Annotated in this window: 57 protein-coding genes, 2 pseudogenes and 1 riboswitch (1 of these 60 only partly in view); of the genes and pseudogenes, 24 read left to right on the top strand and 35 right to left on the bottom strand. The window is 65.6% G+C overall.

Going from position 1 to position 54,268, the window contains the following annotated elements; genetic code table 11:
• From QYL93_RS18045 to QYL93_RS18030, 4 genes and pseudogenes are all read left to right on the top strand, one after another.
• Window positions 1-385: pseudogene (locus tag QYL93_RS18045) on the top strand (matrixin); the annotation flags it as partial.
• 254 nt (window positions 386-639) lie between these two features.
• Entirely contained in the window at window positions 640-1,557 is a 918-nt protein-coding gene (locus QYL93_RS18040; RefSeq protein ID WP_305744931.1) for a hypothetical protein, read from the top strand.
• Window positions 1,547-2,392, top strand: a complete 846-nt coding sequence (locus tag QYL93_RS18035) for a 2OG-Fe(II) oxygenase (protein WP_305744930.1) — start codon at window positions 1,547-1,549, stop codon at window positions 2,390-2,392. The genes QYL93_RS18040 and QYL93_RS18035 overlap by 11 nt, the downstream gene beginning before the upstream one ends.
• A 102-nt stretch (window positions 2,393-2,494) precedes the next feature.
• Window positions 2,495-6,658 carry a DUF4347 domain-containing protein gene (locus QYL93_RS18030; protein ID WP_305744929.1) on the top strand — a complete coding sequence of 1,388 codons (4,164 nt, stop codon included), beginning with the start codon at window positions 2,495-2,497 and terminating at the stop codon, window positions 6,656-6,658.
• 3 nt (window positions 6,659-6,661) lie between these two features.
• Here the strand turns inward: QYL93_RS18030 and QYL93_RS18025 are convergent, their stop codons facing one another.
• From QYL93_RS18025 to QYL93_RS17995, 7 genes are all read right to left on the bottom strand, one after another.
• The gene (locus QYL93_RS18025) at window positions 6,662-7,153 is read right to left on the bottom strand and encodes a hypothetical protein (protein ID WP_305744928.1); all 492 of its coding nucleotides are present in this window, start codon (window positions 7,151-7,153) and stop codon (window positions 6,662-6,664) included.
• Between the two features lie 101 nt (window positions 7,154-7,254).
• Entirely contained in the window at window positions 7,255-9,186 is a 1,932-nt protein-coding gene (locus tag QYL93_RS18020; protein WP_305744927.1) for a YhgE/Pip domain-containing protein, read from the bottom strand.
• 219 nt (window positions 9,187-9,405) lie between these two features.
• On the bottom strand, window positions 9,406-9,795 hold the full coding sequence (locus QYL93_RS18015; RefSeq protein WP_305744926.1) for a DUF5329 family protein: 390 nt from the start codon (window positions 9,793-9,795) through the stop codon (window positions 9,406-9,408).
• A gap of 44 nt (window positions 9,796-9,839) precedes the next feature.
• On the bottom strand, window positions 9,840-10,277 hold the full coding sequence (locus QYL93_RS18010) for a hypothetical protein (RefSeq protein ID WP_305744925.1): 438 nt from the start codon (window positions 10,275-10,277) through the stop codon (window positions 9,840-9,842).
• A gap of 7 nt (window positions 10,278-10,284) precedes the next feature.
• The gene (gene rimO, locus QYL93_RS18005; protein WP_305744924.1) at window positions 10,285-11,676 is read right to left on the bottom strand and encodes a 30S ribosomal protein S12 methylthiotransferase RimO; all 1,392 of its coding nucleotides are present in this window, start codon (window positions 11,674-11,676) and stop codon (window positions 10,285-10,287) included.
• A 157-nt stretch (window positions 11,677-11,833) separates the two neighbouring features.
• A complete protein-coding gene (locus tag QYL93_RS18000; RefSeq protein WP_305744923.1) occupies window positions 11,834-12,256 on the bottom strand; it encodes a DUF4902 domain-containing protein in 423 nt (140 codons plus the stop codon).
• 88 nt (window positions 12,257-12,344) lie between these two features.
• Window positions 12,345-13,058 (bottom strand): autoinducer binding domain-containing protein, encoded by a 714-nt coding sequence (locus QYL93_RS17995; RefSeq protein ID WP_305744922.1) that lies wholly within the window; start codon window positions 13,056-13,058, stop codon window positions 12,345-12,347.
• Window positions 13,059-13,286: 228 nt separating this feature from the next.
• Here QYL93_RS17995 and QYL93_RS17990 point away from each other — a divergent pair, with 228 nt between their 5' ends.
• From QYL93_RS17990 to QYL93_RS17980, 3 genes are all read left to right on the top strand, one after another.
• The gene (locus QYL93_RS17990) at window positions 13,287-13,841 is read left to right on the top strand and encodes an acyl-homoserine-lactone synthase (RefSeq protein ID WP_305744921.1); all 555 of its coding nucleotides are present in this window, start codon (window positions 13,287-13,289) and stop codon (window positions 13,839-13,841) included.
• Between the two features lie 147 nt (window positions 13,842-13,988).
• Window positions 13,989-14,309 (top strand): adenylyl-sulfate kinase, encoded by a 321-nt coding sequence (locus QYL93_RS17985; RefSeq protein ID WP_370876993.1) that lies wholly within the window; start codon window positions 13,989-13,991, stop codon window positions 14,307-14,309.
• 131 nt (window positions 14,310-14,440) lie between these two features.
• Window positions 14,441-16,087 carry a methyl-accepting chemotaxis protein gene (locus QYL93_RS17980; protein WP_305744920.1) on the top strand — a complete coding sequence of 549 codons (1,647 nt, stop codon included), beginning with the start codon at window positions 14,441-14,443 and terminating at the stop codon, window positions 16,085-16,087.
• Between the two features lie 48 nt (window positions 16,088-16,135).
• Here QYL93_RS17980 and rimO (QYL93_RS17975) read toward each other — a convergent pair.
• The 4 genes and pseudogenes from rimO (QYL93_RS17975) to QYL93_RS17960 form a co-directional block, all read right to left on the bottom strand.
• Window positions 16,136-16,564, bottom strand: a pseudogene (gene rimO, locus QYL93_RS17975) (30S ribosomal protein S12 methylthiotransferase RimO); the annotation flags it as partial.
• Between the two features lie 258 nt (window positions 16,565-16,822).
• Window positions 16,823-18,235 (bottom strand): ATP-binding protein, encoded by a 1,413-nt coding sequence (locus tag QYL93_RS17970; RefSeq protein WP_305744919.1) that lies wholly within the window; start codon window positions 18,233-18,235, stop codon window positions 16,823-16,825.
• Window positions 18,232-18,894 (bottom strand): response regulator transcription factor, encoded by a 663-nt coding sequence (locus tag QYL93_RS17965; RefSeq protein ID WP_305744918.1) that lies wholly within the window; start codon window positions 18,892-18,894, stop codon window positions 18,232-18,234. The genes QYL93_RS17970 and QYL93_RS17965 overlap by 4 nt, the downstream gene beginning before the upstream one ends.
• A 25-nt stretch (window positions 18,895-18,919) precedes the next feature.
• On the bottom strand, window positions 18,920-19,342 hold the full coding sequence (locus tag QYL93_RS17960; protein ID WP_305744917.1) for a PepSY domain-containing protein: 423 nt from the start codon (window positions 19,340-19,342) through the stop codon (window positions 18,920-18,922).
• 261 nt (window positions 19,343-19,603) lie between these two features.
• Between QYL93_RS17960 and QYL93_RS17955 the strand changes: the two genes are divergently transcribed.
• From QYL93_RS17955 to QYL93_RS17940, 4 genes are read left to right on the top strand one after another with little or no spacing between them, the layout of a single operon-like run.
• Window positions 19,604-20,017, top strand: a complete 414-nt coding sequence (locus QYL93_RS17955) for a PepSY domain-containing protein (protein ID WP_305744916.1) — start codon at window positions 19,604-19,606, stop codon at window positions 20,015-20,017.
• 26 nt (window positions 20,018-20,043) lie between these two features.
• Window positions 20,044-20,520 (top strand): DUF2271 domain-containing protein, encoded by a 477-nt coding sequence (locus QYL93_RS17950; protein WP_305744915.1) that lies wholly within the window; start codon window positions 20,044-20,046, stop codon window positions 20,518-20,520.
• A gap of 11 nt (window positions 20,521-20,531) precedes the next feature.
• Complete coding sequence (locus QYL93_RS17945) at window positions 20,532-22,739, top strand: PepSY domain-containing protein (RefSeq protein ID WP_305744914.1); 2,208 nt, start codon at window positions 20,532-20,534, stop codon at window positions 22,737-22,739.
• The gene (locus tag QYL93_RS17940) at window positions 22,720-23,685 is read left to right on the top strand and encodes an FAD:protein FMN transferase (protein ID WP_305744913.1); all 966 of its coding nucleotides are present in this window, start codon (window positions 22,720-22,722) and stop codon (window positions 23,683-23,685) included. The genes QYL93_RS17945 and QYL93_RS17940 overlap by 20 nt, the downstream gene beginning before the upstream one ends.
• 186 nt (window positions 23,686-23,871) lie before the next feature.
• On the opposite strand, the gene QYL93_RS17935 is transcribed toward QYL93_RS17940, so the two are convergent.
• From QYL93_RS17935 to QYL93_RS17925, 3 genes are all read right to left on the bottom strand, one after another.
• Window positions 23,872-24,330 carry a hypothetical protein gene (locus tag QYL93_RS17935; RefSeq protein WP_305744912.1) on the bottom strand — a complete coding sequence of 153 codons (459 nt, stop codon included), beginning with the start codon at window positions 24,328-24,330 and terminating at the stop codon, window positions 23,872-23,874.
• Between the two features lie 22 nt (window positions 24,331-24,352).
• Entirely contained in the window at window positions 24,353-24,919 is a 567-nt protein-coding gene (gene phaR / locus QYL93_RS17930) for a polyhydroxyalkanoate synthesis repressor PhaR (protein ID WP_057264517.1), read from the bottom strand.
• Window positions 24,920-25,153: 234 nt separating this feature from the next.
• Window positions 25,154-25,798, bottom strand: a complete 645-nt coding sequence (locus tag QYL93_RS17925; protein ID WP_305744911.1) for a hypothetical protein — start codon at window positions 25,796-25,798, stop codon at window positions 25,154-25,156.
• 390 nt (window positions 25,799-26,188) lie between these two features.
• Here QYL93_RS17925 and QYL93_RS17920 point away from each other — a divergent pair, with 390 nt between their 5' ends.
• Complete coding sequence (locus tag QYL93_RS17920; protein WP_305744910.1) at window positions 26,189-26,341, top strand: hypothetical protein; 153 nt, start codon at window positions 26,189-26,191, stop codon at window positions 26,339-26,341.
• A 150-nt stretch (window positions 26,342-26,491) separates the two neighbouring features.
• Here the strand turns inward: QYL93_RS17920 and QYL93_RS17915 are convergent, their stop codons facing one another.
• Entirely contained in the window at window positions 26,492-26,695 is a 204-nt protein-coding gene (locus QYL93_RS17915; RefSeq protein ID WP_305744909.1) for a hypothetical protein, read from the bottom strand.
• A 273-nt stretch (window positions 26,696-26,968) separates the two neighbouring features.
• Between QYL93_RS17915 and QYL93_RS17910 the strand changes: the two genes are divergently transcribed.
• Entirely contained in the window at window positions 26,969-28,675 is a 1,707-nt protein-coding gene (locus QYL93_RS17910; protein WP_305744908.1) for a PAS domain-containing protein, read from the top strand.
• A 42-nt stretch (window positions 28,676-28,717) separates the two neighbouring features.
• On the top strand, window positions 28,718-29,320 hold the full coding sequence (locus QYL93_RS17905) for a diguanylate cyclase (RefSeq protein ID WP_305744907.1): 603 nt from the start codon (window positions 28,718-28,720) through the stop codon (window positions 29,318-29,320).
• A gap of 14 nt (window positions 29,321-29,334) precedes the next feature.
• On the opposite strand, the gene QYL93_RS17900 is transcribed toward QYL93_RS17905, so the two are convergent.
• Both QYL93_RS17900 and QYL93_RS17895 read right to left on the bottom strand, forming a co-directional pair.
• Window positions 29,335-31,533: a response regulator gene (locus QYL93_RS17900; RefSeq protein WP_305744906.1), complete on the bottom strand. Its 2,199-nt coding sequence runs from the start codon at window positions 31,531-31,533 to the stop codon at window positions 29,335-29,337.
• A 174-nt stretch (window positions 31,534-31,707) separates the two neighbouring features.
• On the bottom strand, window positions 31,708-32,088 hold the full coding sequence (locus tag QYL93_RS17895) for a response regulator (RefSeq protein ID WP_305744905.1): 381 nt from the start codon (window positions 32,086-32,088) through the stop codon (window positions 31,708-31,710).
• 135 nt (window positions 32,089-32,223) lie between these two features.
• Here QYL93_RS17895 and QYL93_RS17890 point away from each other — a divergent pair, with 135 nt between their 5' ends.
• Both QYL93_RS17890 and QYL93_RS17885 read left to right on the top strand, forming a co-directional pair.
• A complete protein-coding gene (locus QYL93_RS17890) occupies window positions 32,224-32,520 on the top strand; it encodes a hypothetical protein (protein ID WP_305744904.1) in 297 nt (98 codons plus the stop codon).
• 89 nt (window positions 32,521-32,609) lie between these two features.
• A complete protein-coding gene (locus QYL93_RS17885; protein ID WP_305744903.1) occupies window positions 32,610-32,822 on the top strand; it encodes a hypothetical protein in 213 nt (70 codons plus the stop codon).
• Window positions 32,823-32,879: 57 nt separating this feature from the next.
• On the opposite strand, the gene QYL93_RS17880 is transcribed toward QYL93_RS17885, so the two are convergent.
• From QYL93_RS17880 to QYL93_RS17865, 4 genes are all read right to left on the bottom strand, one after another.
• Window positions 32,880-33,026: a hypothetical protein gene (locus tag QYL93_RS17880; protein WP_305744902.1), complete on the bottom strand. Its 147-nt coding sequence runs from the start codon at window positions 33,024-33,026 to the stop codon at window positions 32,880-32,882.
• A gap of 185 nt (window positions 33,027-33,211) precedes the next feature.
• Entirely contained in the window at window positions 33,212-33,469 is a 258-nt protein-coding gene (locus QYL93_RS17875; protein WP_305744901.1) for a hypothetical protein, read from the bottom strand.
• A gap of 179 nt (window positions 33,470-33,648) precedes the next feature.
• Complete coding sequence (locus tag QYL93_RS17870; RefSeq protein ID WP_305744900.1) at window positions 33,649-34,233, bottom strand: hypothetical protein; 585 nt, start codon at window positions 34,231-34,233, stop codon at window positions 33,649-33,651.
• Between the two features lie 156 nt (window positions 34,234-34,389).
• A complete protein-coding gene (locus QYL93_RS17865; RefSeq protein WP_305744899.1) occupies window positions 34,390-34,551 on the bottom strand; it encodes a hypothetical protein in 162 nt (53 codons plus the stop codon).
• Window positions 34,552-34,822: 271 nt separating this feature from the next.
• On the opposite strand from QYL93_RS17865, the gene QYL93_RS17860 reads away from it, so the two are divergent.
• Window positions 34,823-35,005: a hypothetical protein gene (locus tag QYL93_RS17860; RefSeq protein WP_305744898.1), complete on the top strand. Its 183-nt coding sequence runs from the start codon at window positions 34,823-34,825 to the stop codon at window positions 35,003-35,005.
• 57 nt (window positions 35,006-35,062) lie between these two features.
• Here the strand turns inward: QYL93_RS17860 and QYL93_RS17855 are convergent, their stop codons facing one another.
• Window positions 35,063-35,278 (bottom strand): hypothetical protein, encoded by a 216-nt coding sequence (locus QYL93_RS17855; protein WP_305744897.1) that lies wholly within the window; start codon window positions 35,276-35,278, stop codon window positions 35,063-35,065.
• 6 nt (window positions 35,279-35,284) lie between these two features.
• A complete protein-coding gene (locus QYL93_RS17850; protein ID WP_305744896.1) occupies window positions 35,285-35,824 on the bottom strand; it encodes a hypothetical protein in 540 nt (179 codons plus the stop codon).
• A gap of 348 nt (window positions 35,825-36,172) precedes the next feature.
• On the opposite strand from QYL93_RS17850, the gene QYL93_RS17845 reads away from it, so the two are divergent.
• Complete coding sequence (locus QYL93_RS17845) at window positions 36,173-36,394, top strand: hypothetical protein (protein ID WP_305744895.1); 222 nt, start codon at window positions 36,173-36,175, stop codon at window positions 36,392-36,394.
• A gap of 23 nt (window positions 36,395-36,417) precedes the next feature.
• Here the strand turns inward: QYL93_RS17845 and QYL93_RS17840 are convergent, their stop codons facing one another.
• On the bottom strand, window positions 36,418-37,449 hold the full coding sequence (locus QYL93_RS17840) for an NADP-dependent oxidoreductase (protein WP_305744894.1): 1,032 nt from the start codon (window positions 37,447-37,449) through the stop codon (window positions 36,418-36,420).
• A gap of 86 nt (window positions 37,450-37,535) precedes the next feature.
• On the opposite strand from QYL93_RS17840, the gene QYL93_RS17835 reads away from it, so the two are divergent.
• Window positions 37,536-38,522, top strand: a complete 987-nt coding sequence (locus QYL93_RS17835) for a LysR family transcriptional regulator (protein ID WP_305744893.1) — start codon at window positions 37,536-37,538, stop codon at window positions 38,520-38,522.
• 99 nt (window positions 38,523-38,621) lie between these two features.
• Window positions 38,622-38,804, top strand: coding sequence for a hypothetical protein (locus tag QYL93_RS17830; protein WP_305744892.1), 183 nt, complete (start codon window positions 38,622-38,624; stop codon window positions 38,802-38,804).
• Between the two features lie 383 nt (window positions 38,805-39,187).
• Here the strand turns inward: QYL93_RS17830 and QYL93_RS31985 are convergent, their stop codons facing one another.
• The 3 genes from QYL93_RS31985 to QYL93_RS17820 all read right to left on the bottom strand — a co-directional run bounded on the left by QYL93_RS31985 (window position 39,188) and on the right by QYL93_RS17820 (window position 41,759).
• On the bottom strand, window positions 39,188-39,517 hold the full coding sequence (locus QYL93_RS31985) for a DUF6678 family protein (protein WP_370876996.1): 330 nt from the start codon (window positions 39,515-39,517) through the stop codon (window positions 39,188-39,190).
• Window positions 39,518-40,237: 720 nt separating this feature from the next.
• Window positions 40,238-40,522 (bottom strand): hypothetical protein, encoded by a 285-nt coding sequence (locus QYL93_RS17825; protein WP_305744891.1) that lies wholly within the window; start codon window positions 40,520-40,522, stop codon window positions 40,238-40,240.
• A gap of 352 nt (window positions 40,523-40,874) precedes the next feature.
• Entirely contained in the window at window positions 40,875-41,759 is an 885-nt protein-coding gene (locus tag QYL93_RS17820) for a LysR family transcriptional regulator (RefSeq protein WP_305744890.1), read from the bottom strand.
• 105 nt (window positions 41,760-41,864) lie between these two features.
• Here QYL93_RS17820 and QYL93_RS17815 point away from each other — a divergent pair, with 105 nt between their 5' ends.
• Window positions 41,865-42,863, top strand: coding sequence for an NAD(P)H-quinone oxidoreductase (locus QYL93_RS17815; RefSeq protein ID WP_305744889.1), 999 nt, complete (start codon window positions 41,865-41,867; stop codon window positions 42,861-42,863).
• An 18-nt stretch (window positions 42,864-42,881) separates the two neighbouring features.
• Here the strand turns inward: QYL93_RS17815 and QYL93_RS17810 are convergent, their stop codons facing one another.
• From QYL93_RS17810 to QYL93_RS17785, 6 genes are read right to left on the bottom strand one after another with little or no spacing between them, the layout of a single operon-like run.
• Window positions 42,882-43,649: an SDR family oxidoreductase gene (locus QYL93_RS17810; protein ID WP_305744888.1), complete on the bottom strand. Its 768-nt coding sequence runs from the start codon at window positions 43,647-43,649 to the stop codon at window positions 42,882-42,884.
• Between the two features lie 22 nt (window positions 43,650-43,671).
• The gene (locus tag QYL93_RS17805) at window positions 43,672-44,682 is read right to left on the bottom strand and encodes an ABC transporter substrate-binding protein (protein WP_305744887.1); all 1,011 of its coding nucleotides are present in this window, start codon (window positions 44,680-44,682) and stop codon (window positions 43,672-43,674) included.
• Between the two features lie 5 nt (window positions 44,683-44,687).
• On the bottom strand, window positions 44,688-45,455 hold the full coding sequence (locus QYL93_RS17800) for an ABC transporter permease (RefSeq protein WP_305744886.1): 768 nt from the start codon (window positions 45,453-45,455) through the stop codon (window positions 44,688-44,690).
• Window positions 45,452-46,198, bottom strand: a complete 747-nt coding sequence (locus QYL93_RS17795; protein ID WP_305744885.1) for an ABC transporter ATP-binding protein — start codon at window positions 46,196-46,198, stop codon at window positions 45,452-45,454. Before QYL93_RS17795 ends, QYL93_RS17800 begins: the two co-directional genes overlap by 4 nt.
• Window positions 46,199-46,207: 9 nt before the next feature.
• Entirely contained in the window at window positions 46,208-47,686 is a 1,479-nt protein-coding gene (locus QYL93_RS17790) for an acyl-CoA reductase (RefSeq protein WP_305744884.1), read from the bottom strand.
• On the bottom strand, window positions 47,683-48,771 hold the full coding sequence (locus tag QYL93_RS17785) for a long-chain fatty acid--CoA ligase (RefSeq protein ID WP_305744883.1): 1,089 nt from the start codon (window positions 48,769-48,771) through the stop codon (window positions 47,683-47,685). Before QYL93_RS17785 ends, QYL93_RS17790 begins: the two co-directional genes overlap by 4 nt.
• A gap of 88 nt (window positions 48,772-48,859) precedes the next feature.
• A riboswitch (TPP riboswitch) is annotated at window positions 48,860-48,951 on the bottom strand.
• Window positions 48,952-49,125: 174 nt separating this feature from the next.
• On the opposite strand from QYL93_RS17785, the gene QYL93_RS17780 reads away from it, so the two are divergent.
• Window positions 49,126-49,500, top strand: a complete 375-nt coding sequence (locus tag QYL93_RS17780) for a YciI family protein (RefSeq protein ID WP_305744882.1) — start codon at window positions 49,126-49,128, stop codon at window positions 49,498-49,500.
• Window positions 49,501-49,628: 128 nt separating this feature from the next.
• Window positions 49,629-52,028, top strand: coding sequence for a bifunctional diguanylate cyclase/phosphodiesterase (locus QYL93_RS17775; protein WP_305744881.1), 2,400 nt, complete (start codon window positions 49,629-49,631; stop codon window positions 52,026-52,028).
• A gap of 15 nt (window positions 52,029-52,043) precedes the next feature.
• On the opposite strand, the gene QYL93_RS17770 is transcribed toward QYL93_RS17775, so the two are convergent.
• On the bottom strand, window positions 52,044-53,243 hold the full coding sequence (locus QYL93_RS17770) for a metallophosphoesterase (protein ID WP_370876992.1): 1,200 nt from the start codon (window positions 53,241-53,243) through the stop codon (window positions 52,044-52,046).
• Window positions 53,244-53,440: 197 nt separating this feature from the next.
• Between QYL93_RS17770 and QYL93_RS17765 the strand changes: the two genes are divergently transcribed.
• The gene (locus tag QYL93_RS17765; RefSeq protein ID WP_305744880.1) at window positions 53,441-53,998 is read left to right on the top strand and encodes a hypothetical protein; all 558 of its coding nucleotides are present in this window, start codon (window positions 53,441-53,443) and stop codon (window positions 53,996-53,998) included.
• 42 nt (window positions 53,999-54,040) lie between these two features.
• Here QYL93_RS17765 and QYL93_RS17760 read toward each other — a convergent pair whose 3' ends face one another.
• Window positions 54,041-54,268, bottom strand: partial view of a LysR family transcriptional regulator gene (locus QYL93_RS17760; RefSeq protein WP_305744879.1) — the final stretch only. It continues 702 nt past the right edge of the window; only the last 228 of its 930 coding nucleotides appear in the window; its start codon lies off the right edge, out of view; the stop codon is at window positions 54,041-54,043.

Raw genomic sequence — 54,268 nt, 5'->3', positions numbered from 1 at the left:
CGACACCAGGCTGGCGCTGGACCTGAACGGCAACGCCGGCCAGGCGGCCAAGCTGCTCGGTGCCCTGGGTGGCCCTGCCCTGCTGGCCAACAAGGGTGTGGTGGGCGAGGTGATCCGGCTCCTGGATGCCGGGGCCACCAGCCAGACCATTGCGGGGCTGGGGCTGCAGCTGCTGGGGGTGAGCACCCCCACGCAGATTGCGCAGACGCTGTGGACGAATGTGGTGGGCCGTGCGGGCACGCAGGCCGAACTCAAGCCGCTGCTGGACCTGATGGCGGGTGGGGTGTCGGGCAGTGAGCTGACGGTGATGGCGGCGAATCTGGAGATGAATGCCGTGCGGATTGATCTGGTGGGGCTGGCGGCCAAGGGGATTGAATTCGCCTGACGCCAGCCTGGCTTGCATCAAAGGCAGGGCCCTGCCCTGCCCCAGCCACCCCCGGGCTGGCCGGCCGGTAAAGGCCTGCAAATACCCTTACAGCAAAGTTGCAATATGATGCAAATCGTGGGCACTGCAGCGATGGCGCTGCAGGTGCCGGGAGCGCAGCTTTTAAGGCCATGACGGCCCGCTCGAGATCCGCGCGACCTCAATCGAATGCATTGCCACCATGAAGTGCTTCCCTATGAAAGTGGCAAACGCGCATGAGCACCGACTGGATTCCCTGTGAACTGACCACTGCCGGCCAGCGCAGCCTCGTTCGATGGATCCACCCGGGCACCAAGCCACTGTTCACGGAACCCTTCTTTCACCAGACCATCGATGCGCTGGTCCAGGCAAACGCCGTGCAGAAGCTCACGCCCCTGGAGGAGCTGGCAGGGATAGCACCGGCCAAGGCACCGGCGGGCTTCATCTTCCATGTGTCGCGCTGCGGGTCCACCCTGGTGAGCCGCAGCCTGGCCGGCATACCCTGCCACCGCGTGATATCGGAGCCTGCGCCCGTGAACCAGTGGCTGTTGGCGCACGGCCTGGACCCGCAGGCAAAGTGGCCGCAACTCAAGGGGCTGGTACACGCCCTGTGCGGCACGGCTGCCGGTGTGGACTGCTTCATCAAATTCACCAGTTGGAACCTGTTGCACCTGCCGCACCTGCTGGCGCTCTTTCCCGACACCCCCTGGGTCTTCGTCTACCGGGATCCGGTCGACGTGTTGCAATCCCTGGTGGCGCGGCCACCGCGCTGGGCGGCCCACCCGCAACTGGCCCCTGCCCTGGGCGGCCACCAGGCCGATGGCCCTCAAGCGCTGGCGCAGGTTCTGCAGCGCCTGTTTGCCGCCCCGCTGCCGCATTGGAGCGGGCGGGCACGGCCGATCAACTATGCCCAGCTACCGGCCGCCATGGCGGACATTGCCGAGCACTTCGGTCTGGACCTCAACCCTGAGGAGCAGGCGAGCATGGTGCACGTGGCGCAATACGATGCCAAGCAGGCCGGCGAAATCCCCTTTCGCCCGCGTGAGCGCGCCCCTGTTTCGGATGCCATGGGCAGCGCCATGGCGCCACTGAACCTGCTGTGGGATCAATGGGAGGCGATGCGCGCCTCATCGGAGACACTGCATGCACACTGAAGCCATGGCCAACCGCACACCGCCATCACCGCAGGCGCGCGACCAGCGCCTGCTGGAGCTGATCGAGGCGGGCAAGATCGCCGCGCCAGACAACGAAGTGCTGGCAGACATCTACCGGCGCCGGGGCGACCTGGCCTCTGCGGCGGCGGAGTACCGGCGCCTGCATGCCAAAAAGGCCGGGGCACCTCGCATCGACCTGCTGAATGCCATTTTCAATGGCGGCCATGCACCGGCACGCCTGCCGCAATCGGATTTTGCGCCTGCCCCGTTCGTGCAGTTCGATGGCTTCTTCGGCCATGCGCTGAACCAGCACCTGCTCGACTACGCGATCTCCCGCCAGGGCATCTTCAGGCCGACGGAGCTGCAGGCGGCAGACCAGTACGAAAAGCAGCGCAGCACGCTGGTCACCTACGACGTGGGCGCCCCGGGGGAGGCGATGCGGGCCGCGGTCCGCGAGCGCCTGCCGCTGCTGTGCGAGCGCCTGGGCATGCCCGTGTTCGACATTGATTTCATCCAACTCAAGATCGCGGCGTACGCGGCCGGCGACTTCTTCAAGGCCCACCAGGACAACGGGCTCAGCCATACGGGGCGGCGGATCAGTTTCGTCTACTACTTCCACCGCGAGCCCAAGCCCTACCGGGGTGGCGACCTGCTGCTGTACGACAGCCGCTTCGACCCGCGCGCCTATGTGCGCAGCCTGTTCACACGCATCGTTCCGCAGAACGACAGCATCGTGTTCTTCCCCAGCGAGTATTTCCACGAAGTGCTGACCGTGGAAACCGCCACGCAGGACTTCAGCGCCAGCCGTTTCACCATGGCTGGCCATATCGGTTGACAGTGCACGACCGCCGCTTTCACCTCTATCCCTGCAAGCCGTCGGTACCGTTCACGGTGCCATCGCTGCAGCCATCCCTTTTTCTGACAACAAGGCACCGCCATGTCCACAACCCTCGCCACCCGTGAAGTCATCGCCATCGATGCCGGTATCGCCGACTGGGAGACGCTGGTTGCCAGCCTGGACCCCGCAATGCCGATCATCCTGCTGCCCGCAGGCGGCAATGGCCTGGAAGCCCTGGCGCTGGCGCTGGCCGACTACGGCACGCTGGACGCGCTGCACTTGGTCACCCACGGCTCCGAAGGGCAACTGCACCTGGGCGAGTTGCGCCTGAACACCGCCAATCTGAGTGAGCAGTCCGGCGCGCTCGCACAGATCGCCAGCCACCTCGCACCGGGCGCCGACGTGCTGCTGTATGGCTGCTCGGTGGCCCAGGGCGAAGGTGGGCAGGCATTCGTCAATAGCCTGTCCGGCGCACTCAATGGTGCCGACATCGCCGCATCCACCGACCGCACCGGCGCGCTGGCGCTGGGCGGCGACTGGGACCTGGAGTATTGGGCCGGGCAGATCGAGACGATGCTGCCGTTCGATGCGCAGGACATCGTGGAGTACAGTGCTGCGTTTGCGGTGGATGACACCTTTCTTGACAGCACCCCACCTACGGTGTCTTCGATCAACCGCGTCTCCACCGCGACCACCAACGCTACCAGCGTCAATTTCACCGTCAAGTTCTCCGAAAGCGTCAGCGGGGTCGATATTTCAGACTTCTCCCTGACCAAAGGCAATACTGCCAACGGCACTATCTCCAGCGTGACGGGGAGCGGAGACACCTACACCGTGACGGTGAACAGCATCTCCGGTGATGGCACGGTGCGCTTGGACCTCAAGAGTTCAGGGACCGGCATCAGGGACACGTCCAGCAACGCCATCCCCGGCGGCTACACCTCGGGCCAGCTGTACACCATCGACAACACGGCGCCTGCGGTCGCGTCGGTCAACTCCAGCACCGCCAACGGCACCTACAAGGCGGGCGACTCCGTCAGCATTCGGGTCATCTTCAGCGAAACAGTGATTGTCACGGGTACCCCGCAACTGACGCTGGAAACCGGCGCCACCGACCAGGTGGTGAACTATGCCAGTGGCAGCGGCACCAGCACCCTGACTTTCACGTACACCGTACAGGCCGGCGACACCACGGCAGACCTGGACTACGTGGGAACGACGGCATTGGCATTGAACGGCGGCTCCATCAAGGATGCGGTAGGCAATGCCAGCACGCTTACGCTGGCGGCGCCCGGCGCGGCCAACTCGCTCGGTAACAACAAAGCCATCGTGATCGACGGCGTGTCCCCCCAGGTCACCAGCGTCAACTCCAGCACCGCCAACGGCACCTACAAGGTGGGCGACACCGTCAGCCTGCAGGTCAACTTCAGCGAAGCCGTCACCGTCACGGGCACGCCCCAGCTCACGCTGGAAACCGGCGCCACCGACCAGGTGGTGAACTACGCCAGCGGCAGCGGCACCAGTGCACTGACCTTCACCTACACCGTGCAGGACGGCGACACCACGGCAGACCTGGACTACCTGGGCACGACGGCATTGGCCTTGAACGGCGGCACCATCAAGGACGCAGCGGGCAACGCCGGCACGCTTACGCTGGCGACGCCAGGCGCCGCCAACTCGCTGGGCAACAACAAGGCCATCGCGATAGACACCACCGCGCCGACCGTCGCGTCGGTCAACTCCAGCAACCTCAACGGCACCTACAAGGTGGGCGACACCGTCAGTTTGCAGGTCAACTTCAGCGAAGCCGTCACCGTCACGGGCGCGCCCCAGCTCACGCTGGAAACCGGCACCACCGACCGTGCCGTGAAATACGCCAGCGGCAGCGGCACCAGTGCCCTGACCTTCACCTACACCGTGCAGGCGGGGGACACCACAGCAGACCTGGACTACCTGGGCACGGCGGCGCTGGCACTGAATGGCGGCACCATCAAGGATGCGGCGGGCAACGCCAGCACGCTGACACTGCCCGCCCCCGGTGCGGCCAACTCGCTGGGCAACAACAAGGGCCTGGCCATAGACGGCGTGGCACCGGTGCTGTCCTCCAGCACGCCGCTGGACAATGCCACCGGCGTCAGCACCACCGCCAACCTCATGCTGAGCTTCTCCGAAAACGTGGTGGCAGGAGAAGGCTTCGTGCAGCTCAAGAACGGCGCCGGCACACTGATCGAGCAGTTCGATGTCGCCTCTGGCGAGGGCAGCCTGAACGGCAGCCTGAGCATCACCGGCGCTGCGGTCACCATCAATCCCCATGCCGACCTGGCCTACGGCACCGGCTACTACCTGCAGGTGGGCGGCCTGGCATTCCGGGACGGCGCAGGCAACGCCTTTGCCGGCATCTCCGATGCCGAAGGCCTGAACTTCACCACGGTAGCCGCCCCGGCCCCTGCGCCCGACCCAGACCCCGCGCCACCTGCGCCACCACCTGCGCCAGCACCGACCGTGGTGGACGGAACCCCCGTACAGACCAGCACCGTGCAGAACGCGGATGGCTCGACCACGACCACGCAGAGCATCGCACCGGTCAGCAGCGGCCGGCCCGAGAATGCAGGCACGCCCAACCCGCAGTTGGCCGACATACCGCTGGCCACCAGCAATGGTGAGACCCTGCTGCAGATAGGCTTGCCTACGGGGGTTGGCGCCACATCGCAAGGCTCCGAGCCGGCCACCAGCCCGGCGGCGCTGCGCCTGCAGCTCGTCACCGCCGCAGGGGCCGCTGGAGCGGGCGGGCCCGTGGACGCCATCGACAACTACCTGGCCACCGTTCCCAGTGCGGGCCAGGTAGTCGTGCGCACCATCACCCTGGCGACCACCCCGGGCATCGCACCCGGCCAGCCCATCGCCATTACCGGTGCCGACGGCAGGGGCGAGGGCAGCACCGCGCACCCTGACCGACAGGAAGCCCTGGTGATTGACGCGCGCAGCCTGCCGCCGGGCTCCGTGGTCCAGCTGGACAAGGTGGAGTTCGCGCTCATCATCGGAGCCGTCAGGGTCATCGGCGGCACGGGCCAGAACATCGCCAGCGGCGATGGATCGGCCCAGTGGATCGTGCTCGGCCCCGATGACGACATCATCCGTGGCGGCGGCGGCAACGATGTCGTGGGCAGCGAAGGCGGCGATGACCAGGTCTATGGCGATGCCGGTGACGACATTGTCTTCGGCGGCGCGGGCAATGACCTGCTCTCGGGTGGAACCGGCAGTGACCGCCTGAACGGGGGCACGGGCTTTGACGTGGCTGTGCAGGAGGGGGCGCGCACCGACTACACCGTTACCCTGGAAGGCGCAGGCATCAAGCTCACGCACACCGCCACCGGTGTCTCCGACTGGCTGGTGGATGTCGAGCAGGTGCGGTTTGCGACGGGGCCGAGCCTGACGGTGGCGCACAGCGCAGCCGAAGAAGCCGGGGCCTACCTGTTCCAGAAGTGGCTGGGCCGCGATCTGAACCAGGGCGAGGGAGCGATCATCCAGACGCTGACGGGCAAGACGGCGCTGGAAGTGGCCACGCTGTTCGCGCAGGTCTTCCCCGAGCAGAGTGCGGGCAGGACGCCCGCCCAACTGCTGGAAGGCATGGCGGGAGCGGTGCGCGTGGATGCGGTTCGGGATGTGACCGTGACCGGTGATGCGGGCAACAACACCATCACCCCCACACTGGGCCTGGCGCGGTATGTGGATGGGGGTGCAGGCATCGACACCGTGGTCATCCCGGCCACCCTGGGCCAGACCTATGTGCAGTCCCAGAACAATGGCACTTTCACCTTGCAGCGCCTGACCGATGGGGCGATGCTGGATGTGACGCGGGTGGAGCGGGTCACGTTCAATGACACCAGGCTGGCGCTGGACCTGAACGGCCATGCGGGTGAAGCGGCCAAGCTGCTCGGTGCCCTGGGGGGGCCGGCCCTGCTCACCAACAAGGGAGTCGTCGGCGAGGTGATCCGGCTGCTGGATGCGGGGGCCACCAGCCAGACCATCGCGGGGCTGGGGCTGCAACTTCTGGGGGTGAATACGCCCACGCAGATTGCGCAGACGCTGTGGACCAATGTGGTGGGCCGGGCGGGCACGCAGGCCGAGCTCAAGCCGCTGCTGGACCTGATGGCGGGTGGGGTGTCGGGCAGTGAGCTGACGGTGATGGCGGCGAATCTGGAGATGAATGCCGTGCGGATTGATCTGGTGGGCCTGACGGCCAAGGGGATCGAGTTCGCCTGAGCTTCAGATGGTGCCCGCCAGGGTGAGCCACTGGCGCACCTGGCCCGGGTGCGGGCTGCATTGCGCGCGCCCGAACCAGGGGCCCCAGCCGTGCAGGATCTTGCGCGAGAACCAGCCGCCCTCGGTGCTGTAGACCTTGATCGTCGCGGCCAGGGTGCCCGTCTTGCGGTCCAGGTAGTCCACCTGCTTCACACTGATGGGAACCAGCCGGCCCTGCACCGTGCCGTGCCCTTTGTGCACTTCACGCAGATCGCGCGGGTGGCCCACCTTGAAGTGGACCTGGACCGCATTCTCCGGCCGGCACAGCGCTTCGAGCTGCCGGGCCCCGGCGATCTCGTCGACCATGGGGGCCACGAACAGCAGGGGCGTGGCCACGAGCCACAGCGCCACCCGCCACCCGATGGCCACGGGGATGAGCCTGACCAGCTTGAACACCAACGCCGACGCAACCGCTCCCCAGAACAGGACGACCAGCAAAAACAGAAGGGCGGACATGGGCGCAGCAAGGGGAGGAAGGGCTGGACGAATCTACCACCAGCCCCCAGGGCTTCACCGCCCTTCTGTCACCCCACCCTGCCCGGCCGGCGGTGGGGCGATCAGATGTCCATCGCGGGCCGGTGCTCCTCGGGCGGCACAAACTTCCACTGCCCCACCAGCAGCGAGAACACGAAGGCCCCGGCCGCAAACAGCCCCAGCACGGCCAGCGCCATGCCCCAGTCGCCGCCCAGGGCCCCGAAGGCGCTGGCGCGCACGGCCTTGATGGACCAGGTGAAGGGCAGCCAGGGGCTGATGTCGCGGTAGAAGGCGCTGGTCAGCTCCACCGGCAGCACGCCGCCGGCAGACGACAGCTGCAGCACCATGAGGATCAGCGCAATGGCCTTGCCCACGTCGCCGAAGCCGCGCACCAGCGCCAGGATGACGAGCATGAAGGTCAGCGAGGTGACCACCATCGACAGCGCCAGGCCCGCCATGTTCACGGCCTGCAGGCCCAGCACCAGCCACACCATGAGCAGCACGCAGGCGGCCTGCAGCAGGTTCACGCTCCACAGCACGCCGAGCTTGCCCAGCAGCAGCGACACGCGCGAGTAGCCTGCGGCCTCGTCGGGCAGGCGGCGCAGGTGGAAGATGAAGGCCGTCATCACCGCGCCCAGCCACAGCGCGATGGGAATGAAGTTGGGCGCCAGGCCCATGCCGTTGTTCTTGACCGGCGCGTCGATCTCGATCTGCGGCTGGACCGAGATCGCCAGGCCGCTGGCCGTGCCCTCCATGCCGGGGCTGCCGGTGGGCAACGCGGCCTCCAGCGTGTCGAGCCCCAGCACCAGTTGCGAAGAGCCATCCTTCACCTTCAGCAAGCCCGTGCGCAGCTCGCTGGCGGCGCCCGCCAGCGCCTTGCTGCCGTCCACCAACTGATCCACCTTGGCGTCGGCCGGCACCTTGGCAGCCAGTGTCGATGCGCCGGCCGAATAGTCGGCAAAGCCGTCCGCCATCTGGGCCACGCCTTGCGACAGGGCCTGCGCGCCCTCGGCCAGCTTGGCCTCGCCCTGGCCGGCCTGCTGCAGGCCGCCACGCAATTGGGTGGCGCCATCGGCCAACTGAGCGGCGGCGCCCGAGACCTTGTCGCCCACGAAGAGGATGGACTTGGACTCGTCGCGCAACTGCCCTGCCCCATCGGCCAGGCGCTGCGCACCGTCTTCCAGCTGCGGCAGGGCCTGCTTGAACTCTCCATGCCCGCTGGCCAGTTGCGCGGCACCGGTCTTGAGGGTCTGCAGGTCGGCAGGCTCGGGCTTCTTCGCGTCGAGCGTGCGGGCCCCCGCGCCCAGCTGCTTCATGCCATCGCCCAGTTGCGCCACGCCGGTGGAGAGGTCGGTTGCGCCCTTGGCCAACTGGGCCGAGCCGCCCTCGGCCTTGCCCGTGCCACTGTGCAGCGCCGCCGCCCCTTCGCGCAGGCGGGCCACGCCCTCGTGCAGCCGCTGCAGGCTGTCGGCCGCCGAAGAGCTGGCGCCCAGCACCACCTCCCAGCGCTTTTCGTTGAGCGACTCGTTGACCTGGTGGCCCAGCTCTTCGGCAAAACGCTTGGCAAAGCCGGCGCCCGCGTAGTTGTTGCCCTCGGAGGCAAACACCACCAGCTTGCCCGCCCCCGGCGAGCCAGCCGCCATGGCCCCGGCGCTGAAATCGGCCGGGATGACCAGCGCAAACAAACTCTTGCCCTGGCGCACGGCGCGCCGCGCCGCATCGGGGTCGCCCTCTTCGTAGAAGCCGAACTGCTGCTTGTCCTTCAAGGTCTGCGCCAGGTCCATGCCCAGGTTCACCGCCTGGCCGTTGGCCATGGCACCGCGGTCCAGGTTGACGATGGCGGCCGGCAGGTTGCCGGTGTGGCTGATGGGGTCCCACACCGATTCGAGGTAGATGAAGGCGTAGAACGCCGGTATCACCACCACGCCCAGCAGCGACCAGCGCAGCTTGGGAAAGCTGCGAAACAATCGCGCCTCAAGCATCGAGACGCGCAATGCGTTGCTGAACAGGCGCATGGGCAGCGGGTCGGCTTTGTTGTGTTGTGTTTTGCAAGGCAAGGGGAACCCGGCCCTTGCGGCGCGGCGCCGCAAGCCTGGTGGCATCTTGCCTTTTTATGCCCGCAGTGTGCCTTGAACCGCGCGGGTTCGCAGGCACTGCGCGCCCGGCGGCAGCGCGTAAATGTGTAAAGATTTATGTAGCCAGCGGCCCTGCGGCCAGGCGCGCCCGGGTAGCGCTCACTTGGTGGGGGATGGGGCGCCCGGGCCACCGGGGGCACGGATCTTTTGCAGCTGCTTGCCAAACCACTGGGCGCTGGGCTGAACCGCACCGTTGCAACGGACCTCGTAGGCCCGGCCCGAGGCGCTGCTCGACGAGGCGGCCAGCTCGATGAATTTTTCTGCGCTGGGCAGCGTGCTTCGCTTTTCGATGTATTCCAGCTTGCGCAGCAGGTGGGTCCTGGCCTCCGCGGCGCCGTGCCATGAGCCGTTGCGCTGGAACTCGCAGTTGGAGGCCTGGAGCGCTGCCAGCAAGGCATCAATCTCGCCACGCACCGGCGCGGACGCAGGCGCCGCAAGCGAGATGCCTGCAGCAAGGCTGAACCAGAGAACGATCAAGGTACGCAGCATAGGTATTACCATGGACGAAGAAGATAGCCCAGGGCCCCAGCGCCTCAGCACTCGTAGGGCTCGATCCTGAACACCCGCGGCGAGCCCGGCTGACTGCAGCCCTTGACGCACTGGTATACGGGCCAGCGGGGGTCATCACAGACCTTTTTGCGGCCAGGCACCCGGCGGTACGTGGCGCCGGCCAGCACCGTGCTGCCATCGGCGCGGCAGGCAAAGCCGGAGACAAGGTCTGGCGCCAACTGGCACTGGCTGTCGAAGGCAAGCATGCCCGGCGGCGCGGCCTGGGCCCCACCGTGCGGCAGCTTCGCGGGCCGCAGGCTGTTCACCCCGATCATCAGCTTGCCGTATTCACAATCCCCATCGGAGACGGTGACTTCGTGGGTACTGGAGCGTCCCGACCAGACTTCGGAGCAGGCGGCATGCCCTGCCCCGCTCAGCAGCAAGGCAGCCGCCACGACCAGGTACGCGCGCAGTGCCCGCATGGGCGGATCAGATCGGCTGGGCGATCAGGTCGTGCCCACGCACGCCCACGATGCGGGCGCGTGTGAACTCGCCCACCTTCATGGTCTTGCTGATCTTCTCGGGCGGCAGTAGCTGCACGGTGCCGTCGATCTCGGGTGCGTCGGCATAGGTGCGGCCCACGCCGCCCTTGCGGCCCAGGCCCGGGGCGGAATCGACCAGCACCTGCATGGTGGCGCCCACGCGGCGCTGCAGGCGGGCGATGGAAACCTCTTCTGCCACGGCCATGAAGCGGGCGCGGCGCTCCTCGCGCACTTCCATGGGCAGCATGCCGGGCAGCTCGTTGGCGGCCGCGCCGTTCACGTCGCTGTAGGCAAAGCAGCCGGCACGGTCGATCTGCGCCTCGCGCACGAAGTCCAGCAGGTGCGCAAACTCTTCTTCCGTCTCGCCAGGGAAGCCGGCGATGAAGGTGCTGCGGATGACCAGCTCGGGGCAGACCTCGCGCCAGCGCTGGATGCGCTCCAGATTGCGCTCGCCGCTGGCCGGGCGCTTCATGCGCTTCAAAACGTCGGGGTGGCTGTGCTGCAGGGGCACGTCCAGGTAGGGCAGTACGCGGCCCGTGGCCATCAGCGGCAGCACGTCGTCCACGCTCGGGTAGGGGTACACGTAGTGCAGGCGCACCCAGGCGCCGTAGGGCTCGGCAATCTCGCCCAGGGCCTGCACCAGTTCGAGCATGCGCGTCTTGACGGGCTTGCCGTCCCAGAAGCCGGTGCGGTACTTCACGTCCACGCCGTAGGCAGAGGTGTCCTGGCTGATCACCAGCAGCTCCTTCACGCCGCCTGCGAACAAGGCCTTGGCCTCGCTCAGCACGTCGCCGATGGGCCGCGACACCAGGTCGCCGCGCATCGAAGGGATGATGCAGAAGGTGCAGCGGTGGTTGCAGCCCTCGCTGATCTTGAGGTAGGCGTAGTGCTTGGGCGTGAGCTTGATGCCCGCAATGCCGAAGTTGCCCGGCACCAGGTCGATGAAGGGGTCGTGCGGCTTGGGCAGGTTCAGGTGAACGGCGTCCATCACCTCCTGCGTGGCATGCGGGCCGGTGACGGCCAGCACGCTGGGGTGCATCTGGCGCACCATGTTGCCCCCGTCCGCGCCTTCGCGCGCGCCCAGGCAGCCGGTGACGATGACCCGACCATTCTCGGCCAGCGCCTCGCCAATCGTATCCAGGCTTTCCTTGACGGCATCGTCGATGAAGCCGCAGGTGTTGACGATGACCAGGTCAGCCCCGTGGAAGGTCTTGGAGGTCTCGTAACCCTCGGCGCTCAACTGCGTCAGGATCAGTTCGGAATCCGTGAGGGCCTTGGGGCAGCCAAGGCTCACAAAGCCGACTTTGGGTGTTTTCGTGGGGGACAGTACTTCGCTCATATCCCCATATTGTCCCAGTTCCGGGGGACAAGGGGTAAAGAGTCGGTTCTACCGTGATGGTGCAAAGGGGTCTTCGCCGTATTTTCGGCCGTGGAATCAACCCGCCCTTCTAACAGTCTGCAGCCCGTATGCAGCCCACTGTGCAGCCTGCGCCCTGCTACCAGACACTTTTGCCCGCCTGCAAGCCGACAGCCCGCACCAGGCTGCTTTCCCACGGCAGCGCGTCCACGACCGTGGAGAGCAGCTCCAGGTTCTTGGTCCAGGGAGAGTCCCATCCCGCCGCGTTCACCAGCATGACATTGGTCCGAGGCAGCCCAAACCGAACCCACCGAAACGGAGTATGGGCGAACAACAGCTGCAACTGCCAGTCCCAACCGATCGATACCACTGGCGACGACAAGCTGACCCACTCGGTGTAGCCGCTGATCACCGTCTCGCGGCCACACTCTCGGATGGCCGGGGGGGCCGACCCTGAAAATTCGGTGTCCACCCCCGATACAAGGTGGTGGATAGGCAGCGAAAGCAGTTCGTCGATCGACAAACGCAATAGCCCATCACAGTAAGGCGGCATCATCTGCATCCCCGGGATTCATGGATCTCATGGACTTCGCAGGCAGCAGCCATTCAAACTGCCTGAAAAACAGCGCCACCGAAGGCGAGCAATGGCATCACCCCAGCAAACCCAACATGGCGGCACGCACCGTGGCCGCTGTCTTGTTGTTGGCTCGCAGTTTGAACACTGCATTTTTCACATGGAAATTCACCGTATTTTCCGATACGTCCAAAAGAGACGAAATATCGGCGGAGGTTTTCCCGTCGGCAGTCCATTTTAGAACTTCGATCTCTCGCGAAGTCAAATTGGAGTCCATCTTTTCTGCCTGCCGTGTCGTAAAAATCCGCGACAGCACCACATGCGATATGTGCGCCAACCACCGCATCTTCATCTCACTGTGTTCAATTTCTCTGGCGGTCAAAGGCTCGCCTGACCTGGCAAGTGTCAGCATTCCACGAACCCCGCCGCCATCAATGCATGCCTTGGCCCAGCCATAGCGCAAGCCGAATGCCCGCGCGTCCTCCCAGAAATCTGGGGTCTGCGCAAACACGGCATCCGTCCACAACAGTGGCGTGTTCTTGCGACAGCCATGGTGCACCGACGGGTCGATCTGGACATAGCCCTGCTGCTCGTAGCGCGCCTGCCACTCGGCAGGGTAGTTGTTGAGCAATATGGTCTGTGGATTGGACAAGGGCGATGGCACACGCAGACCGTAAGCGCAGTAGTCGAATCCCAGAGCGCGTGCAGCGGCTTCGATCAAAGGAAAAACCTCGTGCTCTGACAACGCTTGGTCGAGCACATTCAACAGATCTTCTTGCCAGGTTGACATACGCGACTCCACCTAAAACCGACCATCACCGGGCAACCGCATAGCAGTCCAACCGAAGGCTGCCAGAAGGTGCCGAACTGTGACGTTCAAAAACATTCTGAGGCCAATCGCCGGTCTTGGCGACTAGATTTTTGCACTGCTCCCGGACCAGTCCTACCTACCAATCTTGGTAGTTACCAATCGCTTTTAGTCACTATCTAATGACTAAAAATTGTGAGGGGCAACGAGATGCACATCACGGCCGGCTTTTCTGCTGAACTACGCCAATCGCTCATGAACCGCATGGGGCTCTACCGGCATCGTGTGTTTGTTGAAACGCTGGGCTGGCAAATGCAGTGCCGCGACGCACTCGAGTTTGATCAGTTTGATCGCGAGGACACGCTGTACATCGTCGCGCAGAACGAGAACGGCGATGTGATCGGCACCGCACGCCTGCTGCCAACAACGCGGCCCTATCTGCTGTCGGAGGTCTTTCCCAACCTCTTCAATGGACTTCCCCCCCCAAGATCACCCGAGATCTGGGAGCTGTCTCGGTTCGCCGCAATGGACTTCTCCGGAACGACAGTTGCAGCACTGGACCAGTTTTCCTCCCCCATCACCACATGCCTTCTGCGCGCTGCCAGCCGCTGCGCCATGGAGCAAGGGGCTCGGCGCATGGTGACCGTATCACCGCTGGGGGTAGAGCGGCTATTGCGGCGCATCGGCTTTCAGTCGCATCGACTGGGTCCCCCCACCTTTGTCAATCAGCAGCCGCTTTTTGCCTGCTCCATCAAATGCATGTAGAGCACCCATTCATTGCCGTCCACGTTCCGCCCACCCATACCGCCGCTCAAGCCATGACAAACGCGATCATGCAACCGGGTACTGCCCACTGCGCAACCGTTGACGCAGCCGCAATGCCCATGAATGCGAAGGTGATCGTTCCGCACATTGGGCACCACCGAACACCTGAGCCAGCAGCTGTTGCAGCAGCGCCCTTGCACCGTATGGCTCACCGGGCTCAGCGGATCGGGCAAATCGACCTTGGCCTATGCACTGGAAGAACGCCTGTACGCCAGAGCCCGTTCGGGCGTCATTCCCCACTTTATAGGTATATCAGCCCCTTATGAAGACCCACAGGCTCCGGACCTGGATGAATGCATGACCGATATAAGAGCGCATATACCCAGTGCAGCCGCCATCGAACAAAGTCGGTCGCTCTCCACCAAACGGCGCAAAGAGGCATGGGAGCAACTGAAGCCCGCATGGTAAGAGCGCGGTACCTGGAAAATTTGCATCAGCAGTTCCAACCTAAGCCGGCGAAAACCAGCCTGTTGCCAAGTCTCGCTGAATCCATTCTTTCGCACGAGAAGCTATTTTCTTGAGCCCCAAAAGGAAATTCCATGCACATCAAAGATCTGAAACTGGGTATCCGCCTCGGAATGGCGTTTGGAATTTTGTTGCTCATCACGGCCATCATCGCGATGCTGGGCAGTGCCAATATATTGGCACTGCAGCGCAGCAATGAGCATATTGCAACGTCCGAGCTGAAACGCCAGGACCTGGTGCAGTCATGGCAGACCGATATCCAAATGAACTGGCTGCGCACCGAGGCATTGCTAAAGTCAAGTAATGCGCAATACACCAACAAGCTCAAAGCAGATATGTCAGCGGTGGTGGATGTGCAAAGTAAGCGCATCGATGAAATACGCACCTACCTTTTGCCAGGCAAGGAAAATGAACTCTATGACCAGGCCATCACGGCTCGCAATGCCTATCGCGTCAAACGCACTGAGCTGGTAAAGCTGAAGGAATCCGGGCAGGACGTCTTCGAGCAAACAGACACAGCGTTGGCCCCCCTGTTCACGCAATATTCTCAAGTGCTATCGCAGCTCACCAAGACGCTTGATGATGAAGTCACCGCGACCCTGAAAGAAACCACGCAGAGTGCCCAGCAAGGCATTTGGTGGGTGGGCGGCGGCACTTTGCTCGCCATTCTCGCGGGGGTGTTCCTCGCATACTGGACAACCCGCTCCATCACCGTCCCAGTTCAGCAGGCGGTGGATGTCACCGCAGCGATCGCCGCCGGAGACCTGGCCACCCACATACCGTCGGGATTCAAGGATGAGCCCGGTAGGTTGCTGACTGAATTGGCGTACATGCGCAGCAAGCTCGCAGAAATCGTGGCCAACGTACGGCAAAGCGCCGAAAACGTTTCGACAGCCAGCGCGGAGATTTCACAAGGCAACCATGATCTTTCAGCCCGCACGGAGCGCCAAGCGAGTGCCCTTGAAGAAACTGCCGCTTCCATGGAAGAGCTGGGAGCCACCGTCAAACAGAACTCCGATAGCGCTCAAGCAGCCAACACGCTCGCCATGACGGCCAACACGGTAGCCGTTCAAGGAGGAGAAGTGGTGGCACAGGTGGTCCAGACCATGAAGGGCATCAACGACAGCTCACAGAAAATTTCGGACATCATCAGCGTCATTGACGGCATTGCGTTTCAGACAAATATCCTGGCGCTCAATGCAGCGGTGGAGGCCGCGCGGGCAGGCGAGCAAGGCAGAGGCTTTGCCGTGGTGGCCAGCGAAGTGCGCAGCTTGGCTGGAAGATCCGCAGAAGCGGCCAAAGAGATCAAGCAACTCATCTCAGCCAGCGTCACCCGCGTGGAGCAAGGCAGCGCTCTTGTCGACAAGGCCGGGGTGACGATGACCGAGGTGGTCAACGCGATACGCCGCGTCACCGAGATAGTGCGTGAAATCAGCACCGCCAGTGCCGAACAGAGCGAAGGGGTAGGCCAGGTCGGCGAGGCCGTAATGCAAATGGACCAAACGACGCAGCAAAACGCCGCGTTGGTAGAAGAGATGGCTGCAGCTGCCAACAGCATGAAGAACCAAGCGCAAGAGCTGGTTGAAACCGTGGCTGTCTTCAGACTGGAAGAACGCGGCGCAGGGCCACGCCAGCGCGACGGCGCCGCGGCGGGTTCGCAGGCCACCGCCGTTTCCGCTGCTGTCCGTGCGGTCCCGCAACGCGCCATCGCAGTCGGCTGACCCAGCCGGTGGCCAGCCACTTCGGACTAGGGGGCCTCCCTTCCGGGTGCCCGGCACCACGTCGATGAAGGCGTCGTGCGTCTTGGGCAGGTTCAGGTGGACCGCGTCCATCACCTCCTGCGTGGCATGCGGGCCGGTCACGGCCAGCACGCTGGGGTGCATCTGGCGCACCATGTTGCCCCCGTCCGCGCCTTCGCGCGCACCCAGGCAGCCGGTGACGATGACCCGGCCGTTCTCGGCCAGCGCCTCGCCAATCGTGTCCAGGCTTTCCTTGACCGCATCATCGATGAAGCCGCAGGTGTTGACGATGACGAGATCGGCCCCGTGGAAGGTCTTGGAGGTCTCGTAACCCTCGGCGCTCAGCTGCGTCAGGATCAGTTCTGAATCCGTGAGGGCCTTGGGGCAGCCAAGACTTACGAAGCCGACCTTGGAAATTCGGGCAGCTCTGCGGTCGCGACTGCGTCGTAAGTATCTGATTTCATTTGATTTTCGCGGGGCGATCTAGCTGATTAACTGGGACCCAATTGGAAGCCAGCCCACTGATTTGACCCGACGCGCTGCAAACGTACCCGCTCAAGGTCCCGACATTGGCGGTCAGGGCAAGCTGCGGGTAGAGTCCCTCATCGCCACCGAGGCCGAGTGCGCTGCGTTGACTGCGTCAAGCCCTTGATCGGATGGAGTCCAGAGAGTCGCAGTACCGTGTCTCTGACCCGACTTCCTTTGCGCTCCCTGCAGTCAAGCACCAGGCAACTCCATTTCAACGCGCAGCCCCCCAGTCGGCGCTGATTGCAGGCGCATACTGCCGCCGTAGAGGCTCGCGAGTTCACTCACTATCGCAAGGCCCAGGCCGCTACCGGGCACTGACTCGTCCAGTCGCGCCCCGCGAGCCATGACCGACTCTCGCCGGTCCGCTTCGATGCCAGGCCCGTCGTCATCGATCACGATGCGCAGTGGGCTGCCGGACGCCAATCCAGATGTGGTCACGCTGACCCGAACCTCATGCCGAGCCCATTTGCAGGCGTTGTCGAGTAGGTTGCCCAACATTTCCTGGAGATCCTGTACTTCGCCTGCAAAGGCCAGTTCGGGCGCCATCGGCAGGCATTGCAAGGTGACGCCCCGTTCGGCGTGCACGCGCTCCAACGCGCGCAGCAAGCCACTCACAACGGGCTGCAACGGCACCCTGGCCCCCGGCACACCTTGCGCCGCCGCAGCCCGGGCGCGCGCGAGATTCCAGTCGACGTGGCGACGTGCAACGCCCACCTGCTCTTCGACCAGCGCGGCCAACTCTGCACCGGAGGCCTCTGGCTTGCGCAAGGCCACCGCCGCAGCCTGCGACATCGCAGCCAGTGGGGTTTTGATCGCATGAGCGAGATTGCCGGCCTGCGTGCGAGCCCGCTCGACGACTTCGGCATTGCGATCGAGTACGGCGTTGAAGTCATCGACCAGGGGCTGGACCTCCGAGGGAAACCGACCGATCAGTCGCGGGCTCACACCGGCGTGAACGCCCACCAAGGTGCGCTGCAGCGCCCGCAACGGCGCCAGACCGATGGCCACCTGGGCTAGCGCAGCTGCGCACAGCAGCACGAACAGCGTTGCCAGCGAAGCAGCCAGTACACCATTGAAGCGCGTCACGGCAGCAGCCGATTCGCTCAGGTCGGCCGCAACGATCAGGCGCCAGGGCGTGGCCGCAGCGCCGTCCCGCGTGATCGTGCGCTCTACCAGCAGCAATCGTGCGCCGGCGGGTCCCGCTTCCTCGTGCACATGCACGGATCCATGAGCGAGCACGTCGTTGGGAACCGACAAGGCAACGTCCCACAATGATCGCGACCTCAAAACGCCACGCTGCCGCGCGGGACCTGCGCCGTCGATCTGCCAGTACAAACCTGAGTAAGGGCGCGACCAACGTGGGTCGCTCAGGGTCTGCGGGTCAATTTGCGGCTGCCCTGCTGCGTCAAACTCCAGCCGCGCTGTGACCTGATCGAGTTGCACAGTCAGGCTCTGGCTGAACTGGCGCATCACGTGGTCTCGGAAAAGTCCTCCCAGCATGAGACCAGCCAGCACCAAGGCAAACGCCAAGGCCACCAGGGTCGCAGCCAGCAAGCGAAAACGCAGTGAGTGCCTCCAGTGGCTGGCGATCAACTGTTTCAAGACGGTGTCACCAACCGGTAGCCCATACCGCGAACGGTTTCGATGGTGTCCGATGGCAGCTTACGCCGCAGCCGGCCAACGAAAACCTCGATGGTGTTGGAGTCGCGCTCAAAATCCTGGGCGTACAGGTGTTCTGTCAGCTCGGTGCGCGAGACCACGCTGCCCGGGCGATGCATCAGGTAGGACAGCAAGCGGAACTCATGGCTGGTCAGAATCACGGGTTGCCCGTTCAACGTGACGCGGCTGCTGCGTGTGTCCAGCGTCAGTGCGCCGCACTGCAGCAGTGGCGAGGCAAGGCCTTGGGCGCGGCGTATCAGTGCGCGCATGCGGGCCAACAGCTCCTCCATGTGAAATGGCTTGGCCAGGTAGTCATCTGCGCCCGCGTCAATGCCGGCCACCTTCTCGTGCCAGCTGTCGCGCGCCGTCAGGATCAGCACGGGCAGGGTCAGCCCGGCCTGGCGCCATTGTTTGAGTACGCTGATGCCGTCCAGCATCGGAAGCCCCAGGTCAAGGATCACGACATCGAACGCCTCGACGGCACCCAGATGGTGCCCGTCACGGCCGTTGTCGGCTTCATCGACCGCATAGCTCGCCTCTTCGAGCCCGGCACGCAACTGGGCGCGAAGCGTCGGATCGTCTTCGACGAGAAGCACTCTCATACCGTTGGCAGCAAGTTGGGGCGGTTCACTTGGAGGTGCCTTTCGGGGTCTCGGTCAGGCGGGCCGCGTCGCGATCTGCCTTTCGCCTGGCTTGCACAACCTGCCCGGTGGCGGCGTCAAACTTCAGCTTCAACAACTGACCGTCGGCCTGCAGCAGCTTGACCTCGTAGATCCAGCGACCCCCTTCCCGCTCAAGCTCCAGTTCAAGCACCTGGGCGGGATGCGTGCGCCGCAGCCGCTCCAGCAAGGTCGGCAAGGGCAGTACCTGGCCTGCCTCCAGAGCCGCACGCGCCTTTTCATGGTCGTGGCTGTCGCTGGCCCAGGCGCCAGGCCATATCAGCGCAGTCAATGCAAGTCCATGGCCGGCACGAAGCCACCATGTCGAGTTGCCTCGAACGAGATGGTGGTCAATGAAGCGGATGACTTTCACCGGGCCATTGTCGACCATCGAATCTGAACCGTAAGTGAACGCGTCATTCAGAGTCAGTCGAGGTCAGCAAACAACGCCATTCGGTTTGACCGAAGTCCAGGCTGTTTCATCGCCATCGAAGGACGATGAACGGAGGATGAATGGATCGTTCAGCCTGCATACAAGCTGCCTTTTCAACAATGCATCCAAACAGGCAAGCAAAGCCTCGTGCATACCGACGCTGCACTTGCAGCACAAGCAGCTTGCAAAACGCCCACCCCAGTGCAAAAGGACATTTCCTTGAAATACCCCAGATCTCTTCGCAAAGGCTTGCTGGTTCTGACTTTGGGCCTGGCCTTGCTACCCGCATGGGCCGATGAAGACTGCGACGCACCGCTGAGTCACTGGCAGTCACGCGATGCTGTGCGGCAGATGGCCTCCGCACAGGGTTGGCAGATCCAGAGGTTGAAGATCGACGACGGCTGCTACGAAATTCGGGGCACTGATGCCAAGGGTCGCGCCTTCAAAGCCAAGATCGACCCGGAAACCCTGAAGGTGCTGAAGATGAAGCCAGACGACCGCCAGCATTCGCGGGAACGCGATCACGATGAAGAAGGCTCCCCGCGGCAGGCTCGACAGCTGCCGCCAGGCGGCACGGCGCCGCCATCACCGTTGTCGAACCCTGGCAGCGTGCCGCGCGGCCAGATCGAGTAAAGCGCCACCTCCACAGGAGCATACCCATGTCCAAACCTCTTTTGACCCTTCTTGCCAGCGCCTGCGCGATGGCCATCCCCACAATGGCACACAGCCGTCCGGTCTCGCTGACCGTTCAGCTCAAGAACTACGGGGGCGACGGCGCCTATCTGGCGGCCTATCTTACCGATGCCAAGGGTGCCTATGTGCGCACGCTTTGGGTGGCCGGCGGCAAGGCAAAGTACCACAAGCACCTGTCCGAATGGAGCCGCATCTCCTCCGGCGACGCCAAGCGCCTGGATGGGATCACCGGCGCCAGCGTGGGCGCGGGGCGCACGCTCAAGGTCAGCGCCGATCTGGCGAACGCAATGATTGACGCAGGCTTTGAAATCCGCATCGACGCTGCTGCTGAAGACATGCGCGACAGCCCGATGGAAGTGCGCGTGCCCCTGTCCACCGCCAACATCGGCAAGCCGCAGGCTGGCAAGCAGTACATCCAGTCCGTGGCCTTCCAGCTCCCGTAAGGAATCTTCGCATGAGCTGGAAAACCATCCATCGCTGGCTGGGGCTGACCATCGGCACCTTGGCCGTGGTGCTGGGGGTCACCGGCGCAATCTTGGCGGTAGATCCCGTGCAGCAGGCGTGGCAAGCGCCCGCTGCGCCCGGCGATTTGCCTGTGGCCACGCTGGTGGAGCGAATCTCGCGAACCGTCCCGGGCGCGGAAGAGATTCGCCACCTGCCCTCGGGGGCCATCGTGGTGTTCAGCTTCGCCGGCGACCTGCCGCAGGCGCAGTACGTGGACCCTGCCGACGGCCGGGTGCTCGGGGGGTGGCAGGCCACGACGCTGCCGCGCTGGTTGAAGAACCTGCATCGCTCACTGCTGCTGGGCGACGCCGGGCGCTGGGGTGCAGCGACCATCGCACTGGCCATGGGCTTGGTGTGTGTCTCTGCCCTGGTGCTGCTGCTTCGGCGAATGGGTGGCTGGCGGCGCTTGGCTGCGCGGGTGCGTGGTTCGCTGGCGCAGCGCATCCACGTGGTCACCGGCCGCGTGGTGCTGGCCGTGCTGTGCCTGACATCAATCACGGCGCTGACCATGAGCGCATCCACCTTGGGGCTGGTGGCGCCAGACACCCGGGCCGAGCCCGCAGTGCTCTCAGTGCTTGCCGGCAAGCCTGCCTTGGCCGGCACCCAGTTGGCCGCGCTGCAAGGGCTTGCCGTACGGGATTTGCGCAAGCTGAACTTCCCCGGAGCCACCGACCCGCAAGACACCTGGAGGGTCGATACGACCCAGGGACAGGGTTGGATCGACCGCTATTCAGGCCGGATGCTGGCCTGGCAGGACAAGACCTTTGCGCAAGGTGTGTACGAATTGGCCGTGACACTGCACACGGGCCACGCTGCATGGCCCTGGGCTGTGGTGCTTGGGCTGGTCGGCGCCAGTGTGCTGCTGTTTTGGCTGTCGGGCCTCGTCATATGGTGGCAGGCACGCCGTCAAGCGCCACGCATCACCGGCAACACCCCGCTGGCACAGGCCGACATGCTGATCTTCGTGGCCAGCGAAGGCGGCAGTACCTGGGGTTTTGCGCAAACCCTGCAAGACGCACTATCCTGCGGCGGCCACCGCGTGCACACCACGGCGCTGGAGAACTTCAGCACCGCGGCCGCCACGCGGCAGGTCTTTGTGCTGGCGGCAACTTACGGCGAAGGCCAGGCTCCAGCCCATGCAAGCCACGCCCTGGCACAAATCGCCAAGCTCAAAGCGAGCACTGTGCCGGTGGCGGTGCTGGGCTTTGGCGACCGGCAGTTTCCGGATTTCTGCGCCTTTGCCAAAGCGCTGGATCAGACGCTGCGCGCGCAGGGCTGGCCCGTGCTGCTGCCGCTTGAGTGCATCCACCAGCAATCGGGCCAGCAATTCGCGCGCTGGGGCCTTGCCCTGGCACAAGCCTTGAATGAACCGCTGCTGCTCGAACATGTGCCGCGCGTGCCACCGACAGCGGCACTCACGCTCATCGCGCGCCAAGACTACCCCGATGCAAGTGGACAGGCCACGGCGATCCTGCGCTTTGCGTGGCCGGCACAGCGCCTGGTCGCGCGCCTGCGCGGCCAGGCGCTGGCGCGGTTTGCGGCAGGCGATCTCGTCGGCATCGTGCCACCGGGCTCGCCCGTGCCACGCTACTACTCGCTGGCCTCGGGCTGGAAGGACGGGTTTTTGGAAATCTGCGCGCGTCAGATGCCCAGCGGCCTGTGTTCCACCCACCTGCTGGGCCTGCAATTGGGCGACAGCATCGCTGCCTTCGTCCGGTCCAATCCCGGTTTTGCACTGCCGCGGACACGGCGGCCAGTGCTGTTGATTGGCGCAGGAACAGGAGTGGCACCGCTGGCCGGCTTCGTCCGCCGCAACGACGCACGCAGCCCCATGCACCTGTATTTTGGTGGGCGCGACCCAGCGCGTGATTTCTATTTCGGCCCCGAAATCCAACGCTGGCTGGCTGAAGGGCGCCTGACAACGTTGCAGACAGTTTTCTCCCGCGTGCCCGAAGGCGGTGGCTATGTGCAGGACGCCCTGCGCCGCGACGCCGAACAACTGCGCGACTGGGTGACGCAGGGAGCGATCGTGCGCGTCTGCGGCAGCCGCGCGATGGCGCAGGGCGTGGCTGAAGCGCTGGACGGGGTGCTGGCGCCACTGCAGTTGGACGTCGCGACATTGAAGGCCAAGGAGCGCTATGCCGAAGATATCTTCTGACCCGCAAGGAATCTGCAAGCGCACCTTCCTGCACGGCCCGACCATGGGAACAAGGTGGTCGGTCACCGTCGACGCCGACCAAACCGTCGACTTGACGGCCTTGAACCAGGACCTTGCGGAAACGGTGCAGCAGGTTGACGGGCAGATGTCGCCATGGAAGCCGGACAGCGACCTCATGCGCCTGAACCGTGCGCCCGTGGACGCCTGGGTGGAGTTGAGCACTGAACTGCTGCAGGTTTTGAACTACGCGCTCAACGTGCAAGACCTGAGCGCCGGGGCATTCGATCCATGTGTTGGTGAACTGGTCGATGCCTGGGGCTTTGGCGCGGTGCGTGATGCCCCCGATGCGCAAGCGATCAGCGCCGCATGCCAGCCCAGGTCGCACAGCGGCCGCAGTGCCATCGAAGTGGACAACTCCGCAGGCCGTGTACGCAAGCGAGCTCCCTTGCAGATCGACCTCTGCGGCATTGCCAAGGGCTACGCAGTGGACCGCATGGTCAGTGTATGCAGGCAGCACGGTGTGCGGCATGCCCTGGTCGCGTTGGATGGTGAACTCAGTGCCGTGGCCGGCCAGGCCAGCGGCGTGCCCTGGGCTGTGGCGCTCGAGCGTCCTGAGACCGGACTTCGCGCAGTGCACGGCGTCATCGATCTGACTGACTTGGCCGTCGCCACCTCGGGCGACTACCGGCGCTACCTGGAAGTGGGCGGCGCGCGCTTCGCACACACAATGGACCCACGCCGCCGCGCGCCCGTCAACAACGCCATCGCATCAGTCACCGTGCTGGCGCAGAGCTGCATGCAAGCTGACGCCTGGGCCACTGCCCTGCTCGTGGCTGGCGCAGCCGAAGGCCTGGCATTGGCTCAGCACAGGAGCCTGGATGTGCTGTTCCTGATTCGCGGTGCAGGGGGTTTGACGCAGGTAGGACTGGGTCAGTTTTGCCGCTAGCAAGCTGCGTCTCTTCTCTCAGGCTTGCGCCCAGAAATAACCACCCCCTTCCGCCATAGGCGGAGGCTCAACAAGGGTCGGCCAAACAAAGCGGCAGGCAGCAATCTCTGAATCCCAGGGAGTGTCAAAGAACCTTTGCACAGCAGACAAGACGCTCCCGGATTAACCAAAAAGACCAGCACTGTGCTACCCACTCACCTCCACCCGCACGACATGCCCCCGCTCGATACAGCAGGTGAAATGGCGCCGCGCCGCCCCACCCTGCAGGCACTCGAACGACAGGTCCCAGGGCTTGTGTTCAGCGCCATCGGCCGGAATCGACAGAGCCACCCAGGCGAACGCCTCCCGCCAGTCGGCCGGAAACGGCTTGCGCAGCCACTGTTCGTACTCGCCGATCAGCAGGTCCTCCCCTTTGTGAAAGGCCAGGTCGGGGTCCTGGGTGTAGCGCTCGAAAAACGCCACCTGCCCCGGCACTGGCTCGGCCTCGCCCGGGGCCTCGATTGCCAGGGTCAGGGGGCGGCCTGCAAGCTGGGTCTCGCCTTCCCAGTAGGCACCGTGTTTGGCGCGGATGAGCAGCAGACCGCCAAAGACGGGGTGTTCGAGCTTGCGGCCCCCTCCCCCCAAGAGGCGTTGCAGAAAGCCCATGGCGACCTCCGCTCCGTTCGGTTCAGCGCTTGAGGCCGAAGGCCCCCAGCATCTGCTCCGTCTGCTTTTGCATCTGCTCCTGCATCTGCGTGAGCATGGACTGGGACTGCTCCACGTAGTTGCCCATCATGCCCTTGAGCATGGGCGACTGCAGGTTCATGAACTGCGCCCACATCTCTGGCGTGACGCTCTGGCTCTGCTCGGCCAGCTTGGCCTGCACGTCGGTGAAGGCCTGCACATTCTTTTCGAGGTAGGCGCCCATGAAGCCCTGCATGGCATGGCCGTAGAAGCGGATGATGTTGGCCAGCACGGCCTCGGTGAACATGGGGGCGCCGCCGGCCTCTTCTTCCAGGATGATCTGCAGCAGAATGCTGCGCGTGAGGTCCTCGCCCGTCTTGGCGTCGCGCACCACCACGGTGTGGTGGGCCATCACCAGTTCGCGCACTTCGGACAGCGTGATGTAGGTGGAGGTGTCGGTGTCGTACAGGCGGCGATTGGGGTACTTCTTGATCACGCGCGGTGCAGACTTGCTGGTGGCAGATGCGGCTGCGGTGGCTCCAGCGGGGGCGCTGCTCTTCTTGTCGGGCACTACGGACTCCTCGGGCGCACGGGCCCATCATGGGTGGTATCTGTCAATCTATTGCAGTGCAACAGATTCTAGGCAGTGCCAGCCCCTGGAACCGCAAAGGAATACCCTGATTCGCGAGAGTCGCGCAGTTGACAGCAGAATGACCCGTGCGGAGGGCCGCGCCCGGCGCCCCGAAAAAGAAAAAGGGGCGCGCACTGTGTGCCGCCCCTTGCGTACCGCCCTTTGAGGCGCGGATCAATGGTAAGTGTAGGTCGCGCTGTAAGGCACAGCCAGGCCCGACACACGCAGCGTCATCTTGATGGAGCCCGTGCCCGAGATGACATCGAAGGTGCAGACATTCAGCGTCCAGTTGTTGGCCAGCGCGCTTTGCTGGCTCTGGGTGATGGGCAGGCGCAGCGACGCATCGCTGCAGAACTCCTGCTGGCTCAACGGCCGGGTCACATTGACCAGCGTGATGGGGTTCTGCGCCGTGCTCACGGCCGTCACACGCACGTCCAGCAGGTGGCCTGTGGAACCGGGGCCGGTGAAGGGCGGATTCGTCACCACGCCGCCATAGCTGACCAGGCTGAACGAGGGATTGCCCAGGCTCACTTGGGTGAACAGGTCCTTGCCGACGGTCAACTGGGGCAGGTGCAGCAAATTGCCGGTGCTCAGGAACTGGATGTCGTCTCCCACCACGGCGGGGTCATTGGCCTTGAGCAGGCCCACATCCAGCAGCTTGATCACCACACTGAAGTACTTGGCGTTGTCGATCTGCAGCGTGGGCAGGCTCAGCGTGCCGGTGGCGCCATCGAAAACCGCCGGATCTGCTGCCTGGGCCCCTGCCATGGCGCTCACGAGAAACGCCGCAACCGCGAGGTTCTTGGGGTTCAGTTTCACGTTTGATCTCTCCTGGGCCCGTACCGGACCTGTAACCGTTAACGTACATCGTAACAACTGAGTCGGGCAACAATCTGTGGTGCCCGACTGGAGGCGTAGCGCATGCACCACACCTCAATGACTGTATTGTCCGCCCGAGTGGGGCTGCTTGCTGGTGATCAAGGACACATCCCCGTGCATAACGCGCCTCATTTTTCAGCACCAATGGCCATCATTCACCTCACAGAATATGACAATAAGCACCAGCCCGACGGATAAGGCGCTCCACCATCGCCAATAGCATGGAAACTGGGGGCTCAGCTCGCCGCAGGTATAGGCATTGGCTGGCATACGCGGCCCGGGCACAGAAGTACGGTGGTTGCCAGACCACCACTATCCAAGGAGTTCGCCATGCCCGCACCCGCACCCCAGCCCATGCCCCCCATCGACACGCCACCGCTGGAGCAGCCGCCCCAGCCGGCCTGGGCGCCCGCGCCGCCCCAGGGCGACCCGCCGCCCGGCCCTGCTGAGTCGCCCGTGCAGGATCCGCCACCGCATTTTTGAGCGTTGGTACAGGGGCGAAGGTGCCGTTGCTGCACGCGGGCGGTAGCCGCCGAAGGCGGTTGCGTGGCCGATGGGCGTGTCCCCCCGGGCGTGCCCACCCACAACCCGCACCGCCCGGCGTGCCTCAGGCTCGCGCTGAATCCGAGGTAGCTATCGGTTGGGCTGCGGCACCGCTGCGTAGTTGGACGCGATGGCCTGTACCACGGCACCAATCAGCACGGCATCCCCCGCATGGGTGGGCAGCACCTCCTTGACAATCTGCACGGCGTACTGGAGTTGCTCTTTGGCCAGCGCCGCAGACATGGCATTGCCACGTTTTTCATTGGGCGCAGCATCGCGGATTGGCAGGGACATGGGGGGCTTTCACAAGGGAAGAAAGCACAGAGTATGAACTTCGCGCTATGGCCCTTTCCCCATCACGCGGGGCCACGCACTGCGCCCCATGCAGGCCAGGGGGTCTGTACCCGCTCCTTGGCGATGGAATCGCGTGCGTTTTGTGCCGGGGGCTGTTAGAACGTGTTTACGATCTTGAACAGATTCTGACAAGCAGGGGGAGACGTTTCTCCCGCGCCACCGGTGCTGCCCAGACAGCCAGTGCGCGCGGCTCCACTTTTGCAACAGGGATGGATGAAAGGCAAGGCCTGGCAGGTGTTTTCATCGCGAACCGGCGCTCCACGGTCTGCCAAAGACCGCTCATCGCTGCGGCTCGAACCGTGGCGGGTGTTCCTGTTCGTGTTTGCATTGGCAGGCGTGGCCATCCTCCTGCAGTTGCTGAACGCGCGCCAGACGATCCGCGAGGCGGAGGAGGCGCGGCTGCAGGACGTGAGCCGCTATGTGTCGGAGAACCTCACGCGTCAGCTCAAGGGCCTGAACGAGGCGCTGACCCGCATCAGCCGCGACTACCGCGCCTCGGCGCTCACCGCATCCAGCGCCGATGCCTCGCGGCAACTGCACCTGCTCACCGACGTGATCCAGGCCGTGCGCGGGCTGGCGGTGCACGACGCCAACGGCACGGCCGTCGCGTCGGACCGCGCAGCCGACGTGGGCCGGGATTTTTTCGCGGCAGAGTTCTTTCGCAGCGTGCACAGCAGGCCCGACCCGCGCGTGCTCTACCTCTCGCGCCCCTCGGCATCGGACGAGGAGGGCGTGGCGCTGTACCTGTCGCGGGCCATCTTCGATGCCGAGGGCCATTTTTCGGGCGTGGTCAGCGCCACGCTGGACGATGAGTTCTTCGCCTTCATCATCCGCTCCGCGCTGTTCGCACCCGACATGCGGGCCACGCTGGCGCATGCCGACGGCGAAGTCTTCGTCACCGTGCCCAGCATGGGCACCGAGCGCATGGCCAGCCTGGCAAGGCCGGGCTCCGCGTTCGAAGCCCATGTCAAAAGCCAGCGGCAGACCACCGTCTTCGAAGGCCTGGTGCCCGCCACGGGCCGCGAGCGGCTGGTGGTGCTGGCCAGCGTGAAGCCGGTGGGCCTGGGGCTGGACAACACCGTGGTGCTGGCCGTGAGCCGCGAGCGCTCGGAGGTCTACGCCCCATGGTACGCCCAGGTGCGCATGTACGCCATGCTGTACGCCGCTCTGCTGGCAGCAGCCACCGGCCTGCGCCTGATCGAGCGCCGGCGCCTGCGCCGGCTGCTGGCGCACGAAGAAGCCTCGCAGGCCGCGCTGCAGCTGACGGCGGCCCGCCTGGAGCGCGCGCTCGACGGCGCCCAGCTGGGCCTGTGGGAGCTGCAGGTGGACTCGCGCCAGCTGCGCATCGACGCCCGGGGCGCGCGCATGCTGGGCTATGGCGAGGCCGAGGTGGTGCGCCCCATCGAGGAGTGGACGGCCACCCTGCACCCGGCCGACCAGGCCGCCAACGCCGCCGCCTTCTCCGAGCACCTCCAGGGCGCCAGCACGGCCTACGAAAACGAGTTCCGCGTGCGGGTGCAAGACCGGTTCGTGTGGCTCTTCAGCCGCGGCAAGGTGACCGAGCGCGCCAAGAGCGGTGCGCCCCTGCGCATCATCGGCACGTTCATGGACATCACACCGCGCAAGACCAGCGAGGCCGCGCTGGCCGACGCCGTGCTGCTGCAAAAGAAGTCCGGCGAAATCGCCCGCATCGGCGGCTGGACACGCGACCTCACCACCGGCCAGTCGCAATGGACCGACGAGGTCTACCGCATCCACGACCTCGATCCGGGCGGCGCGCCGGACCTGCCGCGCACCCTCGACTTCTACACCGAGGCGTCGCGCCCCCTGATCGCCGCTGCGGTAGAAAAATGCGTGCAGGACGGCACGCCCTGGGACCTGGAGCTGCAGATCGTCTCGGCCAAGGGCCGCCTGCTGTAGGTACGCACGCAGGGCGAGGCCATCTGGCAGGACGGCGCCATCGTGCGGATCACCGGCGCCTTCCAGGACATCACGGCCCGCAAGCAGGCCGCGCTGGAGCTGGAGCGGCTGAACGCCACGCTGTCCGAGCTGTCCTACCAGGACGCGCTCACCGGCCTGGGCAACCGCCGCCTGTTCGACGACACGCTGCAGGCCGAGTGGGCGCGCCACGCACGCCAGGGCGCGGCACTGTCGCTGCTGATGGTGGACGTGGACTACTTCAAGCGCTTCAACGACCGGCACGGCCACCAGGCGGGCGACGAGTGCCTCAAGCGCGTGGCGGGCGTGCTGCGCGAGGCGCTGTGGCGATCGCACGAGCGCGCCATGCGCTATGGCGGCGAGGAGTTCGCCATCCTGCTGCCCGAAACCACGCGCGAAGGCGCCCGCCTGGTGGGCCAGCGGATGCTGGACGCGGTGGCCGCCGCGCGCATCGCGCACGGCGCCTCGCCGCTGGGGGCCTGGGTCACGCTGAGCATCGGCGTGGCGTGCATTGCGCCATCGATGGAGGCCAAGCCCGCCTCCCTCACCCGGAGGGCGGACATGGCGCTCTACCAGGCCAAGGCACAGGGCCGCGCGGGGCTGGTCGTGGAAGACATGCCCCCTTGAAGGGGCGCAGGCTCTTACCTGCCGGCGCCGCCATCCAGCAAGGCGCGCACCCTGCGCGCCATGTCGTCCACCTCGAAGGGCTTGGTGAGGATCTCCCTGCCAGGCGAGGCAAAGGGTGCGGAGGCCGAGACCTTCTCGGCATAGCCCGTCATGAACAGGATCTTCAGGTCGGGCCGCTCGGCGCTGGCCGCCTCGGCCACCTGGCGGCCATTGAGCCCCGGCAGGCCGACGTCGGTGATGAGCAGGTCGATGCGGCGCTGCGGCATGCGCAGCTGGTGCAGCCCCGAGGGGCCATCGTGCGCCTCCAGCACCTGGTAGCCCAGGTCGCGCAGCACCTCGGCCACCAACTCACGCACCAGGGTTTCGTCCTCCACCACCAGGATCACCTCGCCCTTGCCCGCCGCCGTGGCGCTGAGTGCGGGCAGTGCTTGCGCGGGGCCGTCCTCGGCGTTGAAGTGGGCCGGCAGGTAGATCCTGACGGTGGTGCCCTGCCCATACTCGCTGAAGATGCGGGCGTGGCCTTCGGACTGGCGGGTGAAGCCATAGATCATCGACAGCCCCAGGCCCGAGCCCTCGCCCACCGCCTTGGTGGTGAAGAAGGGCTCGAAGGCATGGGCCAGGGTCTCTGCCGTCATGCCCATGCCCGTGTCGCTCACGGCGATGCACACGTACGGGCCGGGCTGCACGCCGTGCAGGGCCGCGGCGTAGTCCGCATCGAGCTCGGCGTTGTGGGTTTCGATGACGAGACTGCCGCCGCCCGGCATGGCGTCGCGGGCGTTGATGGCCAGGTTGAGAATGGCGCTTTCGAGCTGGTTCTCGTCGCACAGAGTGGTCCACAGGTCGGGCGCCAGCTGCAGCGATAGCTCCACCTTCTCGCCGATGGTCTGGCGCAGCAGGTCCTGCATGGACAGCACCAGCGGATTGGCGCGCACGGCCTTGGGGCTGAGCGGCTGGCGCCGCGAGAAGGCCAGCAGCCGGTGCGTGAGCCCCGCCGCGCGCGAAGTGGACGCCAGGGCCCGGGTGACATAGGTATCGAGGTCGGTCGCCGTGCTGTGCACCCCTTGCCCCAACCGCTTGCGCAGCACCTGCAGGTTGCCCATGATGCCCTGGAGCAGGTTGTTGAAGTCGTGCGCGATGCCGCCGGTGAGCTGGCCCACGGCCTCCATCTTCTGCGCCTGGCGCAGCGCGTCCTCGTGCAGGCGCAGCTGCTGGCTGCGCTCGGCCACCTGGGATTCGAGCGTGGCGTTCAGCGTCTGCAGCGCCACCTCGGCCTTGCGGCGCTCTTCGATCTCGCGCTGGGCGGCCTCGAACAGACGGGCGTTGTCGATGGCAATGGCCGCCTCGGCCGCCAGCAGGGCCACCGAGCGCTCCGAGCGCTCGGTGAACACGCCCGGCTGCGCGTGGCCGAAGAACAAGCCGCCGATCACATGGCGGGCCCGGTCAATCACCGGCACCGCCAGGTAGCTGGTCACGGCCAGATGGCCCTGGGGCATGCCGTTCCAGGGCGCGCTCCGGCCGTAGCGCGGGTCCTGGGTGATGTCGTCCGAGCGCACGATGCCCTCGCCCGCAAACGTGGGGCCGAAGATGGCCGTGTTGCGCGGCATGGGAAAGCCCTCGAACGCCGCGCGCGGGGCACCGGACAGGGTGTACAGCGTGTAGCTCTCGCCCGCAGCATCCACCAGGTTGTAGAAGAACGCGCCGAACTGCGCGCCGGTCACTTCCACGCCCGCATCGGTGACGGCCTGCACCACCAGGGCCAGGTCGTTCTCGCGCGCCAGCGTGGCGGCGGCGCGGTTGAGGATTTCAAGGGTGCGCTTTTCCTCGCGCAGCGCGTCCTCGGACACCTTCCACTGCGTGCGGTCGCGCAGCACCTTCACAAAGGCCACGGGCGCTGCGGCGGGGTCGGTCACCGGGGTAAGCTCGCCCACCGCCCAGAAGCGCGACCCATCGGCACGCATGCGCCAGCCCTCGTGGCCGCCGCGGCCCTTGGACTGGGCGTCGGCCATTTCCTCGGTCACGCGCGCCTGGGGGTTCGTCTCTGCGGGAAAGATGCGCAGCAGGGTCTGGCCCAGCATCTCCTGCTCGGACAAGCCCAGCAGCCGCACGGCGCCGGGATTCCAGCTGAGCACGGCGCCCCGGCTGTCCAGCGCGATGATGGCCGTGTCGGTGGCGCTGTTGATGACGATCGACAACGCGGCTGCGCTCAGTGGCATGGGGTGCGGTTTTTTATATTGGCATATTCTCCCGCGACCTCACGCCCAGCAAATATCGGGAGCGCTCGCGGGACAGGAAGCGTCACTTTACATTCTTGGCCGGGTTTGAACCACCCGGGTGTTCATGGATGCCGCCACGGCCCGGCACAGGGCCGGCCTTGCGGGCGCGCACGGTCAGCCTTCGGGATCGGGCAAGGCCATGCAGTGGTCAAAGAAGGCATCCAGTTCCGTAGATTTGTCGAACACGGCATCGGCGCCCTGTGCCAGGCAGCGGCGGCGCATGTCGAGCGTGGCGTAGTTGGACAGCACGAACACATGCTGGCCGGGATTGCGCTGGCGCACGGCCTGCAGCACCTCCAGGCCCGAGCCGGCGGCCAGAAACAGGTCCACCACCATCAGGTGCCATTGCCCGCGCCAACGCTCCACCGCCTGCCGGGCACCCGAGGCAGTGGTGGCAATGGCAACAACGCGGGCATTGGCCAACTCTTCCAATGCCGGAACCAGGGTCTCACTGATGGTCTTGTTGTCTTCGACGAGAATGGTGATGAGAGGCATCGTGGAACGTGCCGGTTACACCGGTTATTGGGAAGCTGCCTACAATCTAAGCCCGTACATGGTCACTGCCTGTAGGCCGTTACCCCGCATGCACACGATTGTGTGATTTTTTCCCCCTTGAGCCGAGCCCCCACCATGCCCAGCGAGTCGAAACCGTCCCAGGCATCCGAGATCGCCGATGTCCTGAACCAGAACAGCGAAGCGGCCGAGCAGATCAAGGCCACGGCCAGCGAGCTCAACGTGGTGCACGCCGTGCTGTCCACGCAAATCCCCACAGAAGCGCTGGAGGGCGACCTGCAGGCCGCCGTGGAGCGCACCGACGAGCTGGAACAGCAGCTCAGCGAGACGGCCGAAGCGCTCGAAAAATCCAACGATCTGCTGCGCGAGATCGATGCCCAGCAAACCGCTGCAGCCGCCGCTGCAAAAAAATAGCCGGATTGCCACCCCATGGGACGGCGGCATCGTCCTACAGCCGTGCAGCCACCTGGTGCGCACACTGGGCTTTTTGCAGCGGAGGCCCCATGGCCACACCATCCCCATCGCCCGACGGCAAGCCCCGCAAGGACCCCGACCGCCCCACCCCGGCCTTTACGGAAGCCGACGCCTCTGCCGGAAAACGCAAGCCTGCGGACACGGCGCCCGAGCGCGGGGACACTACGCCTGCAGCGCCTGCGCCGCATCCACCCGAATCGGATGTGGACCCTGAGACCCCAGCAAGCATCAATTCACCATGACGGGGATGGGTGGGCACAGCATGGTGCAGGCCAGTACTGCGTACAGTCAGCGCGGGCTCACAGCGGTGTCAGCGCCTCTGGCAGGCACGACTCCTCATGCCCGACGAGACGAATCCACATGCCGCTTTTGCGGATGATGATGTAGTCGACGGTGACGACGCGGCCTTTGTAGAGAAATCGGGAACCGGGCTTGTACAGAACCATGGGAGCAGAGAGAAGGCGGATGGCAGGCGGCAAGCGCCAGCAAGAAACAGGCCTTCGATGGTGCCCGCGCATGCGCCATGGGGTTGTGACACCCGCGAAAGACCTGCTGCTCTACTGGGCTGCTACTTGACTGACGCGCGGGGGGCCGCGCCATCCTGCCGCGCGACAACCCAAACCAGGGACTCTTAGTGCTCGCCCACCACGGCGCGCGGGGCAGATGCATCCACGCTGGGCGCGGACTGAGAAGAGACCAACTGCGTGGCAGCCGGCAACTGGCTGGCCAGGGCTGCCTTGATCTCTGGCGCGGCCATCTTGAAGGCCACCACGCACGACACCACCAGCACCGCAATGACCGCAGAGATGCCGAACACCCGCGAATCACCCGTACTGTCGGCGCCCTGCAGCATGCCGTAATTGCCCGATGTGTTGCTCATTGTTTTCATGTGGTTGCTCCTGGCTGTGTGTTGCAGTGAAGTTAACGGCCAGCGGGCGCCCAGGCTGTCGGACAAATGCCATTCCTGGATGTCGAAAACCCGCAACCCCCGCCTGCCTGCAAGCCCCCTCGTGCCATGAAAAAAGCCGCCTGACAAGGCGGCTTAGGGGGCGCAAATGCAGCGACGGTTTACATCCGGTTCCACGGCCACTCGCCGCACTTGGCCTGCGACACCGTCACATTCGCCAAGCGGCGCATGGCGGTGTCGTCGTAGATGTAGCTCAGGCGCACACCGGCCTGCAGGTCGGGCGCCACATGCGGGTCGCGGCACAGCGTGCCCAGCAGCTCGCGCTCCACCACGGCCTCGAAATCCGGCCGCACGCCGGCCGGGCTGACCAGGAACTTCACCGTCACATGCCGGCCCGCGTGCGTGGCCGAGGTGGTCAGGATGCGCTCGTCGCGCCGCTCGCGGGCGTCGGAGTTGTACTCCTCGGCCAGGCGCTTGGCCCGCACCTCAGCGGACAGGCGTGCGCCCTTCTCCGTGGGCGCCTTGCCCATGAGGTAGTTTTCATCGCACACGCGCAGCGCGATGTGGATGCCCGTGGGCGTGGGCTTTTCGGTGGCGTTTTCCACACAGCGGTCGTACTGCGCCCGCGCCCTGGGGCCCAGGTCCTCGCGCGCGCGCTGGGGGTAGTCCTGCGCCATGGCGGCAGATGCACAAAGCAACATGGCGCCAAGCGCCGCGCCGCGTGCCAGTGGTGGCATGGTTTTCATGGTCGATTTCCCCCGGTTTCTTGTAGGTTCATGCATGGGTGCGGTCTCTGCAGCGAGCCTGCAGTGTGCTCGCCGGCCGCACCTGCGGCAAGCCGCGTTGCGCTCGGTAACCAGTGCTGCGCAGGGCACTCGCCCCGCTGCGCTGTTGGCGCAGCGTCAGCCTGCGGCAAACGCCACCACCGCCACCAGCAGCATCACCGCAGCGGCCGCCAGCCACATCACGCGCGGGCTGTACTGGCCAAACTCCAGTTCCGCATCCTCTGCCAGGCCGGCATCGGCAAAGGACATCTGGCGCTGGAATGGTTTGCTGGTGCTCATGGTGCTCTCCCGGTGGTAGATGTATGCAAAGGTAGCTGGCAAGCCCAGCCCTCCGTGTCAGACAAGTGCCCATCCTCGCAGCAGATGGGGCCGGTGGCGTTTTTGAAAATGGCTGCGGTGTGCAAAACCGCACGGAGAGCAGGCCCAAAAACGGGGGCAAGCTGCCCGGCCCTGTGGCGGCCCGTTGGAGCGATAAAAAGGGGTCCTTGTCCCACGCCCCCACAGCGGCATCCCTTGCACGCGCATTGCCACCACTGCGCCACCATGGTGGATGACCTACTCCACCCCTGTTGACCGGCAGCAGGCCCTTGCCACCTGGGCCATAGCCCTGGAAGCATTCCACCAGGAAATGCACCGCGTGCTGCGCGGCGGCCAGCGCGACCGCGTGCGGTCAGTGGCGCTCAAGCGGGCGCTCGATGCGGCCCGTGCCGAGGTGGATGGGCTGGCCCCTTGAACGAGACGGGGCGGGAAGCAACGGCACGGCGATGCTTACACCGGCGGACACCCTCCGCTAAGGCCGCGTCAGCTTCCATTCGCGGTGCATTTCCTGCAGCAGCAGCCGTGCCAGAAAGTCCGGGTTGTCCAACACCTTGGCGCTTTTCGGCGCAATGCCCATGGTCAGGCAGGTCACGGTGAGGGTGCCGTCCTTCACCTGCCAGGTGCCCGTGTGCCCTTCGATTTCCAGTTGCCCGCTGTCTCCCGGCTCCGCATCAGCGTTGGGGGTCATGGGGCTTTAGCGCCGCGCCTTGCACAACGACTCCCACAGCGACGCCGCCGCCGTCGGCTGCGCGCCGCACTCGAAGGCCAGCTTCAAAAATTCTTCAGCAGACACTGAAATCTCCTGCGGCAGCGCCCGCACCACCTGCATGGCGCCGGGCTTGAGCCGCTCGATCTCCCAGCTGGAGAGCCGGCCATCCGACAGGGCCGCCTGCCTGAACGCCGCAACGATATCGGCCGGCAGGTTCGGCCCGAAGACGTAGTATTCGAGCCGGGGCAGAAAGCTGGCCTCCAGGTGCGCGCCATTGGCAGGGGCGCCATTGGCCTCGTACCAGGCCTCGCGCGAGCGCCCCTGCCCTCCAGGGTAGCGGTCCGGCACCTTGTAGTAGCGCAGGCGCTCCACAGGAATGCCGCCGCGCGCCAGCAGCGACTGGTAGAGCGCTGCCATGGGCTCCAGCGACCGTACCGTGGCGTCGTCGTGCCTGCGGCTGAAGTCGATCTGGCCCAACCATGCGTGTTCCTGATCGGTAAGGTCAATGTCCGGGGTGCGTGTCATGTACCCCATTCTGCCCTCACGCACGGCCCAGGCGCCAAGATAAAAGTTTGGCTTGTCGGAATCCCGATACTCGAAAACCATGGCAAATCTGCTACGGCCTGGCCGGGGCGCTGTGGCGCCGCGCTGAGTGAAAGTCTCCAGGTAATTTTCCGTTGAAGGCACACACGCATCGGGCCCACAATGCGACGCCAGCTCCTCTCCCCCTCCCAAGTGCCCAACTTCTACGTTCTCTTTGGCGTCATCGCCGTGGCCGCCGCGATCATCTGGGCTTCTCGCCAAGGCAACAAGACCGCCTCAACCACAGATGGGCCCAGGCACCCACCTGCCGATGACAAACCGCCGCACCCGATGGCCTGGATCGCCTGCTCGCTGTTCGGCATCGTGTTTCTTGCGGCGGGCGTGGCAATGTGCTTCTCACTCGGGGAGCCTGCCGCTGGCGGGGGCAAGGGCGGCGCCATCCTTATCTACCTGGCCTATTGGCTCCTGGGCGACTACGGTCCAGCCATCGCCTTCATGGGCCTTGGGGTGGTGTGCCTGTACAAAGCCTACACCCTGCTGCGGGACGACTGAGCTGTGGCCCCCTGACCGTTGCCTCAGCGCACCGTGAGCACGATCTTTCCGCGAATGTGCCCACGCGCCGCCCGCTCGTGTGCGCTGCGCGCATCGGCCAGCGCAAACGTGCTGTCGATGGCCACGCGCACCGTGCCCGCGCCGAGCAAGCCCGCCAGTTGCGCGAGCTGGGCGCCGCTGGACCTCACCTGCGTTGCCGACACCGTGAAGCCCCGCTGCGCAGCCTCGTCGGCGCCGGTGTAGCCCAGGGGGAACACGGGGTACAGCACGCCACCCGGCTTGAGCGTCTGCAAAAACCGGCCGGTGGTGGGGCCGCCCAGGGTGTCGAGCACCAGGTCCACCCCGCGCGCCACCGCTTCGGGCGCGCCCTGGGTGTAGTCGATGAATTCGTCGGCGCCCAGGCTCCGCAGAAATGCCTCGTGCGCGCCTGACGCCACGGCGATCACGTGCGCGCCCTTGACCTTCGCCAACTGCACCGCAAAGTGCCCCACCCCGCCCGCCGCGCCGTTGACGAGCACCGTCTTGCCCGCAATGGGCACCGGGCGGTGCATCTGCGGTTGCAAGGGGTTCGGGTGGTCGTGGCCCAGCTCGATGAGGAACTGCCACGCCGTGAGCAAGGCCATGGGTACGGCAGCCGCCTGCACATGGCTGATGCCGGCCGGCTTGCGCGCCAGGTCCGACGCAGGGGCCGCCACGTACTCGGCATAGGCCGCACTGTCGCCATAGCTGGGAAAGCGCACCATCCCGAAGACCTCGTCGCCCACGGCCAGGCCATGCACGCCCGGTGCCACGGCATCGACCACGCCCGACACGTCCGTTCCCGGGATGGCGGGCATCGCGATCGGCGGTTGCCACGCGGGCGGCAGCATCCGGTAGCCTTCGCGCAGGTACCAGTCGGGCGGGTTGATGCCCACGGCGTGTACGCGCACCAGCACCTCGCCGGGCTTCAGGGGCGGCACGGGCGCATCCTCGTAGCGCAGCACCTCGGGGCCGCCGAAGGCGTGCAGGCGGATGGCCTTCATCATCGTCGTCGTGGTTGTCGTAGCGGTCGTCATCGCGATCTCCTTGGATTCGTCAAAACCGCAGTGTCGATCTTCACCGCCTGTTTGATAATCCCTCCACGACTCACTTTTTTCATGCCATGACGGAATCAATCAGCCTGGAGCGCCTGACCGGCATCGTCGCGTTTGCCCGCGCGGCCTCACACGGCAGCTTCACCGCGGCGGCGCAATCGCTGTCGGTGTCGCCATCGGCCGTGAGCAAGACCATCCAGCGGCTGGAGCAGCAGTTGGGCCTGCGCCTGTTCACGCGCACCACCCGATCCCTGGTGCTCACGCCCGAGGGCCGCGAGCTGCACGAGCGCGCCCTGCACCTGCTGCGCGCGGCCGAAGACGTGGTGCAGTCCGCCGCCGCCGTGCGCGCCGAGCCGGCAGGCACCATCAAGGTGGCGGCGCCGCTGCCCATCGGCACGCGCCTGCTCGCGCCCGCCCTGCCGGAGTTTCGCCGCCGCTACCCCAAGGTGCAGGTGGACCTGCGGCTGGGCGACCGCTTCGTCAACCTGGTGGAAGAAGGCATCGACGTGGCCATACGCATCGGCGATCTGCCCGACTCCAATCTGCTGTCGCGCGGCCTCACCTCGGCCAAAGTCAGCGCCTTCGCCTCACCAGCCTACCTGGCCGCTCGAGGCACGCCCCAAAGGCCCGAGGACCTCAAGCACCACGACTGCGTGAACTTTCGCTACCAGGCGTCGGGCCAGCTGATGCGCTGGGTGTTCAAGGCCGGCAGCCGCACGCTGGAGTTCACGCCCGACGCGGCCATCGTGGTGGACGTGAGCGACGCTGTGGTGGAGGTCATCGCCGCAGGTGGCGGCATCGGCATGTCGGCATCGTTCATCGCCGCGCCGTATGTCGAGCGCGGCCTGCTGGTGCCCGTGCTGACCGACTTTGCGGCCCACATGCCGACCATCACCGCCATCTGGCCCGAAAGCCGGCGCGCGAGTCCGAGCGTCAAGGCGTTCATAGTGTTTCTGGAGGAGCTGTTTCCGTCGCCCGCACCGTGGGATGCGGTGATTGCGGATGCAGCCTTGAGGCCAAAGCACATCCCGTCAACCAGAGGTACGAAAGAATGACCGTTTGGCCGGTCTCGTACGGCATCGCATACTGCGGCTTCAACTGCAGTCACCCAAATGGGCTAGATCACCCCCGGGCCTACTCTGACACTATGGACCATGGTCCCCTCCCCCTCCCTGCCGCGAAACACCGCCCTTGCCACCTGGGCCAGGGCTCTGGAGGAATGGCAGGCAGAGGCCACCCGGCTGGCCCAGGGGGGTGCGCCCGACAGCCACCGCGCCGCCGCACTGAAAATGTCGCTGGACACCGCACGCTACCGCCTGGGCCTGGTGTCCGCATAGCAGCCTGGTGCGGTGACTGCAGGCAAGCCCCGCACCTGTTGCCTGTTCGGTCGTTGCCGGACAGTGGGGCGACATGCGTTGGACAACGGGAACGGCGTTAACTGGACACACAGATCGGCTCTCGCCGACATTCCCAGGTCGCTGGCAGTACCTGCTCCGCTTCGCTGAGTCGCCTTCTTGGGTGATACAGGGTACAGGCGCGAGCGGCTAGACTGCCGCTATCGGCCGAGGCTGTGTGAAAACGCGCGTGGGGCCCTCGGTTTGACGATCCGCTCAGAAATGGACCGCTCAGATCGCCCTACAACGCAAGATCTCGATACGAGCAATGGTTGCAGTACCCCTGCAAGAGTCGTCTATCGACGTTTTCACACAGCCTCGGCCGCTTACTGCCACACTGGCTGCGGTCCGGGACGCGTGTAGCCCCACACTCGCACAACACCATCTTCTATCGAATACGGGATGCTATGGCGCCGGAGAACTCCATTGAGCCATTCCGCAGAGGTGGCTTGGAACTCTATCCACTCCAGGTCTGCAACTGGATGGACGTGGTAGAAAAACTCTCCATCCCAATTCGTGCAGAAGCCAGGTGGTGAGAACACGCTGCGAGATCGGAATTGGGGATGCTGCTCGGAGGGCGCCGAGAGCATCTCCGTTCGAAGCTCCGCCCACTTCGTGTTGTTAAGAACAGGATGCAGTTCGCCGCGGCCAACCATCCCAGCCAAACGATTCATGTCCGAATCGCTCGGCCGAGGCATCGCCTTAGGGCCCCATCCAAATTTGTGCTCAATGGCCATGGTGCATCCAATGTCCGGTTGTGGCCGATGGCTGCCATCGTATCAGCGGCAGTCACGGGCCCAAAGCAGAAGTTGCGCATCGATATCCAAAGCGGCCTGCGGTACGTTTTCTCGGTCTCCGAAAGTCAGTCGTTCTCATGAAAGCGCCCGGTCTGTGAGCTACAGTAATTCCATGCAAACTCGTCGCCCAGTACAAAGAATCGTCGAAGTCGGAGGAGTTCGCTACAGCTGGACTGTCCGGCGCGAGCCTCAATGGTCTTCGATGGAAGGATGGAAAGGTCTTTCTATCGAAGTATGTTCCGTCGATATTGAAGGGCGAACTCTTTTGTTGGAACTACCTTTTGATATAACTGCAAGCAGATCCGTCCCTTACCGGCAACGGCCTAAAGTGACTGACTCCGATATTCGGCCTCGTATCCTAGAGGCGCTGTCGGCGGGCTGGCTGCCTGGTTCACGAGGGAAGCCGTTCGTCTTCGAAATTCACGCGGCGCTAGATTGACCGACTCAAACGGACATACAACGATCTACCGGCAGACGCCATCCGGTTGATGTGCATCAGACGGTCAACGACCGCAGCGCACTACTTTGATCAGAATTTGAGCAGCCGTTTAACGATTCGCCAACGGCTGCTTCTGGCCGTTATACGTCGCTGGCGTCGAGGAGATACACCTTTGAGCCGACGGGCAGGCTCTCTTTCTTCACCGAGCGGGGAACGGAAAAGGGTGCGTGATTCATGGGCCGTCCGCGGTTGATCATCTCAAAACCCTGGATGCTTGTTCGAGTCTCCTCGCCAGCGGGCGCAATGATGAGAAGTTGCGCGCCAAGCTTCACATTCTGTCCAAGCTCATACGGCACGCCTGGCACCAGCACGCAACCTCGACCGCCAATATCAAAAACGTCTTCGATCTCGAATAGAAGCTGCATATAGGTGTTGCCAGTCAGTCTGTTGGATAGCACAGCTGAACTTCCGCTTCTGGCCGAGGCTGTGTGAAAACGCGCGTGGGCCCTCGGTTTGACGATCCGCTCAGAAATGGACCGCTCATATCGCCCTACAACGCACGATCTCGATACGAGCAATGGTTGCAGTACCCCTGCAAGAGTCGTCTATCGACGTTTTCACACAGCCTCGGCCGATCACGGAAGTCTAGTCCACCGCCCCAACGGTTCCTCAGCGATGGTTTAGCCGGCCATCTACTGCCATCCGCTCGCGGTGCCGAACTCGGTGTCAACGGCGCCGAACCGGATGTCCAGGAAAGCCGAAATACGCACCTGTCCCTCACCCCATTTCAGACAGGCTCTGCCCCAGCGCCTGCGACAGAAACTCCGCCGTCGCCCGCACCCGGGCCGTGCGCTGCAGGTCGGGGTGCATCACCAGCCAAACTTCATGGTCGTTGGCGCGCCGCCGCTCGGGCCAGATGCGCACCAAGCCCTCGCGCTCGCCCAGGTGCACCGGCATCTCGCCCAGGCCGATGCCGGCGGCCACCGCCTTGCGCACCAACAGGCCGGAGTTGACCGCCATGGCGATGCGGGCCTGGCGGGCTGGCACCTGGGCCGCCGTGGGGAACGGCCGCTGCTCCAGGGTCGGGCCATAGGCCACAAGATGGTGGCCGCGCAGTTCGTCGTCAGGCACGGGCATGCCAAAGCGCTCCAGATACGCCGCGCTGGCAAACAGCCCCACCGACCACGAGGCCACGCGCCGCACCACCAGGTCGGGCGCATCGGGGCGCACGTTTCGAAAGGCGATGTCGGCCTGCCGGCGGCTCAGGCTGAGCACCTGGGTGGACACCTCCAGGTCCACGCGGATGCCGGGCCAGCGCTGCTGCAGCCGCTCGATGGCGGGCAGCAGGAAGTCCATGGCAATCGAATCCGAACTTGTGACGCGCACCAGGCCTGAGTGGCTCTCGTCCTGCCCCTCGATGCGGGTGCGCAGGTCCAGCGCCGCCGCCTCCATGCGCCGGGCCGCGCCCAGCGCCGCCTCGCCCGCCGCAGTGAGCAGGTAGCCGCCCTTGGCGCGCAGAAAGAGCGTGGCGCCCAGTTCTGCCTCCAGCGCCTGCAGGCGCCGGCCCACCGTGGCCTGGTCCACGCCCAGGCTGCGCGCTGCGGCACGCAGCGAGGGCGAGCGGGTCAGTGCGAGAAAGATGCGCGTGTCGTCCCAGTTCATGCAATGCAATTTTGCATCACTGGGCAGCAAAAACGCTGCATTTCACAAGCACCTTTCCGACCTAAGCTGTGCACCATCACTGGATCTGAAAAAAGGAAACCCACCATGCAAGCCATCGTCTTCGACCAGTTCGGCGGCCCCGAAGTCCTCGTGGCCCGCGAAGTTGCCCGCCCTGAAGTGCGCCCGCACGACCTGCTGGTGCACAACGCCGCCATCGGCGTGAACCGCGCCGACCTGTCGCACCGCAAGGGCGCCTATGGCCGCGCCTACTTCGGCGATTCGGATCTGATGGGCCTGGAGGTCGCCGGCACCGTGGCCGAGGTGGGCCCCGAGGTGCAGGGCTTTGCCGTGGGCGACCGCGTGATGGGCATCGTGGGGGGAGGAGCGTATGCCGAGTATTCGCGCATCGACCACCGCATGGCCATGCGTGTGCCGCAGAACCTGTCGCTGCTGCAGGCCGGCGCCGTGGCCGAGGTCTTCGTCACCGCGCACGAAGCCATGTTCCACCTGGCGCGCCTGCAGGCCGGCGAGTCGGTGCTGATCCACGCTGCCGCAGGCGGTGTGGGCTCGGCTGCGGTGCAACTGGCCCATGCCGCCGGCGCGCGCGTGTTCGCCACCGCCAGCGCCGACAAGCGCGACGCCGTGCTGGGCTTGGGCGCCGATGTGTTCATCGACTACCGCAGCGAGGACTTCCAGGCCGTGGTGGCCGACCAGACCGGCGGCAAGGGCGTGGACGTGGTGATCGATTTCATCGGCGGCCCCTACCTGGAGCGCAACGTGCGCTCGCTGGCAGTGGGCGGGCGCATGACGGTCGTGGGCCTGCTCGGCGGCGCGACCGAAGGCGCCCAGCTACCCATCGACGTGCTGCTCTACCGCCACCTGCAGATCTACGGCACCGTGATGAAGTCGCGCCCGCCCGAGGTCAAGCAGGCCATGACGCAGCGCTTTGCCCAGCGCTGGCTGGGCGCGCTGGCCGATGGCACGCTGCGCCCGGTGATCGACAGCACGTATCCGCTGGAGGATGCGACCGGGGCGCACCGGCGCATGGAGACGGGGCTGAGTGTGGGGAAGATTCTGCTGGTGCCAGATTCAAACCGCTCATGACCGCTCCTCACACTGCGCCTACCGCATCACCAACCCGCCATCCACAAACAGCACCTGCCCGGTCATGAACCCAGCCCAGTCCGAGGCCAGGAAGAGCACGGGTCCGGCGATATCTTCGGGCCGGGCGATGCGCCGCAGCGGCGTGGCCGCCATCAGCGATTCGCGAAACGACTCCTTCGTGGATTCGCTGGCCTGCGTGGGGTAGACGAGCCCGGGGGCCACGCAGTTCACGCGGATGCCCAGGGGCCCGAGTTCGGTGGCCAGGTTGCGGCTGAAGGCCACCAGCGAGGCCTTTGCGGTGGTGTAGTCGTGGTAGGCTACGACAGGGTGCTCCACCAGGTTGCTGGCGATGTTGACGATGGCGCCCTGCGCCCGCTGGCGAAACAGCGGCAGCACCGCGCGGCACACGTTGAAGGCGCCACCCACTGCACCGTCGAACTGCGCCTGGTAGTCGCTCCAGTTCAGGTCGTCGAACAGGGTGCGGCGCTGGGGGTCGAAGGCGTAGGGCCGAAAGGCGTTGTTCACCACGATGTCGATGGGGCCGAGCTCGCGCACGACCGCATCGACCATGGCCTGCACCGCAGGCGCCGACGCTACATCGGCCTTTGCGGCCCAGGCATCGCCACCGGCGGCCCGGCAGGCTGCTACGACCTGGGCGGCGGCTGCGTCGTTGGACAGGTGGTTGATGGCCACCGTCGCCCCCTCCTGCGCAAACGCCGTCGCGATCGCGGCACCAATGCCCCGGCTGGCCCCGGTGACCAGCACCACCTTGCCCTGGAACTTCATGGCCTGTTCTCCCTTGAAGTCTTCACGCCACCGGCAGCAGGCTGGTGTCGACCACGTCTGCCACCTTGATCTGGCGCTGCACCAGGCCCAGCGCGCGGTAGGCGTCGGCGGCCTTCTGCAGAGAGTCGAGGTTGAAGGCGCCCAGCTTGCCGCCCGCAGCGGACGGCATCGACGAGGCATTGCGCAGGCGGATCACCTCCAGGTTGATGTCGCGCTGCGTGCCGTCGATGGCGTACTTGACGGCCAGGGTCGCGGCCTCCTCGGGGTTGGCGATCATCCAGGCAGCGCTGTCGCGGTAGCCCTTGAGGAAGGCGCGCAGCAGCTCCTTCTTCTGCGGAAGCGTCTCGTCGCGCACCACGAAGAGGTCGCTCGACACGTTCAGGTAGTCGCGCACCTGCATCACGTTGACCTCGCCGATGCCCTTGCGCTGGCCCACCACCAGGCCAGTGTCGGTGGCGGCCGTGGCGTCGACCTGGCCCTGCAGCAGCGGCGCGAAGTTGAGCAGGCCGGTGACGACGATGGTCACGTCCGACTCCTTGAGCCCCGCCTGGTGCAGCATCACCAGCAGGTTCTGCCGCGTGCCGCTGGCCAGGCTGTACACGCCGATCTTCTTGCCCTTCAAGTCCGCCGGCTTGTGGATGTTGGCGGATTTGAGCGAGACCACGTTGAACACGTTCTGCGGATAGATGTCATAGATGGCGGTGAGCTTTTCGCCCTTGTCCAGCGCGGTGAAGAAAGAGCCGGGGTCGGTGAACGCCACGTCGGCCTGGCCGCTGAGCATGTTGCGGATGGCGTCGCCACCGCCGGCCCCGGGCGCGTAGCCCAGCTCGACACCCTGGGCCTTGAAGAAGCCCTTGTCGGGCTCGGCGAGCAGGTTGGTGATTTCGCTGATGGGCTTGCTCCAGCCCCCGACGGTGATCTTGCCCTTGGACTGCGCAGTGGCCAGGCCGGCGAAGGGCAAGGCCACCAAACCTGCGGATGCGCCGAGCACGGTGCGGCGGGAGATGGGCATGGGGTGGGTAAAGCGGTTCATGGCAATCAAGGGTTGTCGAGGTAAGGGGTCAGAAGCCGGCGCTCCAGCAGCAGCGTGGCCTGGTATAGCACCAGCCCGATAAGGGCGATGAGAAAGAGCGCGGCGAACATCAGGGCGGTGTCCATCATTCCCTGAGAGGCGATGACCACGGCGCCCAGCCCCTGGCTGGCGCCGATGAATTCGCCGACGACGGCGCCGACCAGCGCCAGCACCACGGCCATGCGCAGGCCCGCCAGAATGGCGGGCAGCCCCACGGGCAGCTTGAGCCGCAGCAGCGTCTGCCAGCGCGTGGCGCCCAGCATGCGAAACAGTTGCAGTCGCTGCGGGTCCACGTGCTTGAGGCCCGTGAGCGTGTTCTCCATCAGCGGAAAAAAGCAGATCAGCCCCGTGATCAGCGCCGTGGGCGCGATGCCAAAGCCGAACCACAGAACGAACAGGGGCGCCAGCGCCAGCTTGGGCACCACCTGGCTGACCACCACGTAGGGCCTGAACACGCGTTCGAGCAGGGTCGATTCGGCCAGGGCCATGCCCATCAGCAGGCCGGCCACACCGCCACCCACCAGCCCCAGCACAAGCGCCGACACCGTGGCCCGGATGTGGGGCCAGAAATAGCCGGTAGCCACCCCGTTCCACAGCGCGGCGGCCACCGAGGACGGCGCAGGCAGCACCAGCGCCGACAGCCCGGAGCGGCGCACAGCCAACTCCCACGCCGCCAGCAACACCAGCAGCAGCGCAGCGGAGAGGAGCCGGGCTTGCAAGTTGCTCAGCTTCATGCGGCAACCCCATCCATGCTCTTGCGCACCTGCGCGCAATAGCGGTTGAACGGTGCCTCGTCGCGCATGGCCTGCACGTGCGGGCCAGGCAGGTCGATGCGGATGTCGTCCACGATGCGGCCGGCATGCATCACGGCGATGCGGTCGCCCAGGTACACCGCCTCGTTGATGTCGTGCGTGACGAACAGCACCGTGGTGCCGCGCTGGCGGCAGGTGTGCAGCAGGTCGTCTTGCAGCTCTGCGCGGGTGATGGCGTCGAGTGCGGCAAACGGCTCGTCGAGCAGCAGCAGCGCGGGCTCGAGCACCAGCGCGCGCGCCAGCGCCACACGGCTTTGCTGCCCGCCGGACAAATGCCGCGGGTAGTGCTGCGCATGCGCGGCCAGGCCCAGCTGGTCCAGCAGCGCCTTGGCGCGCTCCACATCGCCCGCCCCGGGGCGGCGCTGCAGCGATACGGGCAGCAGCACGTTGTCGATGACGCGCTGCCAGTCGAGCAGGGTTGGCGCCTGGAACATGAAGCCCAGCTGCGGCCCGGGCGCCAGCAGCTCCTGGCCGCGCAGCAGCACGCGGCCCGACTGCGGCCGCAGCAGGCCGGCAGCCAGCTGCAGCAGCGTGGTCTTGCCACAGCCGCTGCGGCCCACCAGGCAATGGAACTCGCCGGCCTGCATGTGCCAGTCGATGCCATCCACCACCGGCGGCCGGCCCGGGTAGGTGAAGACCACCTGCTCAATGGCAAGAAAGCTCATGGCGTGCACTCAATCCGCATAAGGGGCCAGTGGTTCGGCCGCCAACTCGGCGGACTGCTCGATCTCGGTCATGCGCACCAGGTCGAGCAGATTGAAGCGGCCATCGTGGTGCCAGCCGGCCTCGGGCGCGCTCATGGCACCGATGGCGCTGATGCGCGTGACCCCCACCGCGCCCAGCAGCCCGGCCAAGCGGTACAGCTCGGCCGGCGCAGCGGCGATGCCTGCGGTCTGCAGAAACCGGCTGTGCGGCGCCACCACGGGCACCACATCGTCGAGCGCGTCCACGCCCACCACCTGGATGGTGCGCTGCATCGCGGTGGGCGCCAGGAGCTGCAGCGTGTCGCTGTAGGCCACGCTCCACGCGGCCGAGGGCGGGCCGATCAGCTGAACGGCAGATTCAGTCGCCGAGGCAGACAGCGCCTTCCATTCCACCCCCTGCTGCCACTTGGCCACGGCGGCGGAATCCTCGACCGGCAGCGGCCGGCGCGGAAAGCGCCGGTGCAGGTTGGCCAGCTCGCCGGCCAGGTAGCCAGCAAAGGCACGCGGCGACACCGCCCCGCCCCGCTGCACATAAAAGATATGCGGCGAATAGCAGCCCTGCTGGTCGTAGCGCATCACATCCCACGCGGCCAGCCGCGCCAGGGCGGGCGCCTTCAGCGTATCGAGCGCCGTGGCGCTGACGACACCAAAGCCCAGCTTGTGCCCGTGGGGCAAAAACCGCGTGGTGACCGGCAGGCGCTGCCGGATCGCGTCCAGCGCCTCGTTGCCGCCATAGGCCAGCACCGTGTCGGCCTGGGCATAGAGGGCAGAGGCGCCGTCGTCGCCTGCGCCGCGCCACCAGACGACCGCAAAACAATCGGCGATGGGCGGGTGCACCTCGGCCAGCAGGTTTGCGAACCAGCCGGCGAACAGGGGCTCGGCACTCGGCAGCTTGCCGATGTTGCCGGCCTTGACCAGCAGGCCGCAGACCATGCTCCACAGCGCCAGCGCGGGCACGTTGCCGGCCCAGTTGTGCACCAGCAGATCGGGGCCGAAGGCGCGCACCGCGCCGCCCTTGGGCGTGGGCTGGAAGCAGTCGAGCACCTTGGGGTTGGCAAAATCCTCAGCCACAAAGCGGTGCAGTTGCGCTGCGCGAAAGGTCTTGAAGAAGCCGGTGAGCCCCAGCCGCACCATGTCGCGGTCATAGCCGCTGACCACGGGCAGATACGCCTCGGCCTGCTGGCGGTAGGGGTCGCTCCGGTCCAGCAGGCGGGCGATGGCCTGGTCGATGACGGCAATGATCTCCGACACCGCCATGGTTTTCAGGTGCCTGGCGCTGGCGTGCCGCACGCGCGCTGCGAGCGCATCCATCTGCGCCGCGGACAGCACCGGCACCTCGACTTCGAGCGCCTGGTCGCCCTGCACAAAGCGCAGCACCTGCCAATCGACCTCGGCAGCGTGCAGCCCCGGCAGGTAGCCTGCCTGGATGCGGTGGGGCGCCGTGGTCATGCCGCAGTGGCCCGCACAAACTCCTCGACCGCCAGCGAGCAACCCTTGGCCTCAACGCCCTCGGCCCGGCCCAGCAGCAGAAATCCGCCCTCGGCCTCCAGGCCCACATCTTCCGTGAGGATGGTGGTGACCGAATTGAAGTTGGCCAAGTCGCAGTGCACCAGAATGCCGCGCTCGCCCGCAGGCACCGTGCGCCCCGTAACCGGGTCGACCAGGCGCGAACGGATCCAGTGCGGCCCCGACTTGACCGACGGCACCGATGCATTGCCATCGTCGTAGAACTGGGTGCTCAGCTCCGTCATGCCATACATGTTGATGCAGTGCGTGCGCGGCACGCCGAGCGCCTGCGACAGCTCGCTGTAGAAGGCATCGAGCGGCAGCTCGCGCGACTGCCCCTTGTAGCCGCCGGTGTCCAGGATGCGGCTGCCCGGCGGCAGCTTAAAGGCCTTGCCCTGCTGGCGCAGGGCGTCGATCACATGCACGAAGCTGAAACTCGCGCCCAGCAGCGCATAGGGCTCGCCGCTGCGCTCGGCAGCGGCCAGCGCGGCCCACAGCCCGTCGAGGTCCATGCCCTGCGGCGTGACGAAGGTCTGGCTGGCGCCACTGCTGCCGAAAGCCGACTTGGCCAGATCCAGGTAGTGCGCCAGCGAGGAATTGGGCATCGCCACCTCGTCGGGGAACAGGATGCCCATGGGCATGCGCTGCGCGCCGCGCATGAAGCGCTGCGCGAAGTTGCGGGTCATCGACAGGTCGTACACATCGAGCAGCGGGTGAAAGTGCTGCCCGCGCGTGCTGCCGCCGCGCGTGGTGCCGCTGGTCATGAAGATGCGGTCGCCTGCGGCCGGCGGCTCGCAGCGCAGCGGCATGGCCTTGAAGGCGTCGATGGGCACGGCTGGAATGTCCGCCCACGACTTCACGCTGCGCAGGTTAGCGCCGCGCAGCCGGCAAAAACTCTGGAACGGCTGGTTGGCCGCGAACTGGTGCGCGAACAGGCGCAGGGCCATCTGGTCGAACTGCTCGTCCGTGCAGCCATCCATCGCGATGAATTCGAGCAGGTCTGCCACCAGCGGAGTGACCTTGTCCATGAGCGAGCGTCCTTGTGTTGTCTTTGACAGGATGCTCCGAGGTCACCCTGCACATCGACGGCACAGCGCAGCAAAATGCGCCCGCATCGGGAGGGGTGAAAGCTCTTCTTCCGCCGGAATTACCCGGTTCAAGTTCTCGGGTGTGGATCTCAGCACTTGCGTGCACCCCGGAGCGATGGCGCGATTTTAACCTGCTGCAGCCCAATCGGGCCATGCGGCCCGGCAAGCCCCATGCGCCCTGCCCCAGCACCGGCGTATTCTTGCAGCGCAGCATGCTTTTTTGCGCACCCTGTCGATTTCTGGTGGTCCGCTTCGTCGTGAAGGCATCCGCCACCACTACCCAAGGATTGGTCCATGAAATACCTCGGCCTCGCCTACTTCGCCCCTGAAAAATTCGCCTGCATGGCGCCCGCCGATGTGCAGGCCCTGGTGGGCCAGTGCCCCGCCCTGGACGAGAAGATGCGCGCCACGGGCAAGGTGCTGGTGTCCGCGTCGCTCGGGGACGCCAAGGACTGGGTCAGCCTGCGCCCACGCGCTGGCAAGGCGCAGATCAGCGACGGGCCTTTCACCGAGTCCAAGGAGATGGTGGGCGGCCTGTTCATCATCGAGGCGGACAGCCGTGAAGAGGCGGTGCAACTTGCCTCCATGCATCCGGCTGCTACGCTGGGTGAGGCGGGCGGCTGGGGCGTCGAGCTGATTCCCATGGATTTCTTCCTGGCCGCCACCTGAGCCTGCCCCCCAGCCCGCATACCGGGTACTGCCCCTCGGCCTCCGCCTTGGTGCGAGGGGCCGCGAGATAACGCCCCATCCGAGCCTTCTTTGCCTATGATGTCTGGACAATCGCTCCAGAAGGCGCCATGAACATCGACACAACGTCTTTGATTCAGGACATGGGAATCAATGCCGGGCTGCTGTCGTTTCTGGCGGCGCTGTACAGCATCGTCATCAGCGGCCAGCGCCACCCCGACCCGGCCGTCGTGGCGAGGCGGCGCAGATGGCTGCCCTGGGTCACGGGGCTCATGTTCGGCGTGACCGGCATCCTGACCATGCTGGTGCCCCTGCGCCTGGCCGAGGGCGTGATCGTCGACACCCGGCTGGTGATGACCGGTCTTGCCGGGGCCTACCTGTCGCCCCCGGGCGCCTTGCTGTGCGCGGCTGTATTGGGCACCTACCGGCTCAGCCTGGGCGGTATCGGCAGCGGCCCCGCCATGGTCGGCATCGCACTGACCACCGCCATCGGCTGGCTCTGGCAGCGCTACAGGCCATTCTTTTCTACCCTCCGCCTTGGTACCCTGTCCGACGGACTCTGGCTGGTGGGGCTTGGCTTCAGCCTTGCTGCTGGCGGCATGCTGGCCATTCAGACCTTGCCGCCAGAGATCGCACGGGCGGTCACCGCACGGTCCTGGCTGGCTGTGCTGGTGGTCTACCCCATCGGCACCGTTCTGCTGGGTTTTCTGCTGGACAACACGCAGAAGCTGAACCAGCGCGAAGAGGCCCTGGCACAGACGGCCGAGACCTTGAAAAACATGCTCGCCGAAGCGCGCCAGGCCGCCAGCGTGTTCGTCAACAGCAAGGACACCATCGCCATCGTGCAGCCGGACGGCACGGTGCTGGATGTCAACCCCGCGTACGTCCATGTGCTGGGCTATTCGCGCGATGAGCTGATCGGTAAATCATCGGCCGTTCTGCGCATCGACGAGGGCGGCCAGGCCGCATTTTTGCGCCGGGTGGCGCACGCCATCGAGCGCGGGGGTCGATGGCACGGCGAGCTGATCCGGCGCCGCAAGAACGGCGAAGACTTCGTCTCCGAAGTCACCATCGAAGGCATCCGGGACCCCGACGGCGTGGTGCGCAAGTGGGTCTCGGTCGGCAAGGACGTGACCGAGCAACGGCATCTGGAGCAGGTGCTACAGCAGTTTGGCAACTACGACGCCCTGACCGGCCTTTCAAGCCGGCGCCTGTTCACCAAAGAATTCAATGCCTTCTTGCAAAGTGGCGTGCAGACCGACAGCTTACTGGCGATGTGCCTGCTGGACATCGACCAGTTCAAGGACCTCAACGACCAATGGGGCCAGCCCATGGCGGACCGCTTTCTTCGGGTCTTTGCACAGCGCCTCAGAAAAGAGGCGGGTACCGAGAGCCTCATCGGGCGCGTTGGAGGCGATGAATTCGCCGTCGTGCTGAAGAACTGCGCGCACACCGATGCCGCACTGCAGCAGCTGGAAGGCTTGCGCCTGGCACTTGCGCAGACCGCAACGCTCGATGGCATCGCCCTGCGCCTGACCTGCAGCGCAGGGGTCACCTTCTTCCCCGACGACCTGGCCGACGCCGACGGCCTGCTGCGCCACGCGGACCTGGCCCTGTACGCCGCCAAGGAACAGGGCAAAGACCGCATCGTGGTGTTCGACGTTCAGCAAGGCCAACGGGTGCAGGCGCGCAGGCACACCGCCAAGCTGGTCGAAGACGCATTGCTGCAAGGCGAGATGGAGCTGTTCTTTCAGCCCAAGGTGCGGATTTCCGACGGCCAGGTCATCGGTGCCGAGTGCCTGATCCGGTGGCGCCACCCCGAACGGGGGCTGTTGGCGCCGGGTGCGTTTCTGGAAGACATCGTGGGCACCCCGGTGGCCAACAAGCTGGACTACTGGGTGCTGGACGCCGCCTTCCAGGCCGGGCACACCCTGGCATCCCAGGGCAACCCGCTGCCGCTGAGCATCAACATCACCGTATCCACCCTCATCGACAGCCGCTTTCAGCTGCAAGCCGCCCAACTGCTCAGACAGTACCCCGCCCTGCCCCCGCAGTTTCTGGAGGTCGAACTGCTGGAAACCGAAACCTTCAACGACCTGTCTGCCGTGGCCTATGTCATGCAGGGCCTGAGCGAGCTGGGCATCCGGTGCTCCATCGATGATTTCGGCACGGGCTACTCTTCGCTCACCTACCTGCAGCGCCTGCCCGCCCACACCGTGAAGATCGACCAGTCCTTCGTGCGGGACATGCTGGACAACGAGCGCGACCGCACCCTGGTGCGCGGCATCGTCAGCCTGGCCCACGCCTTCAACCGGAGCGTGATCGCCGAAGGCGTGGAAACCCTGGCGCACGCCCAGGCGCTGCGCGACCTGGGGTGCGATGGCCTGCAGGGCTATGGCATTGCCAGGCCCATGCCGCTGCAGGATCTGATGGGGTGGATGCGGGCGTGGGAGCCGCCGCCTGAGTGCGTGGCCTCGGCAGCCGTTCGCACAGAGGGCCATGCCGGATGAAGCAGGCGCTTGCCCTCAGGCCAGCACCAACCTGATCAGCGTGATCTCCGAAGGCGCCCCCAGCCGCATCGGCGGCCCCCAGTAGCCCGTGCCTCGGCTCACATAGACCCACATCGTCTGCAGCCGGTGCAGCCCTGCCACGAAGGGGTTCTGCAGCGGCACGAACAGGTTCCACGGCCAGAACTGCCCGCCATGCGTGTGGCCCGACAACTGCAGCAAGAACCCCGCTTGCGCAGCGGCCGGCGCACTGCGCGGCTGGTGCGCCAGCAGCACGCGGGTCAGGGCCTCGGGTGGCGCGCCAAGCAGTGCGCGCTGCGGATCGCTGGCGTGGCTGGCATCGAAGTGCCCGGCAGTGAAGTCGGTCACGCCGCCCAGCACCAACGCATCGCCATCGCCCTGCCCCGCAGCCGGCCGCAGCACCGCATGCTCGTTGAGCAGCACCTGCAGCCCCAGCCTGCGCAGCTCTGCAATCCACGGGAGCGCGCCAGCGTAGTACTCGTGGTTGCCCGTCACCACAAAGCTGCCGTGGCGCGCCTGCAGGTCGGCCAACGGCGCAATGTGCTCGCGCAGCTCCGCCACACTGCCGTCCACCAGGTCGCCCGTGATGGCAATGGCATCGGCCTTCAGCGCATTCACGCGGCTCACGATGCGCGCGATATAGCCGCGCCGGATGGTGGGCCCCACATGCAGGTCGCTGAGCTGCACGATGGTGAAGCCATGCAGCGCCGCAGGCAGCCCGGCCAACGCCACATCCACGCGACGCACACCAGCCGTGCGGCGCGCATTCCAGAAACCGAGCAGGGATGCCAGCGTGGCAAGCACCACCACCGCTGCCGCACTGTCGGCCCGTGCCGCAACGCCTTCCTCCTGCATCCAGCCGCCGGCCCACGCACCGGCCAGCACCAGGTCCCGCAGCAGCGTGAGCAAGAAGAGCGATGAGAACCAGCCCATGGCCAGCAGGCCCAGCCAGGTCCATGCGGGGCTGGCCGCGCCACGGCGGCCGGAGCGGTGCTGGAAGGGCATCGGCAATGCGATGGCCGAGACCAGCAACGCCATCGCGAGTGCGGGCCCGGCACCAGTCCACGCAGCAAGCGCCCCCACCAGGCGCAGGCCGATGTACAGGTGCAGAAGGGTTGTCAGGATGGTCAGGGGGCGCAGCGGCATGGCGGGCAGGGGTGGCGCGGCGGGGCCGCAGAAGTCGGTAGATGCGGGCATACCACGGGATATCCAGCCCCGTGGCGATGGAGGTGCGTTTGCTGTTATTTATCGATGTTCCAGAGCGGTCCGGTGGGCACCGTGGTCACCGGTTTGGGTGACGCGACCACCTCTCAAAGATCACCAAGTCCGATTACATTCATTCAGTCACCGCCATGGGATTGGGCCCCTGACGGACTGAAGAATAGGAGACCTGCGTGCGTTTGCTGAAACTGTCCTGCGCAAGCTGTACGGCCCCCCTCGAGATCGAGGGGGATCTTGGGTACTTTACGTGCGACTACTGCGGGACCGCGCAGATCATCGAGCGCTCTGGCGTCGCCATCCCGGCACCAAAAACCGAGACCGACCTGAAGGCCGTGCAGCGCGCAACGGCCCGTACCGCAGCAGAACTGGCCATACCGCGCCTGACCAAGGAACTCACCGAGGCAGAGCTGGTCAGGGCTGGCATCCTCCTGGCAGCCAAGGCGAAGCTGGAAAGCGCCAAGCGGGCCCGCCGCACTTACGCGCAGATCACCTTCGGCGTGGTTTTCGTTCTCGGTCTGCTCACCATCCCTGACATCGATGGAGTCATGGGGACCGTCCTTGCATACGCCTGGCTGGCTGCCTTGATTGCCGCTCCGATCTGGGTCTACACAAGAGCCTGGCTGCCCGTGGACAACGGCCGCGAAGCCACGGCAGCCATTGACGCCCGAATCACCCAGATCGAGGAGCACCTGCGGGTCAACCGCAGCATGCTGGACACCTTGCCCGTGTGAGCGCTCACCGGTCAGATTTTTTTGCAAAGCTCAACAGCCTCTTCAGGCGATCTGCGGCTTGCGCGGGGCCGCTTCCAGGTCCTTGTCCAGCAGGCAGTCGATGAAAGCACTGAGAAGGGCTGGTCGATGTTGCCTGTTCGGGTAATACAGGAACAGCCCCGGGCGCGAGATCGACCAGTCCGCCAGCACCTGGATCAACCTGCCCTGGGCCAGGAGCTCACCCACGCCGTCTCGCTCGAAGTGGTAGGCAATGCCGAGCCCATTGAGCGC

Source organism: Acidovorax sp. A1169, assembly GCF_030704685.1.
Classification (GTDB): domain Bacteria; phylum Pseudomonadota; class Gammaproteobacteria; order Burkholderiales; family Burkholderiaceae_C; genus Acidovorax.
Note: the sequence above shows the minus strand (reverse complement) of the source record. Positions and strands in the feature narration are given on the sequence as shown.

Bases quoted from the DNA above. Each gene is read 5' to 3' on its own strand.
- QYL93_RS17915 (WP_305744909.1), bottom strand. From the start codon at position 26,695: ATGTCCCTGCCAATCCGCGATGCTGCGCCCAATGAAAAACGTGGCAAT.
- QYL93_RS17990 (WP_305744921.1), top strand. From the start codon at position 13,287: ATGCACATCACGGCCGGCTTTTCTGCTGAACTACGCCAATCGCTCATG.
- QYL93_RS18000 (WP_305744923.1), bottom strand. From the start codon at position 12,256: ATGCAGATGATGCCGCCTTACTGTGATGGGCTATTGCGTTTGTCGATC.
- QYL93_RS17890 (WP_305744904.1), top strand. From the start codon at position 32,224: ATGCCCAGCGAGTCGAAACCGTCCCAGGCATCCGAGATCGCCGATGTC.
- QYL93_RS17840 (WP_305744894.1), bottom strand. From the start codon at position 37,449: ATGACGACCGCTACGACAACCACGACGACGATGATGAAGGCCATCCGC.
- QYL93_RS18040 (WP_305744931.1), top strand. From the start codon at position 640: ATGAGCACCGACTGGATTCCCTGTGAACTGACCACTGCCGGCCAGCGC.
- QYL93_RS17780 (WP_305744882.1), top strand. From the start codon at position 49,126: ATGAAATACCTCGGCCTCGCCTACTTCGCCCCTGAAAAATTCGCCTGC.
- QYL93_RS17825 (WP_305744891.1), bottom strand. From the start codon at position 40,522: ATGCAGCTTCTATTCGAGATCGAAGACGTTTTTGATATTGGCGGTCGA.
- QYL93_RS17995 (WP_305744922.1), bottom strand. From the start codon at position 13,058: ATGTCAACCTGGCAAGAAGATCTGTTGAATGTGCTCGACCAAGCGTTG.
- QYL93_RS17940 (WP_305744913.1), top strand. From the start codon at position 22,720: ATGCCGAAGATATCTTCTGACCCGCAAGGAATCTGCAAGCGCACCTTC.
- QYL93_RS17885 (WP_305744903.1), top strand. From the start codon at position 32,610: ATGGCCACACCATCCCCATCGCCCGACGGCAAGCCCCGCAAGGACCCC.
- QYL93_RS18030 (WP_305744929.1), top strand. From the start codon at position 2,495: ATGTCCACAACCCTCGCCACCCGTGAAGTCATCGCCATCGATGCCGGT.
- QYL93_RS17960 (WP_305744917.1), bottom strand. From the start codon at position 19,342: ATGGTCGACAATGGCCCGGTGAAAGTCATCCGCTTCATTGACCACCAT.
- QYL93_RS17870 (WP_305744900.1), bottom strand. From the start codon at position 34,233: ATGAAAACCATGCCACCACTGGCACGCGGCGCGGCGCTTGGCGCCATG.
- QYL93_RS17845 (WP_305744895.1), top strand. From the start codon at position 36,173: ATGGCCTGGATCGCCTGCTCGCTGTTCGGCATCGTGTTTCTTGCGGCG.
- QYL93_RS17875 (WP_305744901.1), bottom strand. From the start codon at position 33,469: ATGAAAACAATGAGCAACACATCGGGCAATTACGGCATGCTGCAGGGC.
- QYL93_RS17855 (WP_305744897.1), bottom strand. From the start codon at position 35,278: ATGACCCCCAACGCTGATGCGGAGCCGGGAGACAGCGGGCAACTGGAA.
- QYL93_RS18035 (WP_305744930.1), top strand. From the start codon at position 1,547: ATGCACACTGAAGCCATGGCCAACCGCACACCGCCATCACCGCAGGCG.
- QYL93_RS17770 (WP_370876992.1), bottom strand. From the start codon at position 53,243: ATGCCCGCATCTACCGACTTCTGCGGCCCCGCCGCGCCACCCCTGCCC.
- QYL93_RS17920 (WP_305744910.1), top strand. From the start codon at position 26,189: ATGCCCGCACCCGCACCCCAGCCCATGCCCCCCATCGACACGCCACCG.
- QYL93_RS17810 (WP_305744888.1), bottom strand. From the start codon at position 43,649: ATGAAGTTCCAGGGCAAGGTGGTGCTGGTCACCGGGGCCAGCCGGGGC.
- QYL93_RS17785 (WP_305744883.1), bottom strand. From the start codon at position 48,771: ATGGACAAGGTCACTCCGCTGGTGGCAGACCTGCTCGAATTCATCGCG.
- QYL93_RS17820 (WP_305744890.1), bottom strand. From the start codon at position 41,759: ATGAACTGGGACGACACGCGCATCTTTCTCGCACTGACCCGCTCGCCC.
- QYL93_RS17800 (WP_305744886.1), bottom strand. From the start codon at position 45,455: ATGAAGCTGAGCAACTTGCAAGCCCGGCTCCTCTCCGCTGCGCTGCTG.
- QYL93_RS17790 (WP_305744884.1), bottom strand. From the start codon at position 47,686: ATGACCACGGCGCCCCACCGCATCCAGGCAGGCTACCTGCCGGGGCTG.
- QYL93_RS17910 (WP_305744908.1), top strand. From the start codon at position 26,969: ATGAAAGGCAAGGCCTGGCAGGTGTTTTCATCGCGAACCGGCGCTCCA.
- QYL93_RS17900 (WP_305744906.1), bottom strand. From the start codon at position 31,533: ATGCCACTGAGCGCAGCCGCGTTGTCGATCGTCATCAACAGCGCCACC.
- QYL93_RS17880 (WP_305744902.1), bottom strand. From the start codon at position 33,026: ATGGTTCTGTACAAGCCCGGTTCCCGATTTCTCTACAAAGGCCGCGTC.
- QYL93_RS17980 (WP_305744920.1), top strand. From the start codon at position 14,441: ATGCACATCAAAGATCTGAAACTGGGTATCCGCCTCGGAATGGCGTTT.
- QYL93_RS18020 (WP_305744927.1), bottom strand. From the start codon at position 9,186: ATGCGCCTGTTCAGCAACGCATTGCGCGTCTCGATGCTTGAGGCGCGA.
- QYL93_RS17795 (WP_305744885.1), bottom strand. From the start codon at position 46,198: ATGAGCTTTCTTGCCATTGAGCAGGTGGTCTTCACCTACCCGGGCCGG.
- QYL93_RS17865 (WP_305744899.1), bottom strand. From the start codon at position 34,551: ATGAGCACCAGCAAACCATTCCAGCGCCAGATGTCCTTTGCCGATGCC.
- QYL93_RS17945 (WP_305744914.1), top strand. From the start codon at position 20,532: ATGAGCTGGAAAACCATCCATCGCTGGCTGGGGCTGACCATCGGCACC.
- QYL93_RS17935 (WP_305744912.1), bottom strand. From the start codon at position 24,330: ATGGGCTTTCTGCAACGCCTCTTGGGGGGAGGGGGCCGCAAGCTCGAA.
- QYL93_RS17775 (WP_305744881.1), top strand. From the start codon at position 49,629: ATGAACATCGACACAACGTCTTTGATTCAGGACATGGGAATCAATGCC.
- QYL93_RS17850 (WP_305744896.1), bottom strand. From the start codon at position 35,824: ATGACACGCACCCCGGACATTGACCTTACCGATCAGGAACACGCATGG.
- QYL93_RS18015 (WP_305744926.1), bottom strand. From the start codon at position 9,795: ATGCTGCGTACCTTGATCGTTCTCTGGTTCAGCCTTGCTGCAGGCATC.
- QYL93_RS17965 (WP_305744918.1), bottom strand. From the start codon at position 18,894: ATGAGAGTGCTTCTCGTCGAAGACGATCCGACGCTTCGCGCCCAGTTG.
- QYL93_RS17950 (WP_305744915.1), top strand. From the start codon at position 20,044: ATGTCCAAACCTCTTTTGACCCTTCTTGCCAGCGCCTGCGCGATGGCC.
- rimO (WP_305744924.1), bottom strand. From the start codon at position 11,676: ATGAGCGAAGTACTGTCCCCCACGAAAACACCCAAAGTCGGCTTTGTG.
- QYL93_RS18025 (WP_305744928.1), bottom strand. From the start codon at position 7,153: ATGTCCGCCCTTCTGTTTTTGCTGGTCGTCCTGTTCTGGGGAGCGGTT.
- QYL93_RS31985 (WP_370876996.1), bottom strand. From the start codon at position 39,517: ATGGTTGGCCGCGGCGAACTGCATCCTGTTCTTAACAACACGAAGTGG.
- QYL93_RS17815 (WP_305744889.1), top strand. From the start codon at position 41,865: ATGCAAGCCATCGTCTTCGACCAGTTCGGCGGCCCCGAAGTCCTCGTG.
- QYL93_RS17835 (WP_305744893.1), top strand. From the start codon at position 37,536: ATGACGGAATCAATCAGCCTGGAGCGCCTGACCGGCATCGTCGCGTTT.
- QYL93_RS17830 (WP_305744892.1), top strand. From the start codon at position 38,622: ATGGTCCCCTCCCCCTCCCTGCCGCGAAACACCGCCCTTGCCACCTGG.
- QYL93_RS17895 (WP_305744905.1), bottom strand. From the start codon at position 32,088: ATGCCTCTCATCACCATTCTCGTCGAAGACAACAAGACCATCAGTGAG.
- QYL93_RS17860 (WP_305744898.1), top strand. From the start codon at position 34,823: ATGACCTACTCCACCCCTGTTGACCGGCAGCAGGCCCTTGCCACCTGG.
- QYL93_RS18010 (WP_305744925.1), bottom strand. From the start codon at position 10,277: ATGCGGGCACTGCGCGCGTACCTGGTCGTGGCGGCTGCCTTGCTGCTG.
- QYL93_RS17805 (WP_305744887.1), bottom strand. From the start codon at position 44,682: ATGAACCGCTTTACCCACCCCATGCCCATCTCCCGCCGCACCGTGCTC.